At 64.0% G+C, this 42,351-nt stretch carries 71 protein-coding genes; 9 read left to right on the forward strand and 62 right to left on the reverse strand.

The features are described from left to right. Positions 1-143 precede the first annotated feature (143 nt). Positions 144-359, reverse strand: coding sequence for a hypothetical protein (locus P5G50_RS18210; RefSeq protein ID WP_301209564.1), 216 nt, complete (start codon positions 357-359; stop codon positions 144-146). 229 nt (positions 360-588) lie between these two features. After that, positions 589-789, reverse strand: a complete 201-nt coding sequence (locus P5G50_RS18215; RefSeq protein WP_301209565.1) for a hypothetical protein — start codon at positions 787-789, stop codon at positions 589-591. Positions 790-966: 177 nt separating this feature from the next. Here P5G50_RS18215 and P5G50_RS18220 point away from each other — a divergent pair, with 177 nt between their 5' ends. The 5 genes from P5G50_RS18220 (at position 967) to P5G50_RS18240 (ending at position 3,803) form a co-directional block, all read left to right on the forward strand. Further along, a complete protein-coding gene (locus P5G50_RS18220) occupies positions 967-1,161 on the forward strand; it encodes a type II toxin-antitoxin system HicA family toxin (protein ID WP_301209566.1) in 195 nt (64 codons plus the stop codon). After that, a complete protein-coding gene (locus P5G50_RS18225) occupies positions 1,158-1,706 on the forward strand; it encodes a hypothetical protein (RefSeq protein ID WP_301209567.1) in 549 nt (182 codons plus the stop codon). The genes P5G50_RS18220 and P5G50_RS18225 overlap by 4 nt, the downstream gene beginning before the upstream one ends. A gap of 71 nt (positions 1,707-1,777) precedes the next feature. After that, positions 1,778-2,164, forward strand: coding sequence for a hypothetical protein (locus tag P5G50_RS18230; RefSeq protein ID WP_301209568.1), 387 nt, complete (start codon positions 1,778-1,780; stop codon positions 2,162-2,164). Beyond that, the gene (locus P5G50_RS18235; RefSeq protein ID WP_301209569.1) at positions 2,161-2,343 is read left to right on the forward strand and encodes a hypothetical protein; all 183 of its coding nucleotides are present in this window, start codon (positions 2,161-2,163) and stop codon (positions 2,341-2,343) included. The genes P5G50_RS18230 and P5G50_RS18235 overlap by 4 nt, the downstream gene beginning before the upstream one ends. Positions 2,344-2,414: 71 nt before the next feature. Further along, positions 2,415-3,803, forward strand: coding sequence for an oligosaccharide repeat unit polymerase (locus tag P5G50_RS18240; protein WP_301209570.1), 1,389 nt, complete (start codon positions 2,415-2,417; stop codon positions 3,801-3,803). 254 nt (positions 3,804-4,057) lie between these two features. On the opposite strand, the gene P5G50_RS18245 is transcribed toward P5G50_RS18240, so the two are convergent. The 12 genes from P5G50_RS18245 to P5G50_RS18300 form a co-directional block, all read right to left on the reverse strand. Then, a complete protein-coding gene (locus tag P5G50_RS18245; protein ID WP_301209571.1) occupies positions 4,058-4,324 on the reverse strand; it encodes a hypothetical protein in 267 nt (88 codons plus the stop codon). After that, positions 4,321-5,643 (reverse strand): DUF4082 domain-containing protein, encoded by a 1,323-nt coding sequence (locus P5G50_RS18250; protein ID WP_301209572.1) that lies wholly within the window; start codon positions 5,641-5,643, stop codon positions 4,321-4,323. Before P5G50_RS18250 ends, P5G50_RS18245 begins: the two co-directional genes overlap by 4 nt. Beyond that, positions 5,640-5,804: a hypothetical protein gene (locus P5G50_RS18255; protein WP_301209573.1), complete on the reverse strand. Its 165-nt coding sequence runs from the start codon at positions 5,802-5,804 to the stop codon at positions 5,640-5,642. The genes P5G50_RS18250 and P5G50_RS18255 overlap by 4 nt, the downstream gene beginning before the upstream one ends. Before the next feature lie 82 nt (positions 5,805-5,886). Then, on the reverse strand, positions 5,887-6,282 hold the full coding sequence (locus tag P5G50_RS18260; protein ID WP_301209574.1) for a hypothetical protein: 396 nt from the start codon (positions 6,280-6,282) through the stop codon (positions 5,887-5,889). A gap of 2 nt (positions 6,283-6,284) precedes the next feature. Beyond that, positions 6,285-6,590, reverse strand: coding sequence for a hypothetical protein (locus P5G50_RS18265; protein ID WP_301209575.1), 306 nt, complete (start codon positions 6,588-6,590; stop codon positions 6,285-6,287). After that, positions 6,587-6,931 carry a hypothetical protein gene (locus P5G50_RS18270; protein WP_301209576.1) on the reverse strand — a complete coding sequence of 115 codons (345 nt, stop codon included), beginning with the start codon at positions 6,929-6,931 and terminating at the stop codon, positions 6,587-6,589. Before P5G50_RS18270 ends, P5G50_RS18265 begins: the two co-directional genes overlap by 4 nt. Beyond that, on the reverse strand, positions 6,924-7,334 hold the full coding sequence (locus P5G50_RS18275; protein WP_301209577.1) for a hypothetical protein: 411 nt from the start codon (positions 7,332-7,334) through the stop codon (positions 6,924-6,926). Before P5G50_RS18275 ends, P5G50_RS18270 begins: the two co-directional genes overlap by 8 nt. A gap of 35 nt (positions 7,335-7,369) precedes the next feature. Continuing rightward, positions 7,370-8,350, reverse strand: coding sequence for a GH25 family lysozyme (locus P5G50_RS18280; RefSeq protein WP_301209578.1), 981 nt, complete (start codon positions 8,348-8,350; stop codon positions 7,370-7,372). A gap of 8 nt (positions 8,351-8,358) precedes the next feature. After that, complete coding sequence (locus P5G50_RS18285) at positions 8,359-8,955, reverse strand: hypothetical protein (RefSeq protein ID WP_301209579.1); 597 nt, start codon at positions 8,953-8,955, stop codon at positions 8,359-8,361. A gap of 10 nt (positions 8,956-8,965) precedes the next feature. Next, complete coding sequence (locus tag P5G50_RS18290; RefSeq protein ID WP_301209580.1) at positions 8,966-9,757, reverse strand: hypothetical protein; 792 nt, start codon at positions 9,755-9,757, stop codon at positions 8,966-8,968. 82 nt (positions 9,758-9,839) lie between these two features. Then, positions 9,840-10,958 (reverse strand): hypothetical protein, encoded by a 1,119-nt coding sequence (locus P5G50_RS18295; RefSeq protein WP_301209581.1) that lies wholly within the window; start codon positions 10,956-10,958, stop codon positions 9,840-9,842. Then, complete coding sequence (locus P5G50_RS18300) at positions 10,955-11,935, reverse strand: hypothetical protein (protein WP_301209582.1); 981 nt, start codon at positions 11,933-11,935, stop codon at positions 10,955-10,957. The genes P5G50_RS18295 and P5G50_RS18300 overlap by 4 nt, the downstream gene beginning before the upstream one ends. A 49-nt stretch (positions 11,936-11,984) precedes the next feature. On the opposite strand from P5G50_RS18300, the gene P5G50_RS18305 reads away from it, so the two are divergent. Beyond that, the gene (locus tag P5G50_RS18305; protein ID WP_301209583.1) at positions 11,985-12,134 is read left to right on the forward strand and encodes a hypothetical protein; all 150 of its coding nucleotides are present in this window, start codon (positions 11,985-11,987) and stop codon (positions 12,132-12,134) included. Here the strand turns inward: P5G50_RS18305 and P5G50_RS18310 are convergent. From P5G50_RS18310 to P5G50_RS18395, 19 genes are all read right to left on the reverse strand, one after another. Further along, positions 12,131-13,885 (reverse strand): hypothetical protein, encoded by a 1,755-nt coding sequence (locus P5G50_RS18310; RefSeq protein ID WP_301209584.1) that lies wholly within the window; start codon positions 13,883-13,885, stop codon positions 12,131-12,133. The two genes, P5G50_RS18305 and P5G50_RS18310, sit on opposite strands and share 4 nt — an antisense overlap. Next, on the reverse strand, positions 13,782-16,361 hold the full coding sequence (locus P5G50_RS18315; protein ID WP_301209585.1) for a phage tail protein: 2,580 nt from the start codon (positions 16,359-16,361) through the stop codon (positions 13,782-13,784). Before P5G50_RS18315 ends, P5G50_RS18310 begins: the two co-directional genes overlap by 104 nt. A gap of 42 nt (positions 16,362-16,403) precedes the next feature. After that, positions 16,404-16,793 carry a hypothetical protein gene (locus P5G50_RS18320; RefSeq protein WP_301209586.1) on the reverse strand — a complete coding sequence of 130 codons (390 nt, stop codon included), beginning with the start codon at positions 16,791-16,793 and terminating at the stop codon, positions 16,404-16,406. Next, positions 16,760-17,068: a hypothetical protein gene (locus tag P5G50_RS18325; RefSeq protein WP_301209587.1), complete on the reverse strand. Its 309-nt coding sequence runs from the start codon at positions 17,066-17,068 to the stop codon at positions 16,760-16,762. Before P5G50_RS18325 ends, P5G50_RS18320 begins: the two co-directional genes overlap by 34 nt. 87 nt (positions 17,069-17,155) lie before the next feature. Then, entirely contained in the window at positions 17,156-17,911 is a 756-nt protein-coding gene (locus tag P5G50_RS18330; RefSeq protein WP_301209588.1) for a phage tail tube protein, read from the reverse strand. Positions 17,912-17,979: 68 nt separating this feature from the next. Continuing rightward, on the reverse strand, positions 17,980-18,402 hold the full coding sequence (locus P5G50_RS18335) for a hypothetical protein (protein WP_301209589.1): 423 nt from the start codon (positions 18,400-18,402) through the stop codon (positions 17,980-17,982). After that, positions 18,399-18,731: a hypothetical protein gene (locus P5G50_RS18340; protein ID WP_301209590.1), complete on the reverse strand. Its 333-nt coding sequence runs from the start codon at positions 18,729-18,731 to the stop codon at positions 18,399-18,401. Before P5G50_RS18340 ends, P5G50_RS18335 begins: the two co-directional genes overlap by 4 nt. 10 nt (positions 18,732-18,741) lie before the next feature. Further along, entirely contained in the window at positions 18,742-19,080 is a 339-nt protein-coding gene (locus tag P5G50_RS18345; protein ID WP_301209591.1) for a hypothetical protein, read from the reverse strand. Next, complete coding sequence (locus P5G50_RS18350; protein WP_301209592.1) at positions 19,080-19,475, reverse strand: Gp19/Gp15/Gp42 family protein; 396 nt, start codon at positions 19,473-19,475, stop codon at positions 19,080-19,082. The genes P5G50_RS18345 and P5G50_RS18350 overlap by 1 nt, the downstream gene beginning before the upstream one ends. A gap of 19 nt (positions 19,476-19,494) precedes the next feature. Next, a complete protein-coding gene (locus tag P5G50_RS18355; protein ID WP_301209593.1) occupies positions 19,495-19,827 on the reverse strand; it encodes a hypothetical protein in 333 nt (110 codons plus the stop codon). 12 nt (positions 19,828-19,839) lie between these two features. Further along, complete coding sequence (locus P5G50_RS18360) at positions 19,840-20,883, reverse strand: major capsid protein (protein ID WP_301209594.1); 1,044 nt, start codon at positions 20,881-20,883, stop codon at positions 19,840-19,842. Positions 20,884-20,898: 15 nt separating this feature from the next. Beyond that, on the reverse strand, positions 20,899-21,282 hold the full coding sequence (locus P5G50_RS18365) for a head decoration protein (protein ID WP_301209595.1): 384 nt from the start codon (positions 21,280-21,282) through the stop codon (positions 20,899-20,901). A 14-nt stretch (positions 21,283-21,296) separates the two neighbouring features. After that, positions 21,297-21,923 (reverse strand): hypothetical protein, encoded by a 627-nt coding sequence (locus P5G50_RS18370; protein WP_301209596.1) that lies wholly within the window; start codon positions 21,921-21,923, stop codon positions 21,297-21,299. Between the two features lie 76 nt (positions 21,924-21,999). Continuing rightward, on the reverse strand, positions 22,000-22,809 hold the full coding sequence (locus tag P5G50_RS18375; protein ID WP_301209597.1) for a hypothetical protein: 810 nt from the start codon (positions 22,807-22,809) through the stop codon (positions 22,000-22,002). Further along, positions 22,790-24,199 carry a phage portal protein gene (locus tag P5G50_RS18380; protein WP_301209598.1) on the reverse strand — a complete coding sequence of 470 codons (1,410 nt, stop codon included), beginning with the start codon at positions 24,197-24,199 and terminating at the stop codon, positions 22,790-22,792. The genes P5G50_RS18375 and P5G50_RS18380 overlap by 20 nt, the downstream gene beginning before the upstream one ends. 14 nt (positions 24,200-24,213) lie before the next feature. Next, positions 24,214-25,875: a hypothetical protein gene (locus tag P5G50_RS18385; protein WP_301209599.1), complete on the reverse strand. Its 1,662-nt coding sequence runs from the start codon at positions 25,873-25,875 to the stop codon at positions 24,214-24,216. A 6-nt stretch (positions 25,876-25,881) separates the two neighbouring features. After that, positions 25,882-26,355 (reverse strand): phage terminase small subunit, encoded by a 474-nt coding sequence (locus tag P5G50_RS18390; RefSeq protein ID WP_488192650.1) that lies wholly within the window; start codon positions 26,353-26,355, stop codon positions 25,882-25,884. 97 nt (positions 26,356-26,452) lie between these two features. Continuing rightward, positions 26,453-26,875 carry an HNH endonuclease gene (locus P5G50_RS18630; RefSeq protein WP_363319497.1) on the reverse strand — a complete coding sequence of 141 codons (423 nt, stop codon included), beginning with the start codon at positions 26,873-26,875 and terminating at the stop codon, positions 26,453-26,455. Positions 26,876-26,998: 123 nt separating this feature from the next. Continuing rightward, entirely contained in the window at positions 26,999-27,223 is a 225-nt protein-coding gene (locus P5G50_RS18395) for a hypothetical protein (protein WP_301209601.1), read from the reverse strand. 51 nt (positions 27,224-27,274) lie between these two features. Between P5G50_RS18395 and P5G50_RS18400 the strand changes: the two genes are divergently transcribed. Then, positions 27,275-27,466 carry a hypothetical protein gene (locus P5G50_RS18400; protein ID WP_301209602.1) on the forward strand — a complete coding sequence of 64 codons (192 nt, stop codon included), beginning with the start codon at positions 27,275-27,277 and terminating at the stop codon, positions 27,464-27,466. Here the strand turns inward: P5G50_RS18400 and P5G50_RS18405 are convergent. The 28 genes from P5G50_RS18405 to P5G50_RS18540 all read right to left on the reverse strand — a co-directional run bounded on the left by P5G50_RS18405 (position 27,463) and on the right by P5G50_RS18540 (position 39,701). Continuing rightward, positions 27,463-27,744 carry a DUF7455 domain-containing protein gene (locus P5G50_RS18405; protein WP_301209603.1) on the reverse strand — a complete coding sequence of 94 codons (282 nt, stop codon included), beginning with the start codon at positions 27,742-27,744 and terminating at the stop codon, positions 27,463-27,465. The two genes, P5G50_RS18400 and P5G50_RS18405, sit on opposite strands and share 4 nt — an antisense overlap. Before the next feature lie 161 nt (positions 27,745-27,905). After that, on the reverse strand, positions 27,906-28,112 hold the full coding sequence (locus tag P5G50_RS18410) for a hypothetical protein (protein ID WP_301209604.1): 207 nt from the start codon (positions 28,110-28,112) through the stop codon (positions 27,906-27,908). Further along, positions 28,109-28,279: a hypothetical protein gene (locus P5G50_RS18415; protein WP_301209605.1), complete on the reverse strand. Its 171-nt coding sequence runs from the start codon at positions 28,277-28,279 to the stop codon at positions 28,109-28,111. The genes P5G50_RS18410 and P5G50_RS18415 overlap by 4 nt, the downstream gene beginning before the upstream one ends. A 151-nt stretch (positions 28,280-28,430) precedes the next feature. After that, positions 28,431-29,195 carry a DUF7341 domain-containing protein gene (locus P5G50_RS18420; protein ID WP_301209606.1) on the reverse strand — a complete coding sequence of 255 codons (765 nt, stop codon included), beginning with the start codon at positions 29,193-29,195 and terminating at the stop codon, positions 28,431-28,433. Beyond that, positions 29,188-29,388, reverse strand: a complete 201-nt coding sequence (locus tag P5G50_RS18425) for a hypothetical protein (protein ID WP_301209607.1) — start codon at positions 29,386-29,388, stop codon at positions 29,188-29,190. Before P5G50_RS18425 ends, P5G50_RS18420 begins: the two co-directional genes overlap by 8 nt. Beyond that, on the reverse strand, positions 29,385-29,513 hold the full coding sequence (locus P5G50_RS18430; protein ID WP_301209608.1) for a hypothetical protein: 129 nt from the start codon (positions 29,511-29,513) through the stop codon (positions 29,385-29,387). The genes P5G50_RS18425 and P5G50_RS18430 overlap by 4 nt, the downstream gene beginning before the upstream one ends. Then, positions 29,510-29,932, reverse strand: a complete 423-nt coding sequence (locus P5G50_RS18435; protein ID WP_301209609.1) for a hypothetical protein — start codon at positions 29,930-29,932, stop codon at positions 29,510-29,512. The genes P5G50_RS18430 and P5G50_RS18435 overlap by 4 nt, the downstream gene beginning before the upstream one ends. Then, a complete protein-coding gene (locus tag P5G50_RS18440; protein ID WP_301209610.1) occupies positions 29,932-30,129 on the reverse strand; it encodes a hypothetical protein in 198 nt (65 codons plus the stop codon). Before P5G50_RS18440 ends, P5G50_RS18435 begins: the two co-directional genes overlap by 1 nt. 169 nt (positions 30,130-30,298) lie before the next feature. After that, complete coding sequence (locus P5G50_RS18445) at positions 30,299-30,880, reverse strand: HNH endonuclease signature motif containing protein (protein WP_301209611.1); 582 nt, start codon at positions 30,878-30,880, stop codon at positions 30,299-30,301. A 108-nt stretch (positions 30,881-30,988) separates the two neighbouring features. After that, the gene (locus P5G50_RS18450; RefSeq protein WP_301209612.1) at positions 30,989-31,405 is read right to left on the reverse strand and encodes a single-stranded DNA-binding protein; all 417 of its coding nucleotides are present in this window, start codon (positions 31,403-31,405) and stop codon (positions 30,989-30,991) included. Further along, positions 31,402-31,764 (reverse strand): hypothetical protein, encoded by a 363-nt coding sequence (locus tag P5G50_RS18455; protein ID WP_301209613.1) that lies wholly within the window; start codon positions 31,762-31,764, stop codon positions 31,402-31,404. Before P5G50_RS18455 ends, P5G50_RS18450 begins: the two co-directional genes overlap by 4 nt. Continuing rightward, positions 31,761-32,012: a hypothetical protein gene (locus P5G50_RS18460; RefSeq protein ID WP_301209614.1), complete on the reverse strand. Its 252-nt coding sequence runs from the start codon at positions 32,010-32,012 to the stop codon at positions 31,761-31,763. Before P5G50_RS18460 ends, P5G50_RS18455 begins: the two co-directional genes overlap by 4 nt. Before the next feature lie 195 nt (positions 32,013-32,207). After that, on the reverse strand, positions 32,208-32,570 hold the full coding sequence (locus tag P5G50_RS18465; RefSeq protein WP_301209615.1) for a hypothetical protein: 363 nt from the start codon (positions 32,568-32,570) through the stop codon (positions 32,208-32,210). Beyond that, positions 32,570-32,725, reverse strand: coding sequence for a hypothetical protein (locus tag P5G50_RS18470; RefSeq protein ID WP_301209616.1), 156 nt, complete (start codon positions 32,723-32,725; stop codon positions 32,570-32,572). The genes P5G50_RS18465 and P5G50_RS18470 overlap by 1 nt, the downstream gene beginning before the upstream one ends. Positions 32,726-32,970: 245 nt before the next feature. Beyond that, a complete protein-coding gene (locus tag P5G50_RS18475) occupies positions 32,971-33,573 on the reverse strand; it encodes a hypothetical protein (protein WP_301209617.1) in 603 nt (200 codons plus the stop codon). Between the two features lie 47 nt (positions 33,574-33,620). Next, complete coding sequence (locus P5G50_RS18480) at positions 33,621-33,977, reverse strand: hypothetical protein (protein WP_301209618.1); 357 nt, start codon at positions 33,975-33,977, stop codon at positions 33,621-33,623. After that, the gene (locus P5G50_RS18485) at positions 33,974-34,267 is read right to left on the reverse strand and encodes a WhiB family transcriptional regulator (protein WP_301209619.1); all 294 of its coding nucleotides are present in this window, start codon (positions 34,265-34,267) and stop codon (positions 33,974-33,976) included. Before P5G50_RS18485 ends, P5G50_RS18480 begins: the two co-directional genes overlap by 4 nt. Further along, entirely contained in the window at positions 34,264-35,043 is a 780-nt protein-coding gene (locus P5G50_RS18490) for a recombinase RecT (RefSeq protein WP_301209620.1), read from the reverse strand. The genes P5G50_RS18485 and P5G50_RS18490 overlap by 4 nt, the downstream gene beginning before the upstream one ends. Then, entirely contained in the window at positions 35,040-35,972 is a 933-nt protein-coding gene (locus tag P5G50_RS18495; RefSeq protein WP_301209621.1) for a YqaJ viral recombinase family nuclease, read from the reverse strand. The genes P5G50_RS18490 and P5G50_RS18495 overlap by 4 nt, the downstream gene beginning before the upstream one ends. Next, positions 35,969-36,217, reverse strand: a complete 249-nt coding sequence (locus tag P5G50_RS18500; protein WP_301209622.1) for a hypothetical protein — start codon at positions 36,215-36,217, stop codon at positions 35,969-35,971. The genes P5G50_RS18495 and P5G50_RS18500 overlap by 4 nt, the downstream gene beginning before the upstream one ends. Before the next feature lie 106 nt (positions 36,218-36,323). Beyond that, positions 36,324-36,593: a hypothetical protein gene (locus P5G50_RS18505; protein ID WP_301209623.1), complete on the reverse strand. Its 270-nt coding sequence runs from the start codon at positions 36,591-36,593 to the stop codon at positions 36,324-36,326. Continuing rightward, positions 36,586-36,921, reverse strand: a complete 336-nt coding sequence (locus P5G50_RS18510) for a hypothetical protein (RefSeq protein WP_301209624.1) — start codon at positions 36,919-36,921, stop codon at positions 36,586-36,588. The genes P5G50_RS18505 and P5G50_RS18510 overlap by 8 nt, the downstream gene beginning before the upstream one ends. Continuing rightward, positions 36,918-37,088 (reverse strand): hypothetical protein, encoded by a 171-nt coding sequence (locus tag P5G50_RS18515; RefSeq protein WP_301209625.1) that lies wholly within the window; start codon positions 37,086-37,088, stop codon positions 36,918-36,920. The genes P5G50_RS18510 and P5G50_RS18515 overlap by 4 nt, the downstream gene beginning before the upstream one ends. A 377-nt stretch (positions 37,089-37,465) precedes the next feature. Continuing rightward, entirely contained in the window at positions 37,466-37,801 is a 336-nt protein-coding gene (locus tag P5G50_RS18520) for a hypothetical protein (RefSeq protein WP_301209627.1), read from the reverse strand. A gap of 94 nt (positions 37,802-37,895) precedes the next feature. Continuing rightward, a complete protein-coding gene (locus tag P5G50_RS18525) occupies positions 37,896-38,354 on the reverse strand; it encodes a hypothetical protein (RefSeq protein WP_301209628.1) in 459 nt (152 codons plus the stop codon). Next, positions 38,351-39,172, reverse strand: a complete 822-nt coding sequence (locus tag P5G50_RS18530) for a phage antirepressor KilAC domain-containing protein (RefSeq protein ID WP_301209629.1) — start codon at positions 39,170-39,172, stop codon at positions 38,351-38,353. Before P5G50_RS18530 ends, P5G50_RS18525 begins: the two co-directional genes overlap by 4 nt. Positions 39,173-39,252: 80 nt before the next feature. Further along, positions 39,253-39,471, reverse strand: coding sequence for a helix-turn-helix transcriptional regulator (locus P5G50_RS18535; protein ID WP_301209630.1), 219 nt, complete (start codon positions 39,469-39,471; stop codon positions 39,253-39,255). Further along, the gene (locus P5G50_RS18540; RefSeq protein ID WP_301209631.1) at positions 39,468-39,701 is read right to left on the reverse strand and encodes a hypothetical protein; all 234 of its coding nucleotides are present in this window, start codon (positions 39,699-39,701) and stop codon (positions 39,468-39,470) included. The genes P5G50_RS18535 and P5G50_RS18540 overlap by 4 nt, the downstream gene beginning before the upstream one ends. Before the next feature lie 90 nt (positions 39,702-39,791). Here P5G50_RS18540 and P5G50_RS18545 point away from each other — a divergent pair, with 90 nt between their 5' ends. Both P5G50_RS18545 and P5G50_RS18635 read left to right on the forward strand, forming a co-directional pair. Next, the gene (locus tag P5G50_RS18545) at positions 39,792-40,184 is read left to right on the forward strand and encodes a helix-turn-helix domain-containing protein (RefSeq protein ID WP_301209632.1); all 393 of its coding nucleotides are present in this window, start codon (positions 39,792-39,794) and stop codon (positions 40,182-40,184) included. A gap of 89 nt (positions 40,185-40,273) precedes the next feature. Then, a complete protein-coding gene (locus P5G50_RS18635; protein WP_363319498.1) occupies positions 40,274-40,561 on the forward strand; it encodes an ImmA/IrrE family metallo-endopeptidase in 288 nt (95 codons plus the stop codon). Here P5G50_RS18635 and P5G50_RS18555 read toward each other — a convergent pair. Next, on the reverse strand, positions 40,494-41,810 hold the full coding sequence (locus P5G50_RS18555; RefSeq protein ID WP_301209634.1) for a tyrosine-type recombinase/integrase: 1,317 nt from the start codon (positions 41,808-41,810) through the stop codon (positions 40,494-40,496). The two genes, P5G50_RS18635 and P5G50_RS18555, sit on opposite strands and share 68 nt — an antisense overlap. Between the last annotated feature and the right edge of the window lie 541 nt (positions 41,811-42,351).

The raw sequence follows: 42,351 nt of genomic DNA on the forward strand, positions 1-42,351 counted from the left end.
CGTTCGACTGAAAATCGAAAGGTCACCGGATCGATGCCGGTCGGAGCCACCACCCGGAACCCCTACTCCCGTCAAGGAAGTGGGGGTTTCGTCATGATAACCCCGAATCGGCTGGTGTATCCGCCGGTGTATCCCATGGCCGTTCAGTCGAAGAATCGGGCCGGCGAACACCCCACCAGTCGGGCGATCTGCACCAGTTCCTCGAAGTGCAGATCCGACTCCCCCATCAACGCCTCCGGCCTACATCCGGTCAGCTGCACGACGGACTCCCCCGTGAGCCCCGCCGCCGCTGCCGCGTCGAGAACGTTCCCCCGAACTCTCGCGCTCACTTCTTCGGCGCGTTGGTCGCTTTGTTTCATGCTGTGATCCCCTTGATGATGACCCGTCCCCCTTTGGAGGGTGAGGGAATCGTAAGCATAGATAACGTGTCGTCTTTGACACGGAATGCGGACAGACAGACTAGTTGGTCCTCCACGGCGGTGCGGGATTCTGCGGAACCCGTCAAGGGGTGACACTCGAACTGGGGTGGCTGCGGCATTCGCTGGCCGAATGACGATTCCCCGACCGGACGAGCACCTACCCCGATGTTTACTTCCGCTGCTTCAACCAGACCTGTACGGTGTTCGTGCTGATGCGGGCTTCCTCAGCGATCACCCTGACGGATCCGCCGGCGTCTTTGGCTGCGTAGACGGCGGCGCGTAGTTCAGCGTCGGCTTCGGCTCGTTTCTCGCCGGCTTCCCGGAGGCGCTGCAGTGCAGGCTCGGGCGGGTATTCGCGGCGGCGTGGCACGTCCACAGGTTAGGGCACCTTCCCCCGGGTGTGGCAATTCCGCTACACCACGACACCCGGATGGGGGTATCGTAGCGCTTCTGATACGGAATGCGACAGGGGTGACTAGTTCCAGCACTCCTCCGATTTGTCTAGTGTTGCTTGACTTGTTTTGTCTAGTGATGTTAGACTATAGTCATGGCCAAAGAGGAAACCACCCGCAAGCTGACCAAGCGCCTCAAGGACGCTGGCTTCGTAGCAGTCCGCACCACGGGAAGCCACACGACCTATGTCAACGGCAAAGTCAGCGTCACCGTCCCGGATGGACACCGAATCATCTCGGCGGGCATCGTCCGCCAGGTCAACAAAGCAATCGAGGAGACACAACAGTGAACACCTACAAAGCCACCATCACCCGTGAGGGGAAGTGGTGGATGGTAGCCATTCCCGAGATCGACGGGCTCACCCAAGCGCGTCGGCTCTCAGAGGCACCCTTGATGGCCCGCGAGTACATCTCCGCCGCGACCGACCAGCCCCTCGACGAAGTCGAAGTGACCGCCAGCGTCGAGAGGGTCGGAGATCTCGTCAACATTTCGGACGCGCTCAACGACATCCGCAGCTCCCGAGCGGCTGCCGCCGTTCTGGAGGACCACGCCACGGTAGTGGCAACGTGGCTCGCTCAGTCTCTGGCGGCTCAGAACGTCACGGTCCGCGACATCGGCACCATCCTCGGGGTCTCATACCAACGCGCTCAGCAGCTCACAGCATCCGCGTCGGCTGACCCTGAAGTGAGCGGGCTCGGGGCGGCGCTCGTGGGTGCCCTAATCGCAGAGGTGGGCACCCACACCGCGGGACAATCCCGCCTGATGGATCGTCTCGCAAACGCAGGTGAGATCACCGTGCTCGGCGGCTCAGAATCGAAGGCCTCCGCTTATTGATCCGACGGCTCCCTGTCGGTGGCCGCGCTCTACCCTGTTCGCATGAGCAACACCCGACGAAAGGAAGACACATGGCTGATACAGCACCCCGGCCGCTCACGTTGATCGGTTCGAGCCTGCTCTCAAAGTGGGGGTTCGGCGACGGGGATGTAGTCGGTGATTGGTGGTGGGACGCGTACGACGACGAATGTCCAGCCGATCGGCACGAAGTCCTTCGCCTGCTGGTACGTGAGTTCCTCATCCCAGCCGCTCTCGACGCTGGACTAACAATCGACCTCTATGACATCGAGACGATTCACAACCCGATCCGGGCAAGGTCGGTGAACGGGGAGCCGGTCGAAGACCTGCCGTTTGAGGCAGAGCTGGACGAGGTGGTCGTCGCGATCTCGCCTCAAGCAGTCAAGGCAGCCGCCGAGCGAGTCTCTCTGGCTGGGATCGAGCCTACGATCAACCCATGAGCAACACCCGCACCAACGCTGACGGATTCCGCGGCGACTACCCCAAAGAAGACGACTGGGTCGTCGAGCTGTACCGCGCCAACGGCATGGAACCACCCTGGCTACTCGAATGGCGCGACGGGAAACCGATCGGACCCGCGCAACCACCAACACCACCCGTCCCCCGTCACGAAGCCTGAACTGGGGCGGACGGGTGAACCGTACTTTCTAGTAGGGTCTCCACAGTCACTCCTCACCCGCAAAGGCCCACATGTCCAACCTCGTCTGGTGCGGGATCACCATCCTGATCCTCGCCGCCACCACCGTCGGTGTGCGGTTCTACGCCCGCCCCGTGTTCTGGCTCTCCTTCTGGCACAACCTCGTCTGGGCTGCCGCGATGCTCGTCATCGGCTCCCCACTGGTCCACTACAAGACAGCGTCGTGGGGGCCCTGGCTCACCCTGATCACCGGACTCGTCGCGTTCAACGTCGGCGCAGTGGTGATCTGGCAGCTGCTCGAACGGCGCGGCCCCCAACGAAGCCGAATGCAGGAGCGGTGGCCGCTGTTCCGGCAGAACCCCGACTACCTCACCACCCGACCCGTCTTCTGGACCGTGGCCGGCCTTTACGCTGTCGGGTTCGCGTTCTACCTGATCAACATTCAGACCCGGTTCGGCATCGAGAACCTCGTCCTGCAGCCCACCATCATCCGCAAGGGCGCCGACGGGGTCTCCTACCTTGAGTCCCTCCCCCTGCCGGCGCGGATCCTGCTCTACCTGGGCCCGCTCGTGTTCGCGATGATCTGGTACACGCCCGCGTTGAACAAGCCGTTCAAGCCAATCCCCCGCGTCCTCCTCACCATCGTCGTCCTGCTGACGATGATCGCGATGCTGCAACGCTCCAACCTGTTCATCGCAATCCTCCTCACCTGCGCGCTCTACATCACCGGCCCGCTCGCGAAGCAGACGACCAGCCGCCGCAGCGACGGGTTCCTCGGGTCCGTGGCGAAGTGGTGGGATGTCGCACCGAAGGGTGTCCGCATCCTCGGCGGCCTCATGCTCCTCGGCGTCGTCGGCCTGATCGCGTTCCAGTCCGTCGGCATCAGCCTCGGGAAGACCGCCACCGTGGAAGTGAAGTCCGGTGCCGTGTCCTCGGCGATCGCGAAGACCGGCCTGGCGTCACCCGTGCAGTACTACACGGTCGGTGCGGTCGCGTTCCTCCGCCTGGTCGAAGAAACCGAGGGGCAGCCCGACACGTACGGTTCCTCGACCCTCGCCCTGCCACTGAAGTTCGTCCCAGGCATCAACCATGAAGAAGCCATCCGCGGGTACATCGACATCGGCGTCCGTACCAACGTGTACACCTGGCTCGAGCCCTACTACCGCGACTTCGGCTACGTCGGCGTCCTCCTCGGCAGCCTCGGCTACGGCCTCCTCGCAGGTTGGTTGTTCGTCACCCGACACCGGTCCACGACGCGGCTGTGGATCTCCGCCGCCGTGTTCGCGACCGTATTCCTCGCCCCGTTCGCGACCCGCCTCGACTCCGCACTCGTGTTCTCGATCATCCTCTCCATCGGCGTCATCGGGTTCGTCACACGGTGGCAACTGCAGCGACGCACACCGGCACCTGTTGAGGATCGCGAGCTCGTAGAGAGCCGCTGAAACGACGAAGAAGCCCCTCGACCCACCGTCTGGTGAGCCGAGGGGCTTCATTCGTACTTACTTGACGTCCGTTCAGGCTGTCTGCGCTTCCGGTAGTACACACCGACCGACCGACGGTACCGGGCGACAGTCGCGGCGTCGCACTCGACCAGTTCCGCCACCTCCCGGTCCGTCTTCCCCAGACGAACAAGGCGCAACACGATCGCGCGGAGGTGTTCAGGCAGCGGTGACGGCACGAACAGATCATGCCAGACCTACTCGAGTCTGATGCTGCCCCCGTCACGGATGATGACCTCCGGGGTATCTGTCACCCTGAGTTGCACCTGCTGATTCGCCGACACGACCACGGCGCCTGCAGAGTCAGCGTCCGGGCCGGCCAGGAGGATACGACCCCCCGCGCCGTCCATCGTGAGCGGCCGCCACTGCCCGCTGATGAACGCCTCCACCGGCCCGTGATCATCAGGCAGACCGTTGAACGTCCAATGGAAGTACTCACGTCCAGCACGAGGCAGATTCGTCATCGGGTTGCTCCTGTCACAGTGATCGGATTCCGGGATGCTGGGCCAACCGTCACCGTCGACCCGTGAACGCTCGTCACAGTGAGGGAGTGACGGTACGGGCCCGATGCGGTGACCGTGATGTCACGTCGAACACCGTTGTCGAGCAGGAACCGCAGCACGGGCAGCACAGCAGCCAGCGTGCCGGTGTTCACCTGGACGGCGGTCATCGATGCCTGAGGCGCCGGGAGTACAGCGCTCAGCGCGGCCGAGTTGGTCGATGACCCGACCAGAGACGAACCTAAGAGAGGAGCAGTCGCACTCAAGACCGCCGCGTTGACCGATGCGCCCACGACGACGCCGACTGTGCGCGGCAGGGACGCATTGAGCGTCCCCGTGTTCGCTGAACCCGTATCCACCACCGATCCGACGAGACGCGGCAAAGTAGGTGCCAGGCTTCCGGTGTTCACCTGCGTTCCGACGACAGCGCCAGTCACCCGCGGGACAGCAGCACTCAGGGCGCCCTGATTCGTGACCGTGTCAACAATCGATGACATGACCAGCGGCAGCCTGCCCCCGACATATCCACTGTTGACCTGCGCCGCAACGATCGCACCCGCCAACGGCGGAACAGTCCCGCCGAGACTCCCCGGGTTCGTCGCCGTCCCCGCCACCGACCCGGTCAGCAGTGGCAGGCCGGCGGAAAGCGTCGCCGGGTTGCTCTGTGTGCCGCTCATAGCAGCCGTGGCGAGAGGCACCTGCGCGGAGGCAGACCCAACGTTAGTCTGCGTGCCGGTGACCGAACTGGTCAGTCGTGGCAGCGACGCCAAGACAGTGCCGGTGGTGCTCCCCGATGCGCCGTCCGTTGCGACGATGTCGACACCGAACCAAGCACCCGACGTTCCCGGAGTTGCCGACGCGAGACCGGGCGTCGCCGAATAGTTGAAGCGGCTCGACGTACCCGTAGCGACAGAGAACTGAGTCGTCGACTTCGGCCACGCAGACGCGACCGCCGTGTAGTTCTCCGACGCTGCAGGCAGGAAAACGCCGGGGATGTAGACCGTGGCACTCGTGAGCGCCAGAGGAGTGGTGAACGGGAGTACGTTCCACCCCGCAGCAAGAGTGACCGAGGGGCCAGTGGCGACCACCGTCCCCGTCGTGCTCCACAAGTACGGGGTGGCGGTCTTCCCAGCGACAGGGGCGTACCAGCGCACACCAGTCGCCGTCAGCCCCGACACGCTCACCGTCACAAGGAAGCCGACACTGAGGCCGCCGCCGCTCGACCCGTCATCCGATGCCGACCCGGGAGTTAGCAGCCCGGACGGGAACTGGTACGTCGTCATGCGTTGACCAGCTCATCGAGCCACATCCACACGGCACCGCTGTCAGTGGCGACCAAAGCAGCAAGCCGGAACCCCGTTGGCTTCAGCCCATTGGTGATAGCGGAGACCACGCCCGACCCGTCCGGGCCGACGACTGCATCCCCTACCTGAATCGCATGCATGACGTTCGCCTCTCGCGTGAGGCCCGCCTCGGGCGATCAACGGCGCGACCCTGTTGAGGCACCCGAGGCGGGACGGATCAGGTCAGGAGACGGGAACAGTGAACGTCGGCACGCCGAGATCCACCGGCACACCCGTGTTGATCGACGTCGACCCGAGAGTCATGTCCCCACCACCACCAGTGGCCGTGACAGTGCCATCGAAGATCGCGGTGCCTCCCGACGTCGCGACACGGAAGTACCCCGCCGTGCCGGACGCTGACGGGTTCGCCGCAGCCGGATCAGACGCCGTCAGCACACCACCAGACGACGTGAACGAACCCGACACCGGCACAGTGACCAGGAGCGTACCCGTCGCTGCCGTCTCCGGGGTGGCAGGCTTCGATCCGGAGTAGATCTTGATGGTCGAACTCGCGCCGATCGCGGTCGCGAGAGCGGAACCCATCGACTGCGCAGCCGCAGCGGTGAGGGACAGTGACATGGTTACTCCTCAGTGGTTGTGGTTGCAGCGGACTTGGGGACAGAACCGAGGCCGATACTCGTCAGCCACTCATTCACAGCCGGGATCGCCATCACACGGGACAGCGCACCCGCAACAGCAGTCACCGCGGCCGCGATACCGACCAGGTACAGGCGCAGCTCCGACTCGACCGGCAGGCCGAGAGCCTCGATGATCTCCGGCAGGACCAGCGCGAACCCAAGGAACGCGGGGATACCGACCTGAACGATGGTGCGAAGGACGCGCTGTCCCTTGTTGATGACTTCGGGCACTGCGAGGTGCTTGCTCATAGCTTCTCCTTGGTGTCTTCGAGCGTCGAACGCTCCTCATGGGTCAATGCGTTGTCGCCGCCGCGTTGGACTCGGTCGACGTAGTCGATGAACACAGCACGCACGCGGCGCAGTGTGTCCTCGACGATGATCCGGGCGCTGCGCTCGTACTCGAGCTTCTTCTCCACGCTTTCCAGCCGAGACCAGATCTCCGGGATGGTTGGCTCGCGCCTCGCCTTCGCGGAGCCGCGCTGATTCCACACAGCGAACCCACCAGTCACGAGGGCGCCGATCACGACGACCGCACCGGACACGTAAACGGGAAGGTTCGCATCGACACCGGCTGCAGCCATTTCAAACATGCGGCCTCCCTGTCCGGTGAATCAGCATCGCCGCCCTCGCACCAGGCAGCAGAGACAGGGTGATTGCCAGGATGGAGTACGCCGCCCTATCCGTGTCCCCCGCGAGAACCAACTGCACGGGAGCGACCGCGTACCCGATCAGCAGCGCGAACAACACAAGCACCGCCCACCGCTCCATCACCTCGAGACGAGGTGACGCGGAACCGATGATGCACGTCAGGCTCGCGACGATCAACGCGATCGACCAGAACGGCGTGTACCCCTCCCACGTGGTGATATCGAGCGACGGCGACGACGCCACGTACACCGTCACGCCGACGAACACGAACATGACGTACTTCAGGGTCAGCACCCACCGTGGAATCAGGATCGGTGACCGCCCCCATGTGATGAACTTCCGCACGAGAGTCCCCCTCTCAGGGTCGAGAGTGGGAACCGCTAGGACAGGCGACCCTGCAAAGCGATAGACGTAGGGATCGACAGCTTCTTCGCCACCAGAGGGGCGAGGGCTGCAGCCAACGCGTCCACGTCCACCACTGTCCCGCTCGCCGGGGTACTGCCACTCGGCGCATCACGGACGATAGGGCCGAACGATGCAAGCGAGTCGACCGGCTTCACCGCAACCTGCGCATCCGTGTAACCGAGGGTGTTCTTCAGCCAGTACTGGTAGTCCTTCTCTGCCTGCGCGGTCAGCGGGTAGCGGCTCGCGCGGTTGATGGAGAGGTAGTGGGTGGCGTCGCCTGTCTTGCCTGCGACGATCTCGTAGATGTTCGGCACGTCGTCCTCCGGTTTGCTCGGTGCGTTGGTGAAGGTGAGCGCGTTGTCTTTGAACGCGTTCGCGTCGATGCGGCCCCCGTTGCCGAGGTTCGCGCTGCTGGTGTACTGGTGGCCGCCGATCTGCGACTCGGGCCAGTCCCCGAGCGGGCGAGGAAATTCGAGAGGTGTCTGGTCATACCAGGCCACGAGTGCCTGCGCCCCCGTGGCGATCGTCTGTGTCCACGCATACTTCTGCTTCATCGGGGAACCAGATGCGTAGTGGAACACACGCCGCTTATCGCCGCCCACAGCGGCCTGAACCGTGCGGATCCAGATCGCCGCCTCCGCATCGGAATACATGTTCCCGTCGTCGAGGTGCTCGTTGTCGAGGACGAAGAAGTCGCCGGGTTGCGGGTTGCGGAGGTTGCGAACGAAGAACTCAGCAGCAGACACCGGGTCATGGCCGCCGGTCACCCAGTAGTGACCCACGATCATGCCCTGCCGACGCGCGTCGTCCACCCTCACCGGGTACGACGACGACACATACCGGGGGATGTTGTCGCCGCCGAGCTTGATGTACGCCGCTCGCACACCCTGCGACCAAGCCAACGCCCAATCGAACACGGGGTTGTTGCTCGACAGGTCAACGCCGAGAATGCTCATGGCTCCTCCTAGACCGTCTCGAACGAGTGCTCGAGCCACGCCACCGTCGGCGACGAACCCTGCGACGACAGCCACTGCACAGTCACCGCCCCATTGGTTTGGATCTGATAGGTGATGAAGCCAAAGTTCCCGCCGTTCGTGATCGCACATGCCGGCGTGACCATCGTCGCGTACGGACGGAACCCGACCGGGAGAGTCATCACCGTCTCACCAACACCGATCACGCCAGCGCTCTTCACGATCTGCGCGTTGATCCGGACCTCGCCGTCACGCTTCACAAACCGGTTTGAGATGCCCGCGCCACTGCCGAGCGTGTACGGGGTGTTCATGGTCGGCTGACCAGACTGGCGCGCGCTCGACAACATCATCCACTGCAGGTTGCTCAGACAGACGTACAGCGCTCCTGAGCCGTCGTCGTTGGCGAAAAACATGAGCCCGGGGTACTTCTGCGGGGCGACGAGCGCGTTCATCTCCGCGACCGTGCCCTCGCGCACGTTGCCCACAAGCTCGATCAGCTCCCGCAGCCGGTTCAGGTCAGCGACCGTCTGCGGTGTGGAGTTGAAGACGTCGAGACCCTTGAGGCTCGTCCCTTCGCTGTAACCCATTCGGTACCTCCTAGGCCCGGTATCGGATGCGCAGCGCCCCGGACATTCCGTCCGCCGCCACAGAGTTGAAGATGGTGTCGCCGCCGTGATTGACGCCGACACCGAGGTACCCGCCACCGGCTTTCAACGAGTCCCCCCACGACGTCGGAAGAGGGACAAACCCGCCACTTATCCCCACAGGCTGCTGAGGTCCGAACGAGGGCGCAGGAGCACCGCTGACACTGCTGAACCCGTGCAGCCCAAATATCGCCGGCGCACCATTCGTGCTGACGATGGACTGGAACACCTCGACCGACAGGATCGTCGCCGACCCGGGAATGGTGCCCGGGATTTTCGCCCCGTAAGCCCATATGCCCTGATTCGTGTCGCCTGCACGAACCTGCGGCGTCCACCAACGCCCTCGGTACGAGCCGGACTCCGTCGCGGTGAACACCTGTGTCCGCTCCTTGGGGCCGCCATCTGGCGCGCTGGGGACTTCGCCCGGCGTGGTCGGTGACGGCAAGGGGCCGACGACATAAGGGCCGTCGTTCCAGTAGAGCTTCACAAGGTCACCCACCCCGACGGTGAACCCGCATTGCGCGTCCACTTTCCCAAGCGAGGTGGAAACCGTTACCAGCGTGCCCGCGATCGACGTCACGGTTCCCTCACCTGGCCGCGGGATCGTGAACCCCATAACCAGCGGGTCTTTGCCGTCGATGGTGAGAATCCATACCGAGTCATTGACCTCGGGCAGGACCGTCATCCCCATATCGGCCGGTACGCGCCCGTCACCGAAGTCGACGATCGCGCGGTTGCCGTCCATGCCTCTGAAGAACCCCGCCTCACGCCGCACCGCTGACTTCCGGTTTAGCCCTCCGAGGACAGCGCCAGCGAGGGGATCCTGGCTAGCCATTGATCACCTCGACATTCATCGACTGCTTCATGGAGTCGTCGCGATTGATCGACCGGATCCGTCCGAGACGTGCCCCGCGACGCTCGCGAAGTTCGATCACGTCGCCACGCTCGCGGAGCGGGTTGAACGTCTCCACAACAGGCACCACGACAACACCGAGCCCGGCCGTGCGCTCAAGCTCACGGTTGACGTAGTCCTGCGCCTGCTGCGTGGTCGTGATGTAGTCCGAGGAGACGAATCGGGTCACCCGACCGAACGGGGACGGTGTCCCGTCCGGTTCCTTAGTTCGCAGCGGCCCACTGGTGATCTCCGCGGACGCGAGGATCATCTGCTGCTGGCCGGACTTCCCCCGGAACGCGATCCGGTTGTACGTCTCGTCAGCGTTCATCGCGTGCCCAACGGACACAAGAGAGCCCCCATCGCCGTCCTGCAGCGAGTCAACCGGGTCAGGCCACGCGTTGGGGCGGGCGCCCAGCGTGCCATCGGCGGTCACATGCGGGACCGCGTCGAGGATGTCGAGCAAATCAGCAACCGCATCCAAACGGTTCTCCTGGTACATCACGGCCCGACTGATCGCCGCGTCCGGAACGGAGCGGGTGATCTGAGCCCCTGTGATGCGGGCAACCTCATCCCACACTGATTTCAGCACGGTGGGGGCGGTGGGGACGTCGAACCGGTCCCGGTCGATCTTCGTGGTGAGTTCCTTGAACTCGAGCTCCACCACAGACCCGACGGTGATCAGTTCCGACCGGAACTCCATCTCCTGGTCCACAGCAGATGGCACATTGGTGATCGGAAACTGGCCCAGCTTCACTCGTGCGCTGGCGCGCTTCCCCACCGTCAGCACCGAGTACAGGTGCACTTCAGGTCCGAACGGTGACAGGGTGTCGCCGATCTGCCTCGGGCTGATCGACTTACCGAAGTCGTCCATCCACACGATCGTGAACGACCCGGACTGCTGGATCGCTGCGGCGCCGTCCTCCTTGTGCTCCGGACTCGTAATCGGCACACCCGCCAGTCGACGCTCACCGCCGTAGAAGATGTCCGCCTCGTAGTGGTGGTTGAACGACCCTTTGAGAACTGAAAGTTGTTCCTTGTCGTGGATCCTCATCCGGCGGCCCCCGCGAGGTCGTATGCCCGGTCGCGGTCCGTGTAAGTTGCGAACGCGGCGTCGGCGTCGTCGTAGGTGGCGAAGCTAGCGTCGATGTCGTCGTAGGACAGTAGCGGCACCACCAGGCCCGGATAGGGCGGCTCGACCTCATCCACGGTGCCCTGGAACGTGACCGCCGTGCCGCCCATCTGGACGTCGCGGCCGACCTCCTCAAGCGATTCCGTTCCGAAAAAGAACGTGGCAGGGATGCGGATCGGGTCAGTGGTCCGCATGCAGAGGATCGCGACCTGCTCCACCTCGTAGTCGCCGAGCATCGCCTGCACGGCATCCGCCTGCTCAGGCTCGGTGGTGAACAGCTTCAACGCCAGCCCTGCGACACCGCGACGCCGCTGACCGATCCGCCTCGGCAGGACTGCGCCCTCCGCGACGTACTTGTTCTCCGGCGTTGGTCGGACGATCGACTCCCCCGACCCGTTCTCGATCGTGACCGTCGTCCACAGGCTCGGCTCCAACGGCTGATGCACCACTGTCGTCCCCTCGGGGACAGTGAGAGTGATGCTGACCGGGTCCGTGAACCCGAGCGACAGACCAGCAGCGTCGAACATCTCAGCCCGGTACGTCGACTCGATGTTGAACGGCGCCTCGAAGTCCTGCGCCGGCACACCAGGCGCGATCTCCACACCACCACGGACACGCCACGTGCGGCCCTCGGAGTACCGGTAGATCGTCACCGCATCAGTCGCCGGATTCAACTGAGGGAAGTACACCTCCACCCACGGGTTCGCCTCCAGATGCGGGGTGAGCGAGGCGGAAGTGGCCGGGATCTCATTGAAGGCGTACAGCCCTGACCCGCTAGGCGACTCCGTGAATCCGGTGGTGTCGTAGAGCCGCGATCCGCCTGGGCTTTGAAACATGCCATCGCTGACGGCATAGATTCCGGGCTGGCCCCACACCTGCCGCAGATCATTGATCGACATATGCCGTACCTCTCTCGCGAGCGCGACCACTACCCGCTAGGCTGACCGCGTGTTCTACCAGGTGAAGCACCCGCAGCCCCAACGCCCGCGCATCCTCGCGGTCGTCCTGACCGCCGCCCTGATCTGCGGCGGCGGTGCCGCGTTCGGATCCCAGGTGGACGACGATGTCGCCTTCATCGAAGGCGGCCACGGTCTCTAGACCACAGTCCCCGCGGCATCCCGCCACTGGCTGCCGGTCGACCAGATGGGCTTACCGAGCGTGGAGTCGTAGATAGACCCTCCAGCCGGGATGGAAGATGCGGCCGGCCTGGTCGCGGTCGTGAACGACGGGACCCGGAACGCGTTGCCGGTCGTCATGCCCCACACCCCGGCCGACGACCGCTGCAGAACCACATCGGACGACGCAGCACCCGAGCCCAGAGTCACACGGCCATCCGCCAGGATGTTCACTCGGTCAGAGGAATCCCCATCCTGCCGAACGCTGACGACGGGACTAGTGCTGCCGGACGCGCCATAGAAGAACGCGCGCGGCCCGAACGAGATCGAGTTGCTGTCGACCTCGACACGGGTCGAGATGCTGTCGAGTAGGTTCGTCGCGCCAGTCACGAAGCCGGAATAGTCGTTGCCGATCAGCTGCAGGCCAGACACGTTCGCGCCCGTCGTGATGGCGTACCGGTGAGACCCAGTAACCGAGTTTCCCTGCACCTTCGGGCTCGCCATCGCGGCCGACGGAGTCATGTTGATGCCGTCGTACAGCCCCGAGCCCTGCTGGCTGTTGCTCCGGATCGCGCACGAGACGATCGACAGCGCCGCGACCGCTACAGCGACCGAGATGCCGTGCTGCGTGTTCAGCTCGATAGCGACGTCATCGAGGTTCACGTTCGCCATCGCCGCCGTGCCGTTCATCACGACACCCGGCCCCGTGTTGCCGCGGACGCTGCCGCCGAGCATCGTGAAGTCCGTCACACCGATCAGGCGGATGCCACCACCGGCACCGTCGCCCGCGGCACCGTTCCCGACGATGTCGCAGCCGCAGAGGAGGATGTCGCCCTGCTTGACCGTCGGGTTCGTCTGGATCGCGACGAGGAAGCCGAAGTGCGCGTTGCCCTTCATTGTGCAGCCGAAGAATCGGATGTTCTCGCACACGACGTTGCCGACGTTCGGCTCGATGTCGACGCCCGCCTGCGGGTCGGTGCCGGCCGTGTTCGTGAAGTCGCAGTGCGTCGCCGTGAAGCCGGACACGTGCGAGATGCTCAGGCCCTGCCGCCAGTTCTGGTCAGAGACGACATTCTCCAGGTAGACGTCACGTGCGGCGCCGTTAGTCTGGTCGCCGACATAGATGCCGTCGCCCTTCGCATTGAAGGTCAGCAGGTCGCGCACAGTGACGTTCGTCGCGCCGACGATGTGCACGTTGTGCCGCTGCTCAGTCGCCGGGGTGAAGGCGGCCTTGTTGCCGTCGATCGACCCGCCCTCGCCATCGATGATCACGTTCGTCGCGTTCTGCACGATCACCAGGCGACTGCCCGTGTTCGGCAGCGCACTCTTAATCCGCGCCCCGTTCAGGTACAGCCGCGTCCCCGTCGGCACCATGATCGGATTCGCCGCGACGAGCACCGTCGACTTCGGGTCTAGGCGCACCGGCAACCCAGCTGCGGCCGCCACGGTGAGCAGCGAGTTCAGCGCTGTCGAGTCATCAGTGGTTCCGTCACCGACCACACCATTCGACCCGGCCGGCATATATGCCCCATACCGTCCGTCGAGAGCTTCCATCACGGTAGGCGGGAACAGGTTGCTTTCATCGACCGAGACAAGCCGGTTTGCCATGGGTTCTCCCTCTGCCCGCGTATCAGCGGTTCTCGAGCGCGACTCGTGATGTGCGCGACTGCCTGTTGATAAGTAGCTGTGCTTGCTCGCCCGCGACCTCGCGGATCCAGCCGAACAACGTGCCATCCGGCATGACGATCGGCCGATCGCCTGGGGTCTCACGCCCCTCCGTGAGCGAGCTCATGAAGGCTGGAGTGAGCGGGATAACCGCCTCGTCGTAGCGGCCCTCGCCGATGTTCGCGACGATGCCCTGACCAGGATTGGCCTGGACGATTCCGCCGGACGCCAGACGCGGGATTTTCCCGATCGTGAGGTTGACAGCACCGCCAGTCGCGTCCTTGATCGCTCCGGCCACACCGTTGATGCCGCCGATGACACCGTTCACTGCGTCGATGATCGAGTTGATGACGCCCGTGACGATCCCGACGATGCCGTTCCAGATTCCGGAGAAGATCTGAACGATGCCGTCCCACGCCTTCGACCAGTTGCCCTGGAACACACCCGTAATGAACGTGATCACACCGTTCAGAACATCGGTGATGCCCTTGATGACCGGCTGGAGGACGTTGCTGATGATGCTGATGACCGCCTGGATGATCGGGATCAGGAAGGCGAACGCGCCCTTCAGCACTCCTCCGATCACGTTCGCGAGGAACGTCAGCACGGCGGTGAGGGGAGGGATGATCGCCGTCAGCATCTGCATCAGCGGCTGAATCAGCGCGAGGATCGGCTGTAGCAGCTGAATGAACAGGTCCAAGATCGGCTGCAGCACCGGGATCAGCGCCGCAACGATTCCGATCAGTGGTGTGAGGATCGCTGACAGCAGCGGCATGAATGCTGCGATCAGCTGCGAGATGACCGGAGCCAGCATCGCGAAGATAGGGGCCAGCATCCCGATCAACGTGGTCGCGAGATTCACGATCATCGGGATGATCGGCGCCACGGCAGCGATCAGTTGCGTGAAGATCGGCACCAGCGTGGAGATCAGCGACGTCGCGAGTTGCAGCACCACCGGTATCAGCGGCGTGATCGCCGACACAAGCCCGGCCACGATGGGCCCGACAGCCTGGACAACAGGCATCAGAGCGGACGCCAGAATCGACACCAGCGGCAACACCGCCGAGACGATCGTCCCGAACACTGGTGCGATGCCGGACAGCGCCGGCACCAGAGCCCCCAGAACCGCCCCGATTACCGGGACCAGTGCCCCAGCGAAGGCCGAGAAGATTCCCGTCAGCTGCGTGATTAGCGTCACCACGGACGGCAGCACCGCCACGAGTACGCCGCCAAGGATACCGACAAGCTGCGACAGGAACGGAGACACCGTCAGCAGGGCATCGGCGAGCACGCCGCCGATCGCCTGAGCCATTACCGCAAGCGCGGAACCGATGGTTCCGATGACCGGGGCCAACTGCGCGAAAACTCCGCCCAGCGTTTGCCCGAGCTGCGCGAACACCACACCGAATGCCTGCTGCAACTGCGGAGAAACCGCGATCAGGCCAGCGAGTGCACCCGCGACGATTCCGATCGGCCCGGACAGTGCCGTCAGGGGGCCTGCTAGGCCGCCGATCAGCGGGATCTTGGCGAGCAGACCGCCGAGGCCGCCTGCGCCAAGCGCAACGAATGCGCCCGCGAGGGGGGCGATGATGCTGGTCAGCGGGGCGAGCTTCTCCTTCAGAGACGCCAGCCCGCCGTCCGCTCCGGTGATGAAACCGGTGAATGCTTGAATCGCCGGGTTGAGTACCGACCCAAGCTTCTGCCCAAAACTGCCGGCCAGCGTCTCGAGGGGAGACATAGCCTGAGTGACCGCCACGATGCTCGGCGCTATCTCTGGGAACACCCCGCCGAGGGCGCCTGCACCGATTCGAGAAAGAGCAGCCTTGAAGTTGTCGAAGGCGCCCGGGATGGTCTTACCCATCTCCTGCGCGACCGTGCCGGACGCCGTTGTCATCGCCTTCTGGAAGTCGGCGAACCCGATCTCGCCCGCGGAGGCCATGTCGAACACCGCGTCAGCGGTCGTCCCGAACTGCTTCGCGAGCGCCTGATAGATCGGGATGCCACGGTCGGCGACCTGCTGCAGGACGTCGTTCTGAGCCTTGCCCGTGGAGGCGACCTTGTTGTAGATCGACCCCATCTCGTCGAGCCCGACACCAGCAGTGGCGGCGGAGTTAGCGACGGACTTCAGGACACCCTCAAGCTCCTCACCGGGCTTGATGCCGGCCGCCACAGCGCCCGCAGCAACGGTGGCCGCGTCACCGAGTCCGAACGCCGTCCCACGGACCGCGTTCAGGGCGTTCTTCATGATCCCGTTGACGGTGTCCGCGTCGTTCCCGAGACCGGTGAGCTTCGCCCGCGCGACGTCGATGTTGTTCAGGCGAGCGAAACCACCCGCAAGCGCAGCACCAATACCCGCCGCAGCGGTAGCCACAGCAGCGGTAGCCGTGCCCTTCAGTGCGGATCCGAGGCCGGCGACAATCCCTCCGCCGACCTTCGCGCCCACAGCCTTGCCAGCCGCGTCGCCGCCGAGCTGCTTCTCGATCTGGCCCTGCGCGCCCTTGGAGACCGGGATGATGGTTACTTCAGCGACGGCTGCTTCGGTCATCCCGGCCTCCCTCGGACATGAGAAAAGCCACCCGAAGGTGGCTTATCGGCCGGCGTTCCGGCGCAGCTTTTCGATCGCTTCCTGCGGTGGAAGTTCGGTCTGACCGAACCGTTCCCCGCCGGGTGTCTTCCAGGGCCGCTTCAACGGCTTCCACTTCTTCCCGGCATGGATCCGCCCGGTGAGGTCCATGAGGTCGAGCAGCAGCATCCCCTCACGCGACAGCGGGTACTTCCACCCGTGAATAGCGGCGTGCAGTGGGGATTCGGGGAGGGTCGCGGCGACGCTGATGTACGCCAACGCCTCCGCCGGCCGTCGAGTGATGTCCTCCGCCTTGAACCCGCCCCGCCGGAGTTCGAAAACGAACTGGTCCGGGTAGCGGGCGAGCAGGTCGCGGAGTTCTAGGCTTTTCCCAGTTCGACGTACTCCATCCACGCCGGGAGGATGACGCCGATGTCGTCTAGATCGAGCTTGGAGCGCTGCTCCTTGGGGATGACGTGCTCGTACAGGAACGTTCCGGTCGCAGAGGCGACCATGTTCTCGTACGCGGCCTTCTGTTGCCCAGCCATCACCTTCGGCTTCGGGATGGAGTCGATGATGCTCAGCAGCTCGCTTGGGACGGCGCCCGGGAGCGGGCCGATCTTCACGTCGCCGTAGTTGATCAGCAGTTCTTCCCGCTTTTTTGCCGGAGTCAGGTCGATGGTTGCCACGATTGGCTCTCCTTTGCTCAGGTGGGTTGCTCAGGGTTGAAGGGTGGGACGGGGAGCCCCTGAGCCGAACTCCCCGCCCCGGTCTTGTTAGGCGTGCGCGCCGGCCGCCCAGGCAGTGCCCGACCAGTTGAAGTCGTAGCTGCCGACGGTGATCTTCTGACCGCTGGTCCAGGCCGTGGTCGGGTTCGCGACGTAGCCAAGCGCGGCGAGCTTGCCCGCGTTCGTGGAGTCCTGCGCGGTCACGGTCGCCTCGGCGGGGAACACCGTTCCCGGCGCTGCTGAGGCCTTGTTCGCTGTCGCGAGGGCCGGGTAGAAGCGACGCTCGGTTGCGCCGTCGATCGCGGCGGATGCGTACGCCTTGATGGTGATCTCGTAGCCGATGGGGTCGCTGCCCGAGTACACCTGGTCTCCGACCTCGGAGATCTCCGCGTCCGGCATCCACACCCGGATGATGTCGTCACCGTCCAGGACGTCGAACACGAACGACTTGCGTCCACCCGACGACGAAGGGTCCACATCGAAACTGCCGTCCGCGTTCACCGTCGTGCCGAAGTACAGCTCCACGGTTTCCCGGTTGGTCTGGATCAGCGTGAGCTGGTACGAAACCGACGCATCCGTGGTTACGGTACGGACAAGCGCACCCCGCTGCCACGCCTTGATGTCGTTCGTCGACCGATCCGTCGTACGAGTCGTCCCATCCTCGGACAGGTAGCCGAGGTTGTGGAACGCGTCAGGCAGCTCGGACGAAGCCGAAGTGGGTCCAGTGGTGCCGGTCGGGGCGACGTACCACGCGCCCGTGACGGCGACGTTGACCTCTGCCGAATCGAGAGTTCCAGTTGCCATGTTTGCCTCCCAGGGCACATGAAAAGAGCGCCCCGTGAGGCGCTGGTGAATGGTTGATGCTCAGGGGTTCAGCGGAACTCGCGGCCGCGACGCGTGACGTTCACGACCATGTACTGCTGAAACTGTGTGGTGTCGTTCGGCACCGGCACGGGACCGGCGGTGACACGTGAAGCTGTGATTGGTTTGCCGTCGATGATCCCCAGCGGGGCGGTCGCCTCGAAGACCGCGCGGATAAGTGCGGCGAGGTCTTCACAGTCGCCTTCGTCGTCGGCGTAGACGTTCACCCGGAGAGTCGTGTCATCGAGAGTGTCGAAGGCGCCGAGGCCGGGACCAGGGACGATCGTAACCATGCGCCTCTTGCCAGCGATCACCTGATTGGAGACAGCAGCCCCCGTGGTAAAAGGCTCGGGCCGCTCCGAAAGGATCGTCTTCACCTTCGCGATCACCGGCGCAGTTAGTGCTTCGTAGATCACGCTAATGGTGCCGCTCACGATCGCCGCTCCTGGCGCTTCCGTTCACGGACCTTGTACGCACGAGTCCGCTTCGGTTCATGTGCGGAAGCGATGGTCGACTGCAGCGCCGAAAGCGCTTCACCCGTTTTCGTTTCCTGCTCCATGGGGATGCTCGTGGCGACGACCGCTCGCGCGCGACGACCGCCACCACGAACTGTGCGGGATGTCGTGACCTCAACAGAGCCACCCGGCAGCTTCGACGCCACCCGCCCTCCGATGTTGCGGAGGAACGACTGCATTTCCGGGCCGGCCATGACCTGGTTACCCCAAGCCGCCTGGTTGATCTTGACCTTGATGCCCTTGGCCACGAGTTCCCCCTCAGTCAGTGGTGAAGGTGGTTCGACGGACGACGACTACCGTGCCGATCGGAATGTTGGCGCTATTCCTCCACACCGCTTCACGGCCTTCGGACTGGTACTCATCGCCGCGGATCACCCACCGATCGTCGGGCTCTGCGTCGACCATGTTCGGGTGTCGGAAGTACAGCGTCCCTCCGTCCACAGCTGTGACGGAGTCGAGGCCTCGCGTATCGTCCACCACGACGGGGGCGAAGACGTGCGCCACCTGCTGAGAGGTGCTCTGCGTGTACACGGGCTTGCCGTATCGGTCTTGTTCTCCGCTATCTACAAGGCGGATACGGGTGACGTTCTCGGCCATCAGAGCATCCTTGAGCGCACGCGGAATGACCGCACAGGGCTGCGTCCCGGGAGCAAGTCAGCAAGGTCCGCGCTTTCGATGTACAGTTCGCCGCTCGACAGGCTCGAGTCGATCGTCTTCGACGTGGAAAACGGGCCTGTCGTCTCGCTGATCTGCCGTAGCGCTTCCGGGTTCATCAGAACCCGCTTCACTGCGTTCACCACGGCTACGCGTGCAGCCTGCGCCGTGAGGTCGTCGGCGGTGACCATGGCGTCCATGTCTCGCCCACGCCGACGCGCAGCGAGTCGCAGCTTCAGCGACGCCTGCTCGAGAAGGGCTTTCGCAACGAGCACCTGTTCAGGAGTGAGAGGCTGCCAGACCTCCGCGACATCATCCGGGTCAGCAAATGCAGCCATGGCAGCCTCTCTCCCTGAGTTACTCGGTGGGGACGCCAGCAGCGTCGAGTGCGGCGATGATGTCCTTGCGAGTTGCGTCGTCTTCGACCGCCACCTGATGCGCAGCGGCGTAAGAGAGCCACGCATCGACGGTCGCCCTGGGTCCGCTCTTGGGCGGAACCTCGGACGGCGGCTTCACCTCGGCGGGCTTGTCAGCGGCCGGCGCAGCCTTGATGGGACGGCTTTCACCAGCCCACGCATTGGGGTTGGTGATGAGTTTCTGCGCCCAAGCGGGCACGGTGTCCCCAGGTCCGAAGATCTGGGGGACACCGTGCTCGTCGTAGACGTGGACGGTGCTTTTCAGCTCGGCCACGGTGTTCCCTTCTTAGAGGACGTCAGCGGAGAAGCTGAGGTCCGCGTTGGCGAGGACCGGGAGCGCGATCGCGTCGGAAATCACCTCGGCGATCATCGGCGGCTTCTCGCCCCGGTATGCGCCGACGACGAGTCCGGGCTGCTCGCCGTCCTCGATGCCGTACGCCGGGTCGAGCGACGTGAGGGTCTGACCCCAGAACGTGGCGCCGAGCTCGGTGCCCTCCCAGTCGTCCGTCGCCACGGGGGCGGGGAGGAGCAGGAGACGGTCGTCCGGGATGACCTTCGTCGCCACACCGTTGACGTTCACACGGCGGTCGTAGACGACGATCGGAGGAAGGCCGGCGCCCTCGATGATCGCGTCCACGTCCGCACGGGTGGCCGGGCGGGCGCCACCGTTGATCAGCTGCGTCTGGAACTCGGTCCCTGCAGCGAGGGCACGGAGCACACGAGTGGACATCAGCAGAGCACCGGGCGCGACCCCGTTGTCGGCGATGTACGTGTCCGTCCACGTCTGCAGGTCAGCGAGCCGCGACACCGAACCGGTCGACCATGCCGAGGCAGCAGTCACAGTGTGCCCCGCGGAGCGACCGAAGTCGTCGTCGGACTGGAACTTGCCACCGAAGTTGGTCGGGTTGATGGTCGCCTTGCCGGTGGCGAGGACGATGCCGCGCAGCCGCTCGACGGAGTCCGCGACAGCGCGAGCGACGCGCCCCGTGGTGTTGAGGACGGCCTGCAGCATCTGGTCGTCACCCGCGTTGCGGGCCCGAAGCTGCTGATACTCCGACACGGGGATGTTCTGGCCGACAGCAGGCAGTTCGAGGGTCACTCGCTTGCCGCTGGGGCCCTTCCCGATCTCCGGTTCGGCGTCGTAGGCGCGCCACTGGGCGATGTCGACCAGACCAGTGGACCCCTGCATGAAGCGCACGACGATGTCGGCAACCTCACGGTTCGGGAGGAACTGGGCAAGGGTGCCCTTGCTGGCCTCGTAGTCTGCGAGCGAGGCCCGCGCATACCCGGTCAGAGTGGCCGGGTCGATGACGTCAGTCCAAAGTGCCATGACTGGTCACTCCTTTCAGGCGAAGACGATCGTGGTCGCGTCCTTCGCAGCCAGGGGCTTCGCGAAGTTCGCGTAGGGCACCTTGGCGACGTTGACACGGCCGTGGTCGATGATGGGAGCCGCGAAGTCGGTGGTGCCGACAACGGGCTGGTCGGTGAGGATGAAGCCGGCGAGGATGCCTGCTCCGGTCGTCGTACCGGTGGTCACGTCGTACGGGACGGCGAGGCCACTGACGATGGCGACGGGGGTACCCGACGGGATGTATCCGTTCGGATAGTGCGTGTTGGCAGTGAACGTCGAGATGTCGATCGTCTCGGTACGCGCGTTGCGGATACCGTGCGACGAGCCGAGCCAGGACTGGTCACCGCCGCCGACGCTCTCAGTCTTCAGACGAGGCATGGCTGTGTTCCTTTCTAGGAATCGGTCTTCTTGGTTTTGCGGTTGGCGAAGAGGTCTGCCCCCGCGCCGACGCCCTTGGCGGGCTCGTTGTTGCCGCGTCGCCCTTGGCCGAGGTCGATGCCCTTCTTCTGAGCTGTCGCCTCGGTCGAGTTTGCATCGACCCACGCGTTGATCGCGTCGATGTCAGCAGCTCCGTCCTTGACGAACTGACTCCGGTTCAGGTCAAGCAGCGCGCTCGGGTCCGGGATCCGCCCGGTGAGCGCCCTAGCCAGGGCGTTGTTCACGCGCTCGGCTGCGAGCTGAGCGCGGATCTCCGCGCGGCCCTCTTCCCTGGCCGCGTCCAGAGCGTTCTGCTCCGCGGTCTGGGTCTTCTGCCGAAGCTCAGCGTTGTCCTTCTCGAGCTGGGCGATCTTCTCCGGAGTCCATTCACCGAAGGCCTTCACGCGGCCTTCGTGCTTGCGGGACTGGTGCAGGTGGTAGGCCGCCTGCTGCTCCGGCGTCATTTCCTTGACAGGAGTGTTCGCCGGGAAGCCGGTGTCGCCACCAGTGTTGGTGTCACCGCCTTCTCCACCCGCGTTCTCCTCGTCGGTGATGAAGCGCAGGCGTGGGTTTCGGATGAGGATGCCGCCTCGAGTGAACATGCTGGTTGTCTCCCATGTCGGGTGTTTGGGTTCCCCATGTCGGGGCTCACCACCCAGGAAGGGTGGAAGTTCGTGGTCAGACCTCGGACGGGCCGGTGAAGTGGTCCTTACGCCAGGCAAGGACAGGACCGAGTTCGCCGTGCTCGTGCGTAACGATCACGTTGAGATAGTCGCTGATCGGACTACCGAGGCCGACGTCGCGGCCCCCGCTATCCGCCCGGCCAGCTTTCGCCTCTACCGCTGCGTGGGTTTGCTCGAGCAGTTCCGGGGCGATGACCTGCTCGTCAGGGTCGCCGATGAAGCTCTTGATCCCGCAGTCGCATCCGGGGTGGATCGGCATCAGCTTGCTCTTGTGATACCGCTGGGTGGACGCGATCACGCAGAGGGCGCAGTCCTCACGCCCGGTCAGGGTGCGCTGGTACAACTCGACACCGGTTCGTGACATCGCTTTGCGTGCCGAGTGGGTCTTCGCCAGTTGCAGACCGGAGGAGACCAGGTCGAGGAGCCGTTCGCCGCCCTTCGACGCAGCTGTTGTAAGGCTGTCGCCGTCACGGAGACCCGTATACAGCGTCGTGAACGGCCGCTGGTACACCGTGGCCGCGTCCACACCACGGAGAGCCTCCGTGGACGCGTCAACGACGGCGCCACGGGTGATCGCTGTCCCCAGCTGCTCCGCCGCGACCCTCGACAGGTACGCGTCCGTCAGTTCGGCGACCCGCTTCTGCCCTGCCTCGACACGAGGCACGATCTCAGCGATCAGCCGCTCAGCGTCAGCATCCCGATATGCCGAGAGCGCAGACCAGCGCCGGTACGCGTACGACATCACCTTGCTGCGCACGGCTGCGACTTGGGCGTCGTAGTTCAGGTCAAGCCGCGTTACCGCCACCGGTCAACTCCTCCGTCAGCAGTGCCTCGTCAGAGGACTCGGCCTCCGCCTGGGCGACCTGCTCCGGAGTGAACTGCCAGATCTCCCTCATGATGGTCCGCTTCGCGAGCGTCTTCGACGCTTGCGCCGAGGCGTTAGCCTTGTCCGTGACGGTGTACCGAGAAGCAGGCTTCCAGTCGATCGTGATCTTGGACTTGTTGGCCCGCTCTTCGTCGCCGGCCGTGAGGAATGCCAGGTACATGACGTCCACGAGAGCGGCCGTGCACCGGATCTGCTTGTCCTCCGTGGCGAAGATCAGGCCCTCACTGTTCGCCTGCGCACCAGCAGCAGACTCATTGTCCGGGGCGAACATCGCCAGCGGACGCCGCGTCACCGCAGCGAGCTCCCGAATGTCGTCCTTGATCGCCGACTGGATGCCCTGCATGTCCGCCTGGGCGGTCTGGAACACCTTCGAGTTGTACGGCAGCTGAATCCACGACCCGGGATCTGTGGTGAGGACGTTGTCCGGGATCGAGTCGATCTCGTTGCCGTCCTCGTCGACCGCGTCTTCCACGTCGACCTGGATGACCATCTGCTTGAACGCCTGATAGGCGGCGATGACCATGCTGTTGTAGGTCTTGTGGTTGATTCGGTCCAAGACGTCCGTGTGGGGCTCGAATTCTCCGATTCCACGACGATTCCGGAACCGGACCACCGGAACCACCGGATGGTTCAGCTCCTCACCATCAGCGCCGCCACGGTCCTCATCCCACACGTACGCTGAGGGGCTGAACGAGATCGACTTACCGGGTGCGGAGCGCTCCCGATATGCGACCCAGCGGCGCGCGTTCGACTGGGAACCATCCTCGAGGCGCTGCCCCGGGAGGAACAGGTAGATGTAGTCCCTTTTCTCATCCGCATCGTGGAAAACCTTGACCGCGGCCCGCACCTCGGACTGCCTGACCGGGTTGTGGAACGTGACCACCTGGCGAGGATCCTCACCCGTGATTACGACCTCACCGTCCTCGTCCAACCCAACGATCATGTACGCGTCGGACAGGGCGAGCATGTTCTCCAGGACATCGGCAAACTCAACGTCCAGGCCGTTGTTCTTCCAGATCTGCCATGCGACATCATCGACCTGGTCGTCGGACACGGCGGTGCGGATCTCCCTCACCGCGCAACGCTCCCGAATCGACCCCACGATCAGCTCGGCGAAGTTCGTGCACGACTTCTTCTGGAACGACTTGAACGCATCCGACACGCCACTGCCGACCGGAACCGGGAGGGGCGGCTCACCATCGTGGTAGCCGGCCAGGCGCTGCAGCCGCGGGAGACGGGCGTTGAGCTTCTTCACGCCCTTGACGATCCACCACCCGGGAGAGTTGATCTCGGTGACATCGATGGCCACTGCGACCTCCCTTCCTACTTGAGACGGCGGATCACCGCCTTGCGCTTCGCCTTAGGCTTCGCACCCGTACGTCGCGCGTCAGCACACGCCTTCCACGACAGGACCGCAGCCATGCCGGCGTCGAACTTGAGCTCCTGCTGGCCTTCCTGCTTCGCCATGACAAGAAGGGGCTTGCCCTCGTCGTCTTTCACGCGAAGTTCCTTCACGCCAGCGTTGCCGAGGTGTCGGATCAGGTCGTTGTGCGGGTCGAAGTCGCCATCCGGATTCTCGATGCCACCGAAGCGGACACTGCGGGTGTCGATCGCTTCGGTGTACTCGCGGAGCGTGTACGCCATCCGGACGTACTTGTTCGTCCAGAACTCCTCAACCTGATCCGGCCACTTGGCCGACCAGGAACCCATCGTTTCCGTCCAGTGGGGCGGGTCGCCGTACAGCTTCCACACCTCGAACCGCTCCATGGCGTCTTCGAGGGTCTGGGTGACCTCATCCTCGGGGACTTCCCAGTCCTCGTCGTCTTCCGGTCGCTCCCAAAGACCCAGGAGTTCCTGCACACCGGTCGCGATGTCCGTCGCCACGAGCCCTGTCGCGTCTCGGAAGCGTGCGCCGTCGAACCCGAGGCCAACAAACGCGCCCTTGGGGATCGTCTTCCCCGGGTCGGCGAGGTCCAGCAGCTTCTTGAAGTCGAAGAACTGCGACCCCGACTTCCGCCACCGGTTCAACCAGACACGCTCGAGATACGCCTTGTCAGCCTTCGGGCGATCCCACTGCTTCGCGATCGACTCGAACTGGCCCGGACCATACTCGCCAACGGGACCTGTCGCGTCCGCTATAGCGGCGACCCGCTGGTCGATAGTCGTGAGGTCGTCGTGCTCGTCGCCAGCCCACCGTGCAAAGAAGAACAGCGCCGGGTTCTCGATCTCGCCCCGGTCGATCATCTCCGCCTCAGCGCGCACATCCTCTTGGATGCTGCCCTGCCCGGGCTTCCCTGCTGTGGACGTGTACAACGCCCACGGGTCTTCCAGTGGACGCTTCGTCAGGTTCGCGCTCATCGTCTCGTGCGCGTTCTTGGCCGACGGAAGATACAACCGGTGCGGTTCGTCGAAGTGCTGAAACGTCGTCAGGGCACCATCACGCGACCCCGGCGAGTTCGACACCGGAACAACCTGACCATCAGCACGGCCCCGCGCATCAAGCCGGAGGATCCGCTCGAGCGAAGAATCGAAAAGGTCAGCGTCAGGGCCTTCCTCGACCACGTACTTCAGCACACCGAACGCCAGCTCGGAGACCTGCTCCTCCGTCACCGCCATCATCGGGATGTACGGGAACGCCACCGGCCGGCCGACAGGATCACCGTCAGCGTCGAATCCATCGCACCGAACGGGCCCCTCGGGGTGCAGCTCGGCGAACGCTACCCAGGCAGCGAACTCGGTCTTCGCCATGCCCTTACGCCACTCGATCGCTCCACGCTGGAACCGGCGCCGTCCAGCAAGACGATGCCCCTGCGGATACACCTCGTACAGGCGGTACAGAGCAGCGAGCTTCTCGTCATCCAGTCGCGCCGGCTGCCCCGCAAGAGAACCGGGGCCGAACACGCACCGGTCAAGGATGAACTCCGCCACCGAAGGGCCAAGCGTCGGGTACGTCAGATCGAGCGGCGGAACAATCAGGACCGCCATGCCGGCCTACTGAGCCAGACGAAGGCGAGGATCATCGCCCTTCGGCTTCTTCGCAGCCCGACGCTTCTCCGTCCGCTCCTCAGCCTCATCAGCCGCAGCGAACTGGATCTTCAACCGGGCCCGATCCTCCGGCGTAGCGCCGAACTTCGCAACCCGAAGCCGCAACTCATTCGCCACCGACGTGTTACCCGTCCAGAACTTCGCGTGGATCAGGGCAGTATCCATGAGCTCCGACCAGTCGGTCTCCGTGAACTCATCCGACAGCGGCGAACTCGCCCACATGTCCCACCACTGACGCGTCCGCTCCGGCCACACGAACTGCTGCATCACAACGTTGCCGTCGATCTCCACCGACACATCAAAGGTAGGCAGTTCAGGCTGCTCAGACGGTGCCGCCTCAATGATGCGCATCTGCGCGCCACCACCGTTGCGACGCACCCGCCGAGACGGATCCTTCGGAGCAGGTCCACGACCAGCCATGACTACCTCCCATGTCGGGAAAACGAGAGCCCATGTCGGGCAGGAACCACAGGGCCCAGAAAGTCCCAGACCCGTACGGCTCCAAATCTGCAGCACCTCATCGCCCTGTCGACGGGCCCCGGGGGTGGGGGGTGGAGGCCTGGGTGCTTGTTCGTTGTGTTGTTGTTCGTGGTGTGCCCGTGAAGGCTCGCGTCCGGCCTCGTGCTGCTTCTTGTTTGGTCTTGGCTGCGTGGCAGGTGGTGCAGGCCCCCTGGCCGTTGCTGAGGGTGTAGGTGCCGCCTTCAGCCACGGGTGTGATGTGGTCTGCTTCGGTGGCTTTGCCTGTGCACTTCGGTCCGCGTATCTCGCAGCGTCCGCCGCATCGTTGGAGTACCGCTGCTCTCCACTCGCGGTGGAGTGGGGTGTTGGTGCGGTCTGTGCCGTATGCCCAGTTGATGGGGGTGTGTTCGTAGCAGTACCGCTGATTGGTGATGCGGTTCTCGCAGCCTGGGGTGGGGCATTTGCGGGGGGCCCGGGGCATTGTTTGATACCCCCCCCCCCCGGGTGGTTTAGTCGTACCCCCGGGTGTCTTCACAGCAGAGGGTGGCGGCGAACGCGGATGGGTATTCGGCGCCGCAGTTCTCGCATGCGGTCATGCCGTTCACTAGTCGGCCTTGCCTTCGATGCGGTGGTCGACGGTGACACGTTCGGCGAGGATGGTAATCGTGACGGCCGGGCAACCATCATCGCTGACCTGGACCGATACGCCTGATGCGTCGATGTGCCAGGGGAAGTCTTCACCGTCGATTGTGATGCCGAAGCGTCGGCTTTCCGACTTGCTTTCGAGGAGTCGGGCATCGACATCGATGCGGCCTGCGAGCTTCGGCATTCGAGTTGCCTCCGGTCGTATACTGTGGCCCACTTGATTGAGGGGGCCGGCGTGGCTGTGAAGTTTGAGACCAAGACGCTGAAGTTGAAGACGACGCGTGGGTCTGGTCGAGACAAGAAGAAGGGTGAGCGTCAGCTCGCTGAGCTGATCGCTGACGGGTGGGAGATCGTGTCCGAGCATCGGAAGGGTGCGCTCGAGTGGGGCAACAAGGACACGTACATCCTGCGTCGGGCGAAGGCTTAGGCGATCCATTCGGTTTCGTCGATGATGCCGCACTTGCCGTCGAGTGCCATTGTCCAGATGCGTTCGCGTACTTCGTGCCAGTGGTGTGCGCACCAGTGCAGCGTGCCGGCCAGTTCGTCTTTGTCGCCGTCCCGGTACATGTGGACTCGGACGTATGCGATGGCGGGGCAGGATGCGTGGTCGCAGGTGTCGCCGTCGTGGAGGACACGGTATGTGCCTGGTTCGTGCGGGTCTTCGGGTGGCGCGGGGAGCGGTTTGGGTGCTGCTGTGTCGGTCATCGTTGACCTCCGCTCGTTGCGGTTGGTTGGTTCCGCCCGTCAGCTCGGGGGTTGAGTGTTTGGTCGGTCCGTCGCGTCTTGCGTGAGCGTCTGTGCTCGAACGTGTGGATGCGAGGTGCCCCGACCGTTCTGGTTGGTGTGTGATGCTGAGGGGCGGAAGATCAGGTGTAGTACGCGCCTTGGCAGTAGGCGATGGGAATCGACGGTGTCGCGCCGAACTGATCCAGGATGCGCACATTGCCGCGGCCGTCAACCACGACGATGACGACGCTGCCGTCAAATCCGCTGGCTGCGATCGCGACCGGCGTCTGTGGGGAAGGGAGGACGTCGCCTACTTCGACCACTTGAGCGATACGTGTCACGTTCATCGCGCACGCCTGCTGGTGTTCCAGATCACTCCGGCGGCGGCCCATGCAAGCAGGATCCATGCGATCGCTGCGAGCGGCGCCGCATCCATCAGCGTCGCGTTGCGGATATTCAACGCTGCCACCACCGCGACCAGAGCCCATCGAAGCGCGAGTGTATCGCCGTCCATGGCGCCTCCCCGCGCAGATCAGGTGCCTGACCCTGATGTGGTGGGGATCAGGTATCAGCGCCTTACATGAGAAAACCCCCGCTGTTGGGCGGGGGCTTCTCGAAGGCTTTTGGGCGCACTCGTAGTGCGTATCGTCATCGTAGCACGCGAATTACACCGTTGTCATTCCCTCCTGACGTGTCGTTGCTTCGGCTTGTTCGAGTTCGAACTGCAGCTCTCTGAGGCCAAACTCTGCGCCGCATGCTCGGCAGATTGCGTGCCCCTTCTCGATCATCTCCGGGTCATCCCGCTTGTACCGAATCAGCAGCGGTCTGGGACGGCCGCGGCGAATACCTTCCATCGGGGGCAGGCGCCGTCGCGGCTCTCCGGGCTTGTCCTCGCTGGCGTCCCACCACTCCTCCGCATGGCAGACCGGGCACGGGTTGGGAAGGTCCTTCTCCCGCCACGGGTCGAGCATGGTCCGGATGCTGGCTGCCCACTTCTGCATGACTGCGGCGAAGAACGCCGCATGCTCCTCGTCAAGGTCGCGCACGTACACCGATGCGTTCCATGCTTCGAGGTTCTCTCTGGTGTGCTTTCGGTCGAGGACGCCGGCCATCCGGCACCAGTCGCGTACTGCTGACGAGATCTTCATGGCCTCGTAGAGGGCGTGCACATTGAGGACAGCTGATTCGGAGGCGAGCGCGGCTCCCTTCGTGCTGCCGCCCATGCTTGACTGGATAGCGTCGTCGAGCATGTCGAGAAGCGGGGGCAGTTCCACGGTCACCTTCTGCGTTCCTACGACATGCTCCGTGACCGTCTCGATGCCGTCGTCATCGGTGGTGACGTAGCGGCTGATGATGTCCTGTTCCTGGCGACGCTTCTGGGGTTTCGTGAGTGCTTCGACTGCTGCGAGGAGCGGATCAGTCTCAGACATGCGGGGCCTCCTTCACGAACGGGTTGGGCCGATGGATCGGGTACGACGGGTCAGCCGCTTGCTTATCTAGTTCCACGCGGCGTGCGTCGTAGCCCGCGTCCCATGCCAAGGCGAGAAGTTCCTGCTGCTGGGCGAGCGCACGGCTGGCGGATTCGATCTGGTCGAGCAGGTAGTTGTGAAGGCGCTCGCTCATTTCTTGCCCTTCTTCTTGGTTTTGACGGTGATCGTCAGTTCGGGGAACTCTTCACGGAACACGGATGCGAGGGCTTCAGCGTCCACCTGGTGGAGGCCCTTGATCACTACACGGGAATCCGTCACGAGGACGTCTCCTCTGTAGTTACCTCGAACCATCGGCCGTTCCCGAGCCTCTTGACGACAACGACCGGGTCTTCGCCTTCCTCGCGGACTGTGGTCATGGCATCCTCCTGGGCTTCTTTGAGGGACGCGCATTCGAACATGTCCCAGATGGTGCCGTCGTTGGCCTTCTGTGCAGTCCCGTACGTCGTCATGGCGTCGAGCTGGGCCTGCAACTCGGTGGTCGCGGTACGGACGGCTTCTGCTGCTACTGCCTTGTCGTGCTCAGCAAGCCAAGTGTCGAATTGACCAAGCGCCCCTTCGAAGTTGACGTTTCCGACCATGTCGTTTACCTCGTAGAGACCCAGGTGGTACACCTCGCGGACCTGCTCGGTGGTGGGTACCTCCGGCTTCGGCCGGATGTGCTCACTACCGTTGGTCATCACTGCTCCTCCTTCGCGAGGGCACGGAGCTTGCGGATGCTGATGCCGGAGTGCCCGGACAAGCGCAGGGCGGGATCGTCAGCGGCTTCTCGAAGCGCTTCCTTCCGCGCCCACTGTGCAATAACCCGCGCGCTGCGAATGTCCACGACGTGGCCCGCGTCATCCGCCGCCAGCATCACTTCGTCTGGGATGTTCACTTCGTCTCCTTCTGGTGGCAGTTGTTGGGGCAGTTGAGGTTGTATCCGCACGGCAGCTCGCCGTATCCGGGGACTCCGCGCCGGCATTTCGCGCAGCACTTCGACACCCTCACGGACCGGTCTCGTGGGGTGGGTGACTGGTGGCAACCATTCGCAGACCCGTAACGCATCAGCCGGCCACCTTTTCGATCGCGAGCAACAGGTGGTCAGGCAGAGGCGCACCTGGGTTTCGGCGCCGCCAGTTATGCCGTAGGTGGTAGAGCCGGTAGCAGTCGGCGCACCCCAGACCGCCTCGCCTGCCTCCGGCCTTGGCCGTAGCGCTCACCGGCCGGAGTTGGGTGTTCGGGTGTCCGTTCGCGCAAACCCCCATCGGCCAGTCGTGACCGTTCGTGCGACGAGCGTTCTCGAAGTTCGGGAGCAGGCGCAGGTGATCGGGGTTGACGCACCGCCGCTCTTTGCAGATGTGGTCGATAGTCATTCCGAGCGGAACCTGGCCGTGAATAGCAGTCCATGCCGCACGGTGCGCCAACACCATCGCGTTCCGAGCAGCCGTTCGCCGCTCCTCCTTCGGGAGCGACCAGCCGATCTGCGCGTAGCCGTGAGTGGACACCGAGTATCGGCTGATCCAGCATCCGTTCGGCTGCTTGTCGACGTTGGTCAGGGCCCGCTGCGCTACTCGCTCAGGGACGACGACGGAGTTCCACCGGTCGGGGGTGCGGAAGTTCGCTGAGGCGTCGTGGGTAGAATCCATGACAGCCCTCCAATCGCTCAGATCGATTCGTAGGGTCAGGCCCTGGCTGAGCGTTGGCGCGCTCGTCGGGGCCGCTTCAATTCTATCGAACATGTCTTCGTCTCCGGGCTAGAACGGGGTCGAGTCGTTGAACGACGGAGCCGGGTCATCCCAGACGCTCGATTCGGGCGTCTGCGGGGCACTGGTGGGCCGTGAGGCGGTCTTCGCGACCACTGCGGTGGCGAACCTGAGGTCCGGTCCGATCGCGTCGGCGGTGACCTCCCACCCCGTGCGCTTCTCCCCCGCCTGCGTCTCGTACTGCCGGGATGTGAGCCGGCCGATGACCATCACACGGGTGCCCTTGTCGAACTGGGCGACGTGTTCAGCCATCTCCCCCCACACGGTCACACGGTGGAAGTCGGTCTCCTCTGACTCGCCACGCTTCCGGTTCACGGCGACGTTGAGGTTCGCGACCGCCTTCCCCGCCTGCGTGTACCTGAGGATCGGAGTCTCGGTGAGGTTGCCTGTGAATGCGATGCTCGTCATGCTTCGTTGCCTTTCGGGTTGGTGATCTTGCGGGTATCGGTCGGGATGTTGAGACCCTTCAAAGCGGTTCGGACGCTGTCGTACGACACACCGAAATGCGCGGCGATCTGCGGACCCGAACGGTGGAGGGTGATCAGTTCCCGGATCTCGGCCTCAACTGCGGGGTCGTGCCAGTTGAGTGCGGGTCGGGCGCCGTGGTTGCCGCCGTTCGGTGCCGGCGGGCGTTGCGTGGGGTGTGGGGGTGTGGTGCCGAGGAGGTGATGCGCGGTCTCCACGATCAGGTCCGCGATCCGCATCTCTCGCTTGTCAGCGATCGACGCAAGCCGACCCCACACAGCGTCAGGAAACTCGACCTTCATGCGGTCACCTCCGAACGCTGCGCGGTAATCCACTCGGCGACGCCCATGAGCATCACGACCACGTCATCCGGCGCGTCCCCGACGTCGTGTCCTTCGACCGCGTTGTCTTCGTAGCTCTGGAAGATGCGGTCACGGGCCCGATCGAGGAGGTCTCCTGCCAGTGGGTGATGCGGGTTCTCCGCGTACGCGAGGAAGTCCGGGAGCCAGGCCTCGGTGAGCTCGTAAGCCATTGCGAGGTCGATCATCACGCCACCCCCTGACGGGAGATGCGAGTTATCCACAGTCCGACTCGTGCGTTTAGGAACAGAAGATTGATCGCATGAGTCTTAGAAGCGTGCGTCTGTTGCGTTCGTACGTTCGTTCGTTCGTTCGTGCCATCACGCACCCATCTGGGTAACCCATGCGGGGGTGCCATATGGCAGAACCGGATAGCAGAACCGTCCTCAGTCATCACCCCACCTCGCCTCCGCACCCTTCTTTCCCGCGGAACTCTTGGCATCGTGGATGGCCTGCTGAGCTGCACCGACCACCTGACGGGTGCCGAAATTACGGATCCGCCACCCCCCATCGGTGGTCTCCCACAGGTCCGCAGCCACCAGAAGCGCCGCATCCGCGGTCGTTCCGTGCACCCATTTCAGGCTGGTGCGTTTGATCACACCGTCCGTTCCGTGCCCGACGGAGTGTCCGAGGGCGCAAATGTAGACGAAACCGGCTTGCTTTCCGCGTGCTCCGTGGGTCTCTACGAGCTCGGTGATCTTGTCGTGCGACGCCAGAGACGTGTCCGCTCTGAACCATGTGAGGTCCATCAACGACCTCCTTTCGTCGTGTATCCGCCGGCTGCTGCGATCAGCTCGACCGCCTCCGCCCGCCCCATGACGTGTGCGCGTCCTTCCGTGTCGGGTAGGAACCAGCCGCCCAAGTTGCGGTCGTAGAACGGCACCTGATCCGCGGTGAGGAGCATGTGACGACGCAGCTTCCATCCGTTGTGGAGGGCGAGTTCCTGCAGGTCACTCTCGAAGCGCTGATTGCACGGAAGGCAAGCAGTGAGACCATCAGCCGGCGTCAGGACAGGCGCCTTCTTCCCACGGCCCCCATGCCCTGATGCGGCACGGTGCTGCCACGACAACGGACCCGTCGCACCACAGCACACACACCGGTAGCCGTCACGGAGGTAGGTGAGGTCGCGGACCTTCTGAGTCGGGGCGGTCATGCGGCCACTTCCAACTCGCGGATGAGCTGACGGCCGATGAACTCCGTGTACGCTGGCGGGATCGCCTCTGCGAGCTCGCGACGGTCAGAGGTCCAGTCGATACCGAGAGCGTCCTGCCACTGCTCCACGGTTCCCTTGCCGCCACCGTTGCCGTAGACCGCGAAGTACGGGCCGTCGAAGAACTCCCCGTGCCTCCACCCGGCGACACGTCCGCGATGCGGGACGTGATCGATCGGGGCAGCGGACCATCCTCCGAGCTCGAAGAACCGGTGACGGATCACCCGGAGCCCGAACATCTCCCCGCAGAGGGTGAGGTCTCGTCGGACAGGGGCGCCCTGCACGTTCTCGATCACGTACGGAACGCCGATCTGGTCGAGCATCGCCCGGGTCGGTTCGATGAGCAGCGGCCACGGGTTCTTGTGGACCGCCTTGAGCGCCGTGTAGCCCTGGCAGGGCGGTGATGCGTGGATCGCGTCGAACTCGTGTCCGTGCTTCGCGAGGTACTGCAGCGCGTCGCCTAGGTGGAACTCGAACGGGTAGTTGGGTTGCGGGTCGATGTCGACTCCGACGACGTCGAAGCCTGCCCGGTGGTATCCCATTGCGGCGCCGCCTGCGCAGGAGAACAGGTCGAGCAATCTCGGCCGGCTCATGCGACATCACCGCCTAGGAGTGCGATGAGGTCGCGGACGGTCATGATGACGGTCTGGTCGAGTGCGTCACCCTTCCTCGCGCGTTTGGCGACGACGACGCCGGCGATTGCGTCAGCGTTGCCCTTCTCGATCTCGGCTTCGTTCAACCATGTGCCGATGTCGTAGCGGCCGCCGTACTGCTTGCATTCGATTACGACGCGGCCGAACGGTGACCGGACGCCGCGGATGTCGCCTTCGTCCTTCGCCCCGCGGAGGGGTGCACGGTCGATGCGGTCGTCCTCGGGGAAGGCGTCTTGGAGGGCGCGGGTGATCAGGGTCTCAAAGGCGGTACCGCGGTTCTTGTTGCGGTTCATGCGGCGCTCCTGTCCATGTGACGTCGCTGCTTGGGTGCGACACCTCCCCAGAGCCCGTGGGTGATGTGGTTGTCGATGGCGTACTGGAGGCATTGGGCTGCGGCCGGGCAGGCTGCGCAGATGCGCTTCGCTGCCTTGGTTGGCTCGCCTTTCTCCGGGAAGAACGCCTCCGGATCGGTCTGCGCGCAGAGGGCGTCGGCCTGCCATGCGAGCGGGTCATCCTCACGCGTGTCAGCCGGCTCCTGGTACATGCGGGGCAGGGTGTTGGTGGGTGGGAACTGGTCGATCACTGGTCCGCCCCCGTCTCGTTGACGATGATCGTTTCCGGATCGTCGTCGATGCGGGTGATCTCGACCTCGTCGAGCCCCTTTACCTGCTGCACCTTCTGCTCGTCGGCTTCGAGGGCACGGCCGAGGTCGGTGGACTTCGGGAGATACTTCGCGAGGGCGCGGACGGCGGTCTTCTTCGCCATCTCGTCCTCGTGGGTTTCCCACGGGCCCTTCTGCCAGTACGAGGGCCGGCGGGCCATGATCTGGTCGCGGGTGAGGTACACCCATGTGGTGCCGCCGGTTCTCATGCGGGCCGTGGCGACGACACCGACCCAGGGGCGGGTCTCCTCGAAGTCGCGGGGTGTCCAGTCGTAGAACATCCCGCGGTCGGAGTTGGCGCCGTAGGTGAAGTCGTCGCCTTCGCGGACGAGGAACGCTTGCACGTTGGTGACGAACTCCGAGCGGAGAGCGAGTTTCACCATGCCTTGGAAGCCGATGATGGGGAGGCAGATGTCGCGGCCGTGGTCCTTGCGGGGAGTGAGGTAGAACTCCCCGAGCCCGGAGCCGATCTCCAACCGGAGCTGTGCGGCGAGCATGACGCCGCCGAGGACGGTCTTCGGGTCGGCGGACATCAGCTTCGGCTGCTTCGTGATCTCCGACAGGACAGCGCGGACGAACGCATCCGAGTTCATCGCGCCGCCGAGCTGTCGCTCGATCGCGGGGAGTTGCTGCTCGACGAGATCCTTCATCGTCGGGTTCTTCTTGACCGCGACAGCGGCGGCCGTGAGGTCGGTCATGACTTCTCCTTGAGTCGGCGCAGCACCTTGAATGGGGCGCCTTGGTTCGTGTACGCGGCGGCGAGGTCGGGGTGGTCGAGTTCGAAGGTGCGCTTGTCGAACGACGCGCGACCCTTCTGCGTCTTCCACGTCGCGACCGGGCGGCCGGCGTAGGTGAGGGTTTCCGCGCCTTGGACGAACTCGGACAGCGCGACCTTGAGGGCGTCGCGTTCCTTCTCCTGCGCGGTGATGTCGGAGTTGAGGACGGTGATGCGTTCGAGGGTTTCGAACGCCGTCTCGGGGAGCTCGAGCACAGTGCCAGGGTCGGTCGGGTACACCTCGGCGATCTCGGCGAGGTTCGCCGGCTCCGGTGGTGTCCCGGTGAGAACGCGGTTCCAGAAGTCGCCGAGGGCGGGGATCATGTGCTCATCGATGAACCGGTCATCTCGGGGCTCCCAATAGAGGCGGAACTCCCGTCCGCCGATCCAGACGACGACTCCGGCTTTCTGGGTGCCCGCAACGAACATCTCCGCCTGCACCTGGACACGGATGTCGGTGGGGATGCCCTCGTCCCAGTGGTGGCCCGCGACCGCGTGAGCGGTCTTGAACTGCCACGTTGTGAACGGGTCGAACGAGACACGGTCGAACGACGCGTGCAGGATCGGCACCTCGGCGGAGCGGGCCATGAACCCCGGCCAGAGCGTCGCGTGGACGCCGGAGAACTTGTGCACCCAGGCCTCCATGATCGGCTCGGACTGGTGGCCGATGAACGCGAGGACCGGGTCGAAGTCGCTGTCGATGCCCTGCTTGTGCTTGTACACATCCAGGGCCGTCGAGAAGCGGGACAGACCCATGACCGCCGCGACCTCGGAAGCGCCGATCGACTTCCGCCGCTCCTGCTCCCACTCCGGGGTGTCCGGGGTGACGTCGACTCTCGCGTATGCGCTCATGCGTCGTCCTCCCCGTCTCTGTAGGTGCGCTCCTCTTCGTTTTCGGCGCCGCACTTGGGGCACGCCCACTCGTATTCGAAGGTGCGTTCGTGGGTGCCGGGGTGGAGGAGGAAGACGTCTGCTTGGACGTCGCCGTCGAAGTCGCAGTCCGGGTAGGGGCAGGTGGCGGGAATGGTGACGGTGTCGACGGGGGCGAAGTACGACTCCGCACCGGTCACGCCTTCGGGGTAGCCGGCGTAGCTCATGCGAGGTCCTCGTCTGCGGGTCGCCAACCGTCGAGGTCGTCGTACTTGGCCTTGTCGCGGTGGTCGTCGCCGGCTGCTTGGAGGTCGTCGTCGGGGAATGGGTCAGTCACAGTCCCAGCCCCTCGACTACGCGGTCGGCGAGCTTCTGCAGACCTTCCTGGTCGGTGATGGTCGACTTCTCGTGCATCGCGATCCGGATGAACGCGAGGAGGTTCGCGATGTTCTCCTGCTCTGCGAGTGCGAGGGTCGCCTTCACCTGTGCGAGTTGCAGGTGGTAGTCGGTCATGGGCTTCGAGGTGCCGATGCTGTTGGCGGTCTCGATGTGAGTTCTGGCTTCGTCGATGAGGCTTCTCACCGTCGGCATCGGATCAGTCATCGGAGGCCTCCTCGCCGACGAAGTACTGCTGGATCTCGTCATCCGTGAACTCGTGGGTCGTCTCCGTGTAGAAGTCGTTGACCGGGAGACCATGAACGGCAGCCGCGACATCTGAGCGGCAGACTTCGGTGGCCGGGTGCTGAAGAATCGAGAGCGCGAACTCGACCCACTGCCCCCACTGGCCCTCGGCGTTGGAGTTGCCATTCCGCGGGGAGTGGGAGACGAACCAGTCGCCCATCCACGGAGCGTGAACTAGGGTCAGGCGCTTGCTGGCGGCGATACCGGACACGTACTGCTCCTCGTAAGAGTCTCGGAATGGGCGGGTCATTTGTTGTCTCCTTCGAGGGAGTTGAGGATGGTGCCGCACATCGCAGTGCAGGCGGTGAGGATCGCGAGGACGGCGCCCGCGTAGTAGAGGGTCATCAGGCCGGCGAGAGCGGACGCGACGCAGAGGGTGATGGAGGCGACGAACGCCACCGTCAGGAACGCCTTCATCGGGTCACCCCCGCGACGGTGACGGTGATGACGATGACGGCTGCAGCGAACAGGAGGGCGCACACCCAGGACCAGAACGTGTCCTTGTTCATCACAGCCACCCCAGGAGGTGAGCCACGCCATAGCCGGCGGAGATGATGACGAGAGCGACAGCGCCGAACCCGAGGCCAGTGCAAACCACCAGCGCCCACACGAGCGCACCATTCGGCTCACTCGGGTCGTAGTCGATGCGGTGAAAGTGATCCGCGGCTTGGCTTTCATTAGTGCGGTTCATTTGAAAGCTCTCCTCTCCAACAGGTGGAGGTAGACGGTGGCGGCGAGGACACCCGTGACGGTCGCGGTCAACGCACCAGTCAGAAGCAGACGGAAAGTACGCATCACGACTCCCCGAGAATCGAACGAGCCAGATCGAGGTGATAGTCGTACGGGAAGACCCGGGCATCACCGTTCTCGGCGCGACGCTCAAACTCCCGACCAGCCGTTCGCAGGATGGCGAGTTGCGCGTCGATGGTGCGATGCAGAGTCACGATCAGGCGACCGTCCGCGTCGAGCATCTGCTCCGCGACTTCGGTTTCGACTTCAAGTCCTGGCTCCTGCTGCGTGAAGATCGCGCCGAAGGGCTCAGGGTCGAACTCCCAGACGCCTGGGGTTGCATCGGCTTTGAGCGCTTCGAGTTTCTGGATCGCTGCTGCGATCGTCTCAGCCGCGTTCATGACGGCTCCTCACAGCCGGCCGGCACCACCGGGAACGGGTAGATGAACGTCTTCCGGGGGAACAGTGGAAGCGGGATCTGGGCGTGATCACTCATCAGGACACCGCCTCTTCCGCGACGAGGAACTTCCTTAGCCCCTCAGGAACCGATGCGACGAGTGCCGCCTCATGCTCAGCCGCGAACCGGGTCAGCGCCTCCTGATACTCGTCCCAATGCGCGGCGAGCACCTTCTCAGCAGCCTCCTTCTCGATCCGCACAATGAGCGGTTGCGAGTTGAAGCGTCGGGTCTCTTCGCCTACGTACTGGCGAAGCACCTCGCCCACGTGGCGGGAGCACAGCACACGCTTCTTCACCTGAGTCCGCGGACGGTAACTCGTCTGCTCCTCCCAGATCGTCCGGAAAACGGCTACAGGCGCGCCGCAGGGGTGCTTCTGCTGCTTCGATGCGTGAGTGCAGGTCAGTCCGTCTCCGGGCTTCCACTCGCGGATGGCGAGCTCGTACTCACTGTCACGCCCGACAGTGCGAAGGTTCTCGATCGGGGTCCACTGGCTCATGACGCCACCGCTTCCGTCGCGGCCGACAGTCGGCGGTAGATGACGTCGAGACCCTTACCTGTGATGCGAACCTGCGGCGCCGAGGACTGCAGCGTCTCCCCTGTCACGGTGTCCACATAGGTGCGGATCTTCTCGGTGAGGAGGCTCTGCTCGAGGATGCGCTGGTAGGCATGTGGGCGGCCCTTGTGGTCCCGGTACATCCAGGACCAGTCGACCAGGATGGCGACGAGGCGCTTCTGCCCGATGACGATGTGCTTCTGCTCGTAGAGCGCGTGCGCGGCGTCCTGGTATGACCAGGAGCCGGCGGAGGACACCAGCGCATCCCACGCGGACGCCTTCGGGGCGAGGACTTCGATCTCCTGCGCCTGCTGCTCCGTCTTCGTCTTGAGGATCGTGAGCGCCTGCAGGACAACCTCAGCCTCGGACAGTTCGCGACGGACTGCGCCGCCGCTGATCCATTCGTGGATCTTGTCGGCGAGCTCGCGCTGGTAGCGCTCGACCATGAGGCGCGACTCTTCGTCGCGGATGCGCGATGTGGTGATCGTGGCGAGCCACATGCCGACGATGCGGGTATTGATCAGGTAGCGGGGGTAGGCGCGGTCGGCGCCGGGGAGCATGACGTGTGTTACGCACGTCATGCCTTCGGCCCACACCTGCCGCTCGAGGTTTTGCTGCTGGCCTCGGGTGTCGATGCCGAGGTTGTCGCACAGCTGCCCGAGGAGCAGGTAGTCGTTGCCGTCGAGGTGGATGGTGTCGATGCTCTGCCCGTAGAAGCTATGTGCTTCGGTTCTCGCGGGTAGGATGTCGGTGGAATTCACTACAATTCCTCTCTTGATTCGCCCCGGCTTCCACCCGGGGCGTTTCTTCGTTGTGGGGACTGAGCGGCTTCGGGTGAAGCTCAGGCCTTGCTGGTGGGGGTCACTTCCCAGGACTTGATCCACCGGTCGATTTCCTTCTCGGTGAATCTCTTTCTGGTCGACCCCTTCGGTGACGTTGGGATCAGTGCGCCGGCTTTGATCTGGTCGTAGATGAACGAGCGTCCGTAGCCCGTCATCGCCGCGACTTCGTTGACCGTGTAGGCCTTCTTCCCGACGGCGGGGGCTTCGTCTTTGGTCACGTAATGACCACCTCCTTGATTAGTTCGGGTACCGAGAACGACAGAAAGCCGCCGACAGCGACCAGCTGTTCGAACTCGAATGAGCGCGCTCCTGTGAGGGCGTCATGGAGTTCGGCTGGCCGCATGTCGGCGGCTGCTGCTACAACGGCTTCCGATGAGCCGCTGTTACGGATGGCTTCGGCGACTGCTTCGCCGATCACCTCGTCCGGGGTTCTTCTCGACGAGTACATGAGTACAGACTACGGGTACAGAAGTACACATGCAAGTACCTCGGCGCACATTTATGCACATATGTACCCGTTATCGGTAGACTGACCCCCGTGGAACAGGGAAAGCACACGCGCGCGCTTGCGGCGGAAATACGAGCAGAGCGAGCCGCCAGCGGTTTGACTCAGGCACAACTCGCGGACAAGGCCGGAATCAACTACGAGACGCTGAAGCTCTTACTCAAAGGCACCAGGCCCATCAACATCTCCCAGATCGTGCAACTCGCCCAAGCGTTCGACATCTCACCGGCCGACCTAGTTGAGCGGGCGATGGACCGGGCGTCCCGAATGTCGGACGGGTCGACTACACCTTCTACTGAGAACAAGAGTGATGTGGATCCGCGCGGGATGAGCGCGGGACAACTCGACCAGCTACGCCAGGGCGACGTCGCATTGGCCGCTCACCCGAACGATCCGGAGAGCGAGCAGGACGAGCAGTACCAGTAGGAGGAACGGTGGGTGACTACGACCCTTACAAGGACGCTGAACGTAGAGGCATCGAGGTCATCCACCGGCCCATCCGAACCGCGAACGGAATGTGGCTACCCGACCACAACCTCATTGTCATCAGATCCGGCATGAGGGCCATCCACGACCGGTCGACGCTCGCCCATGAACTCGCGCACGCTCACCTCGGCCATCGGGACGACCGACCCAAGCACGAGGTCATGGCCGACCGAACCGCCGCGGAATGGATGATCGACTACGACGAGTGCATCCACGTCATGCGATGGTGCCCTGACGCTCACCGGCTCGCTACTGAGCTCGGGGTGTCGACTCGATTGCTGCGGACGTTCCTGAACGTGCACCGGTTGGCGAGCTGAGCAGCGTACTAACCTGCTCGAGCGCTTTCCGGATGCGCGCCTGCTGCGCCTTCGAACGGGTCTTGTAGGACCTGGACATGGCCCGATCGGAGTGGCCGACGATCAACGGTATGAGGTCTTCGGACACGCCTGCCTCGTAAAGCAGATCGACTGCGGTGTGCCGCAACCCGTGGAGGGGCACGTCCTTATCGATCCCGGTGTCTGCGAGGACGCGGCGCCACAGGCGAGTGTCCGCATCCGGGTCGATGGGGCGTTGCTCGCCGTCCTGGTTGGTCCATGTGAACACAAGCCCCCACGGGTTGTTCGGGGTGCCGGCGATGTGTCGTTCGAGGATGGACCGCAACGGCTCCACAAGCGGGATTATCCGCCACCCAGCGGACGACTTGGGGCGGGTCCAGTAGAGGCCACCGTCAATGTGCCGGTATTCGTAGTCGGAGGGGATATGCAGGCGACGCTTGGGGCACGAGTGGCCTGTCTTCTGCTCGCACGGGTAGATGTCGCGTCCCTTGTCCGTCTTGCCCACGGGGTCACCACAGCCGTGTGCCCAGATGATGCGCTGCAGCTGCCAGGACAGGTCGAGATCGTCACCGACCCGGTTGCGCTCTAGGCCGATGACCTCGCCGCGGCGCGCGCCGGTCAGGAGGGCGGTAGCCCAGCGAGCCCCGAATACCTTGTCTTCGGAGATGTGACCGAGGACCTTCACGACCTCGTCCACCTCGAATGCTTGCTGGTCGTTGCGCGCCTTCCTGGGGGCGTCCATGAGCTTCGCGACGTTGCGGCCAACCCTGCCCTCACGCAGCGCTATCTCGAGAGCACGGGACATAACGGCGTGGGCATTCTTCGCGTATGTAGACGACTTCCCCGCAGCCAGCATCGCCCGCTCAACCTGCCGCAAGTGATTGGCAGTCAGCTTCTCCAACTTCACCGTGCCGATCGTCGGAATGATCCACTGGTTCGTGACGGACTTGTACCCGTCGACGGTCTTCGGTCGTCGTTCTTTCCTGACGATCTCAAGCCAGTACCGGAACCACTGCTGGACGGTCATGTCGTTCGTGTAGAGGTCCCCACGCTCCCGGAGGTCCTGCTGCTTCTGCTCGAGTTTGATCTTGAGCTCGGTGATGTCCTTCGAACGGACGGGTATGCGCCGGCGCCCTCCTTCATGTTTGGGGAGTTCGACCCACACGTAGTAGTACTTCAGGGGCAAGCTGGTGTCCTTCGGGTAGCGCAGGTACCACTGCTTCCTCGGCATTAGCTTGCCCTCTCATATGGCAAGAGGCGGTGCTCCACGAGTGCCGCCTCTTGCGTGTGGTGCCAGATGTTTCCGGGGGATCCCATCTGACTTCCTTCCTTATGTTTGGGGAGGGCGGGGCGCCGTTGCCCCTTCGCCTATCTCCCGTGGATCATCCACCTGTTGTCGCTTAGGACTCCTAGGTGCTGGGTTCTTCTACGGAATGGGGAAGTATGCTTCCTCATGTCGACCTGCTCCAATCAGGTTCGGCGCGAAGGCCCGGGACTCCACTCCTGGGCCTTCACTGTTTTCGGTTCGACTAGCGGGCGCTAGACGTCTTGTGGTCGCACGTGCAGTCGCCCCAGTACTCGTTGGGTCCATCGCACGCTGCGTGTTGACCGCGTGAACACGGGCCGCAGATAAGCAACTCCATCTGGATCGCCCCTCGTTTGGTGTATCCGACTGGTGTATCCGAACCCCCGTACAGTGCCGGACGGTCGTGGACACGTATACACACTCTAGACGGATGCTTGTCCGTTTGGCAAGTACATGCGTACCTAAA

Source organism: Leifsonia williamsii (genome assembly GCF_030433685.1).
Classification (GTDB): domain Bacteria; phylum Actinomycetota; class Actinomycetes; order Actinomycetales; family Microbacteriaceae; genus Leifsonia; species Leifsonia williamsii.

What these genes read in the sequence shown, in the direction of transcription:
- P5G50_RS18345 (WP_301209591.1), bottom strand. Translation starts at nt 19,080, where the DNA reads ATGGCCGAGAACGTCACCCGTATCCGCCTTGTAGATAGCGGAGAACAA.
- P5G50_RS18365 (WP_301209595.1), bottom strand. Translation starts at nt 21,282, where the DNA reads ATGCCTCGTCTGAAGACTGAGAGCGTCGGCGGCGGTGACCAGTCCTGG.
- P5G50_RS18300 (WP_301209582.1), bottom strand. Translation starts at nt 11,935, where the DNA reads ATGTCGATCAATGATCTGCGGCAGGTGTGGGGCCAGCCCGGAATCTAT.
- P5G50_RS18385 (WP_301209599.1), bottom strand. Translation starts at nt 25,875, where the DNA reads ATGGCGGTCCTGATTGTTCCGCCGCTCGATCTGACGTACCCGACGCTT.
- P5G50_RS18465 (WP_301209615.1), bottom strand. Translation starts at nt 32,570, where the DNA reads ATGGACCTCACATGGTTCAGAGCGGACACGTCTCTGGCGTCGCACGAC.
- P5G50_RS18490 (WP_301209620.1), bottom strand. Translation starts at nt 35,043, where the DNA reads ATGACCGACCTCACGGCCGCCGCTGTCGCGGTCAAGAAGAACCCGACG.
- P5G50_RS18240 (WP_301209570.1), top strand. Translation starts at nt 2,415, where the DNA reads ATGTCCAACCTCGTCTGGTGCGGGATCACCATCCTGATCCTCGCCGCC.
- P5G50_RS18540 (WP_301209631.1), bottom strand. Translation starts at nt 39,701, where the DNA reads ATGTACTCGTCGAGAAGAACCCCGGACGAGGTGATCGGCGAAGCAGTC.
- P5G50_RS18310 (WP_301209584.1), bottom strand. Translation starts at nt 13,885, where the DNA reads ATGGCACGTTGTTCGGCTGGATCCGCGAGGTCGCGGGCGAGCAAGCAC.
- P5G50_RS18395 (WP_301209601.1), bottom strand. Translation starts at nt 27,223, where the DNA reads ATGCCGAAGCTCGCAGGCCGCATCGATGTCGATGCCCGACTCCTCGAA.
- P5G50_RS18555 (WP_301209634.1), bottom strand. Translation starts at nt 41,810, where the DNA reads ATGCCGAGGAAGCAGTGGTACCTGCGCTACCCGAAGGACACCAGCTTG.
- P5G50_RS18250 (WP_301209572.1), bottom strand. Translation starts at nt 5,643, where the DNA reads ATGACGACGTACCAGTTCCCGTCCGGGCTGCTAACTCCCGGGTCGGCA.
- P5G50_RS18455 (WP_301209613.1), bottom strand. Translation starts at nt 31,764, where the DNA reads ATGAAGGTCGAGTTTCCTGACGCTGTGTGGGGTCGGCTTGCGTCGATC.
- P5G50_RS18450 (WP_301209612.1), bottom strand. Translation starts at nt 31,405, where the DNA reads ATGACGAGCATCGCATTCACAGGCAACCTCACCGAGACTCCGATCCTC.
- P5G50_RS18220 (WP_301209566.1), top strand. Translation starts at nt 967, where the DNA reads ATGGCCAAAGAGGAAACCACCCGCAAGCTGACCAAGCGCCTCAAGGAC.
- P5G50_RS18505 (WP_301209623.1), bottom strand. Translation starts at nt 36,593, where the DNA reads ATGACTGATCCGATGCCGACGGTGAGAAGCCTCATCGACGAAGCCAGA.
- P5G50_RS18475 (WP_301209617.1), bottom strand. Translation starts at nt 33,573, where the DNA reads ATGGGATACCACCGGGCAGGCTTCGACGTCGTCGGAGTCGACATCGAC.
- P5G50_RS18480 (WP_301209618.1), bottom strand. Translation starts at nt 33,977, where the DNA reads ATGAACCGCAACAAGAACCGCGGTACCGCCTTTGAGACCCTGATCACC.
- P5G50_RS18445 (WP_301209611.1), bottom strand. Translation starts at nt 30,880, where the DNA reads ATGGATTCTACCCACGACGCCTCAGCGAACTTCCGCACCCCCGACCGG.
- P5G50_RS18405 (WP_301209603.1), bottom strand. Translation starts at nt 27,744, where the DNA reads ATGACCGACACAGCAGCACCCAAACCGCTCCCCGCGCCACCCGAAGAC.
- P5G50_RS18255 (WP_301209573.1), bottom strand. Translation starts at nt 5,804, where the DNA reads ATGCATGCGATTCAGGTAGGGGATGCAGTCGTCGGCCCGGACGGGTCG.
- P5G50_RS18330 (WP_301209588.1), bottom strand. Translation starts at nt 17,911, where the DNA reads ATGGCAACTGGAACTCTCGATTCGGCAGAGGTCAACGTCGCCGTCACG.
- P5G50_RS18410 (WP_301209604.1), bottom strand. Translation starts at nt 28,112, where the DNA reads ATGAACGTGACACGTATCGCTCAAGTGGTCGAAGTAGGCGACGTCCTC.
- P5G50_RS18230 (WP_301209568.1), top strand. Translation starts at nt 1,778, where the DNA reads ATGGCTGATACAGCACCCCGGCCGCTCACGTTGATCGGTTCGAGCCTG.
- P5G50_RS18630 (WP_363319497.1), bottom strand. Translation starts at nt 26,875, where the DNA reads ATGCCCCGGGCCCCCCGCAAATGCCCCACCCCAGGCTGCGAGAACCGC.
- P5G50_RS18435 (WP_301209609.1), bottom strand. Translation starts at nt 29,932, where the DNA reads ATGACCAACGGTAGTGAGCACATCCGGCCGAAGCCGGAGGTACCCACC.
- P5G50_RS18425 (WP_301209607.1), bottom strand. Translation starts at nt 29,388, where the DNA reads ATGAGCGAGCGCCTTCACAACTACCTGCTCGACCAGATCGAATCCGCC.
- P5G50_RS18500 (WP_301209622.1), bottom strand. Translation starts at nt 36,217, where the DNA reads ATGAGCTACGCCGGCTACCCCGAAGGCGTGACCGGTGCGGAGTCGTAC.
- P5G50_RS18270 (WP_301209576.1), bottom strand. Translation starts at nt 6,931, where the DNA reads ATGTTTGAAATGGCTGCAGCCGGTGTCGATGCGAACCTTCCCGTTTAC.
- P5G50_RS18290 (WP_301209580.1), bottom strand. Translation starts at nt 9,757, where the DNA reads ATGGACGGCAACCGCGCGATCGTCGACTTCGGTGACGGGCGCGTACCG.
- P5G50_RS18390 (WP_488192650.1), bottom strand. Translation starts at nt 26,355, where the DNA reads ATGGCTGGTCGTGGACCTGCTCCGAAGGATCCGTCTCGGCGGGTGCGT.
- P5G50_RS18315 (WP_301209585.1), bottom strand. Translation starts at nt 16,361, where the DNA reads ATGACCGAAGCAGCCGTCGCTGAAGTAACCATCATCCCGGTCTCCAAG.
- P5G50_RS18635 (WP_363319498.1), top strand. Translation starts at nt 40,274, where the DNA reads ATGTGGCTACCCGACCACAACCTCATTGTCATCAGATCCGGCATGAGG.
- P5G50_RS18360 (WP_301209594.1), bottom strand. Translation starts at nt 20,883, where the DNA reads ATGGCACTTTGGACTGACGTCATCGACCCGGCCACTCTGACCGGGTAT.
- P5G50_RS18350 (WP_301209592.1), bottom strand. Translation starts at nt 19,475, where the DNA reads ATGGCTGCATTTGCTGACCCGGATGATGTCGCGGAGGTCTGGCAGCCT.
- P5G50_RS18415 (WP_301209605.1), bottom strand. Translation starts at nt 28,279, where the DNA reads ATGGACGGCGATACACTCGCGCTTCGATGGGCTCTGGTCGCGGTGGTG.
- P5G50_RS18525 (WP_301209628.1), bottom strand. Translation starts at nt 38,354, where the DNA reads ATGAGCCAGTGGACCCCGATCGAGAACCTTCGCACTGTCGGGCGTGAC.
- P5G50_RS18260 (WP_301209574.1), bottom strand. Translation starts at nt 6,282, where the DNA reads ATGTCACTGTCCCTCACCGCTGCGGCTGCGCAGTCGATGGGTTCCGCT.
- P5G50_RS18285 (WP_301209579.1), bottom strand. Translation starts at nt 8,955, where the DNA reads ATGGGTTACAGCGAAGGGACGAGCCTCAAGGGTCTCGACGTCTTCAAC.
- P5G50_RS18245 (WP_301209571.1), bottom strand. Translation starts at nt 4,324, where the DNA reads ATGACGAATCTGCCTCGTGCTGGACGTGAGTACTTCCATTGGACGTTC.
- P5G50_RS18280 (WP_301209578.1), bottom strand. Translation starts at nt 8,350, where the DNA reads ATGAGCATTCTCGGCGTTGACCTGTCGAGCAACAACCCCGTGTTCGAT.
- P5G50_RS18295 (WP_301209581.1), bottom strand. Translation starts at nt 10,958, where the DNA reads ATGAGGATCCACGACAAGGAACAACTTTCAGTTCTCAAAGGGTCGTTC.
- P5G50_RS18265 (WP_301209575.1), bottom strand. Translation starts at nt 6,590, where the DNA reads ATGAGCAAGCACCTCGCAGTGCCCGAAGTCATCAACAAGGGACAGCGC.
- P5G50_RS18370 (WP_301209596.1), bottom strand. Translation starts at nt 21,923, where the DNA reads ATGTTCACTCGAGGCGGCATCCTCATCCGAAACCCACGCCTGCGCTTC.
- P5G50_RS18235 (WP_301209569.1), top strand. Translation starts at nt 2,161, where the DNA reads ATGAGCAACACCCGCACCAACGCTGACGGATTCCGCGGCGACTACCCC.
- P5G50_RS18510 (WP_301209624.1), bottom strand. Translation starts at nt 36,921, where the DNA reads ATGACCCGCCCATTCCGAGACTCTTACGAGGAGCAGTACGTGTCCGGT.
- P5G50_RS18520 (WP_301209627.1), bottom strand. Translation starts at nt 37,801, where the DNA reads ATGAACGCGGCTGAGACGATCGCAGCAGCGATCCAGAAACTCGAAGCG.
- P5G50_RS18495 (WP_301209621.1), bottom strand. Translation starts at nt 35,972, where the DNA reads ATGAGCGCATACGCGAGAGTCGACGTCACCCCGGACACCCCGGAGTGG.
- P5G50_RS18470 (WP_301209616.1), bottom strand. Translation starts at nt 32,725, where the DNA reads ATGCTCCTCACCGCGGATCAGGTGCCGTTCTACGACCGCAACTTGGGC.
- P5G50_RS18420 (WP_301209606.1), bottom strand. Translation starts at nt 29,195, where the DNA reads ATGTCTGAGACTGATCCGCTCCTCGCAGCAGTCGAAGCACTCACGAAA.
- P5G50_RS18515 (WP_301209625.1), bottom strand. Translation starts at nt 37,088, where the DNA reads ATGAAGGCGTTCCTGACGGTGGCGTTCGTCGCCTCCATCACCCTCTGC.
- P5G50_RS18210 (WP_301209564.1), bottom strand. Translation starts at nt 359, where the DNA reads ATGAAACAAAGCGACCAACGCGCCGAAGAAGTGAGCGCGAGAGTTCGG.